General features: G+C 65.2%; 52 protein-coding genes and 2 riboswitches (2 of these 54 only partly in view). Of the genes, 14 read left to right on the forward strand and 38 right to left on the reverse strand.

Going from position 1 to position 56511, the window contains the following annotated elements; translation table 11 throughout:
• From AC0IPL_RS06505 to AC0IPL_RS06515, 3 genes are all read left to right on the forward strand, one after another.
• Positions 1-1000, forward strand: partial view of a phage late control D family protein gene (locus AC0IPL_RS06505; RefSeq protein WP_474272932.1) — the 3' portion only. The gene continues 14 nt to the left of window position 1, outside the view; only the last 1000 of its 1014 coding nucleotides appear in the window; its start codon lies beyond the left edge, outside the window; the stop codon is at positions 998-1000.
• Positions 1001-1139: 139 nt separating this feature from the next.
• The gene (locus tag AC0IPL_RS06510; protein ID WP_474272933.1) at positions 1140-2435 is read left to right on the forward strand and encodes a calcium-binding protein; all 1296 of its coding nucleotides are present in this window, start codon (positions 1140-1142) and stop codon (positions 2433-2435) included.
• Between the two features lie 636 nt (positions 2436-3071).
• On the forward strand, positions 3072-4361 hold the full coding sequence (locus tag AC0IPL_RS06515; RefSeq protein ID WP_474272935.1) for an MFS transporter: 1290 nt from the start codon (positions 3072-3074) through the stop codon (positions 4359-4361).
• A gap of 300 nt (positions 4362-4661) precedes the next feature.
• Here the strand turns inward: AC0IPL_RS06515 and AC0IPL_RS06520 are convergent, their stop codons facing one another.
• Both AC0IPL_RS06520 and AC0IPL_RS06525 read right to left on the reverse strand, forming a co-directional pair.
• Positions 4662-6302 (reverse strand): BCCT family transporter, encoded by a 1641-nt coding sequence (locus tag AC0IPL_RS06520; RefSeq protein ID WP_474272938.1) that lies wholly within the window; start codon positions 6300-6302, stop codon positions 4662-4664.
• A gap of 66 nt (positions 6303-6368) precedes the next feature.
• Entirely contained in the window at positions 6369-6788 is a 420-nt protein-coding gene (locus tag AC0IPL_RS06525) for a universal stress protein (protein ID WP_474272940.1), read from the reverse strand.
• 696 nt (positions 6789-7484) lie between these two features.
• Here AC0IPL_RS06525 and yghX point away from each other — a divergent pair.
• From yghX to AC0IPL_RS06545, 4 genes are all read left to right on the forward strand, one after another.
• Positions 7485-8399 (forward strand): YghX family hydrolase, encoded by a 915-nt coding sequence (gene yghX, locus AC0IPL_RS06530; RefSeq protein WP_474272941.1) that lies wholly within the window; start codon positions 7485-7487, stop codon positions 8397-8399.
• A gap of 370 nt (positions 8400-8769) precedes the next feature.
• On the forward strand, positions 8770-9423 hold the full coding sequence (locus AC0IPL_RS06535; protein ID WP_474272943.1) for a hypothetical protein: 654 nt from the start codon (positions 8770-8772) through the stop codon (positions 9421-9423).
• A gap of 18 nt (positions 9424-9441) precedes the next feature.
• On the forward strand, positions 9442-10425 hold the full coding sequence (locus AC0IPL_RS06540; protein WP_474272945.1) for a hypothetical protein: 984 nt from the start codon (positions 9442-9444) through the stop codon (positions 10423-10425).
• A gap of 70 nt (positions 10426-10495) precedes the next feature.
• Positions 10496-16504: a hypothetical protein gene (locus AC0IPL_RS06545; RefSeq protein WP_474272946.1), complete on the forward strand. Its 6009-nt coding sequence runs from the start codon at positions 10496-10498 to the stop codon at positions 16502-16504.
• Between the two features lie 78 nt (positions 16505-16582).
• Here the strand turns inward: AC0IPL_RS06545 and AC0IPL_RS06550 are convergent, their stop codons facing one another.
• From AC0IPL_RS06550 to cbiE, 11 genes are all read right to left on the reverse strand, one after another.
• Complete coding sequence (locus AC0IPL_RS06550) at positions 16583-17827, reverse strand: ATP-grasp domain-containing protein (protein ID WP_474272948.1); 1245 nt, start codon at positions 17825-17827, stop codon at positions 16583-16585.
• Between the two features lie 109 nt (positions 17828-17936).
• On the reverse strand, positions 17937-18701 hold the full coding sequence (gene cobF, locus AC0IPL_RS06555; protein WP_474272950.1) for a precorrin-6A synthase (deacetylating): 765 nt from the start codon (positions 18699-18701) through the stop codon (positions 17937-17939).
• A 73-nt stretch (positions 18702-18774) separates the two neighbouring features.
• The gene (locus tag AC0IPL_RS06560) at positions 18775-19278 is read right to left on the reverse strand and encodes a hypothetical protein (RefSeq protein WP_474272952.1); all 504 of its coding nucleotides are present in this window, start codon (positions 19276-19278) and stop codon (positions 18775-18777) included.
• 70 nt (positions 19279-19348) lie between these two features.
• A complete protein-coding gene (locus AC0IPL_RS06565; RefSeq protein ID WP_474272954.1) occupies positions 19349-20047 on the reverse strand; it encodes a CbtA family protein in 699 nt (232 codons plus the stop codon).
• 4 nt (positions 20048-20051) lie between these two features.
• On the reverse strand, positions 20052-20222 hold the full coding sequence (locus AC0IPL_RS06570) for a CbtB domain-containing protein (protein ID WP_084204388.1): 171 nt from the start codon (positions 20220-20222) through the stop codon (positions 20052-20054).
• A gap of 34 nt (positions 20223-20256) precedes the next feature.
• Positions 20257-20474, reverse strand: a riboswitch (cobalamin riboswitch).
• A 152-nt stretch (positions 20475-20626) separates the two neighbouring features.
• On the reverse strand, positions 20627-20962 hold the full coding sequence (locus AC0IPL_RS06575) for a DUF1636 family protein (RefSeq protein WP_474272956.1): 336 nt from the start codon (positions 20960-20962) through the stop codon (positions 20627-20629).
• Positions 20959-21693, reverse strand: coding sequence for a uroporphyrinogen-III C-methyltransferase (gene cobA, locus AC0IPL_RS06580; RefSeq protein WP_474272958.1), 735 nt, complete (start codon positions 21691-21693; stop codon positions 20959-20961). Before cobA ends, AC0IPL_RS06575 begins: the two co-directional genes overlap by 4 nt.
• On the reverse strand, positions 21690-23006 hold the full coding sequence (locus tag AC0IPL_RS06585; protein WP_474272959.1) for a cobyrinate a,c-diamide synthase: 1317 nt from the start codon (positions 23004-23006) through the stop codon (positions 21690-21692). Before AC0IPL_RS06585 ends, cobA begins: the two co-directional genes overlap by 4 nt.
• A gap of 114 nt (positions 23007-23120) precedes the next feature.
• On the reverse strand, positions 23121-23915 hold the full coding sequence (cobM, locus tag AC0IPL_RS06590) for a precorrin-4 C(11)-methyltransferase (RefSeq protein WP_474272961.1): 795 nt from the start codon (positions 23913-23915) through the stop codon (positions 23121-23123).
• Positions 23912-24289, reverse strand: a complete 378-nt coding sequence (locus tag AC0IPL_RS06595) for a cobalamin biosynthesis protein (RefSeq protein ID WP_474272963.1) — start codon at positions 24287-24289, stop codon at positions 23912-23914. The genes cobM and AC0IPL_RS06595 overlap by 4 nt, the downstream gene beginning before the upstream one ends.
• Entirely contained in the window at positions 24286-25485 is a 1200-nt protein-coding gene (gene cbiE / locus AC0IPL_RS06600; RefSeq protein ID WP_474272965.1) for a precorrin-6y C5,15-methyltransferase (decarboxylating) subunit CbiE, read from the reverse strand. Before cbiE ends, AC0IPL_RS06595 begins: the two co-directional genes overlap by 4 nt.
• On the opposite strand from cbiE, the gene AC0IPL_RS06605 reads away from it, so the two are divergent.
• A complete protein-coding gene (locus AC0IPL_RS06605) occupies positions 25484-26224 on the forward strand; it encodes a cobalt-precorrin-6A reductase (protein WP_474272967.1) in 741 nt (246 codons plus the stop codon). The genes cbiE and AC0IPL_RS06605 overlap by 2 nt on opposite strands.
• Here the strand turns inward: AC0IPL_RS06605 and cobJ are convergent.
• The 7 genes from cobJ to AC0IPL_RS06640 all read right to left on the reverse strand — a co-directional run bounded on the left by cobJ (position 26221) and on the right by AC0IPL_RS06640 (position 34346).
• Positions 26221-26985 (reverse strand): precorrin-3B C(17)-methyltransferase, encoded by a 765-nt coding sequence (gene cobJ / locus AC0IPL_RS06610; protein ID WP_474272969.1) that lies wholly within the window; start codon positions 26983-26985, stop codon positions 26221-26223. The two genes, AC0IPL_RS06605 and cobJ, sit on opposite strands and share 4 nt — an antisense overlap.
• On the reverse strand, positions 26982-27698 hold the full coding sequence (gene cobI, locus AC0IPL_RS06615; RefSeq protein WP_474272971.1) for a precorrin-2 C(20)-methyltransferase: 717 nt from the start codon (positions 27696-27698) through the stop codon (positions 26982-26984). The genes cobJ and cobI overlap by 4 nt, the downstream gene beginning before the upstream one ends.
• A 2-nt stretch (positions 27699-27700) precedes the next feature.
• Complete coding sequence (locus AC0IPL_RS06620; protein ID WP_474272973.1) at positions 27701-28330, reverse strand: precorrin-8X methylmutase; 630 nt, start codon at positions 28328-28330, stop codon at positions 27701-27703.
• Between the two features lies 1 nt (position 28331).
• Positions 28332-29504 carry a precorrin-3B synthase gene (cobG, locus tag AC0IPL_RS06625; RefSeq protein ID WP_474272975.1) on the reverse strand — a complete coding sequence of 391 codons (1173 nt, stop codon included), beginning with the start codon at positions 29502-29504 and terminating at the stop codon, positions 28332-28334.
• On the reverse strand, positions 29501-32746 hold the full coding sequence (gene cobN / locus AC0IPL_RS06630) for a cobaltochelatase subunit CobN (RefSeq protein ID WP_474272977.1): 3246 nt from the start codon (positions 32744-32746) through the stop codon (positions 29501-29503). Before cobN ends, cobG begins: the two co-directional genes overlap by 4 nt.
• A gap of 154 nt (positions 32747-32900) precedes the next feature.
• Positions 32901-33935, reverse strand: a complete 1035-nt coding sequence (gene cobW, locus AC0IPL_RS06635; RefSeq protein WP_474272979.1) for a cobalamin biosynthesis protein CobW — start codon at positions 33933-33935, stop codon at positions 32901-32903.
• 3 nt (positions 33936-33938) lie between these two features.
• Complete coding sequence (locus AC0IPL_RS06640; RefSeq protein ID WP_474272981.1) at positions 33939-34346, reverse strand: DUF1636 family protein; 408 nt, start codon at positions 34344-34346, stop codon at positions 33939-33941.
• A gap of 97 nt (positions 34347-34443) precedes the next feature.
• A riboswitch (cobalamin riboswitch) is annotated at positions 34444-34652 on the reverse strand.
• 50 nt (positions 34653-34702) lie between these two features.
• Here AC0IPL_RS06640 and cobO point away from each other — a divergent pair.
• A complete protein-coding gene (cobO, locus tag AC0IPL_RS06645) occupies positions 34703-35338 on the forward strand; it encodes a cob(I)yrinic acid a,c-diamide adenosyltransferase (protein WP_474272983.1) in 636 nt (211 codons plus the stop codon).
• 67 nt (positions 35339-35405) lie between these two features.
• Here the strand turns inward: cobO and glpD are convergent, their stop codons facing one another.
• The 12 genes from glpD to AC0IPL_RS06705 form a co-directional block, all read right to left on the reverse strand.
• Positions 35406-36983, reverse strand: coding sequence for a glycerol-3-phosphate dehydrogenase (gene glpD, locus AC0IPL_RS06650; protein WP_474272985.1), 1578 nt, complete (start codon positions 36981-36983; stop codon positions 35406-35408).
• Positions 36976-37761 carry a DeoR/GlpR family DNA-binding transcription regulator gene (locus AC0IPL_RS06655; RefSeq protein ID WP_474272987.1) on the reverse strand — a complete coding sequence of 262 codons (786 nt, stop codon included), beginning with the start codon at positions 37759-37761 and terminating at the stop codon, positions 36976-36978. The genes glpD and AC0IPL_RS06655 overlap by 8 nt, the downstream gene beginning before the upstream one ends.
• A gap of 140 nt (positions 37762-37901) precedes the next feature.
• Positions 37902-38981, reverse strand: coding sequence for a DUF1513 domain-containing protein (locus AC0IPL_RS06660; protein WP_474272989.1), 1080 nt, complete (start codon positions 38979-38981; stop codon positions 37902-37904).
• Positions 38981-39994, reverse strand: coding sequence for an imelysin family protein (locus AC0IPL_RS06665; RefSeq protein ID WP_474272991.1), 1014 nt, complete (start codon positions 39992-39994; stop codon positions 38981-38983). Before AC0IPL_RS06665 ends, AC0IPL_RS06660 begins: the two co-directional genes overlap by 1 nt.
• Positions 39994-41556 carry a di-heme oxidoreductase family protein gene (locus tag AC0IPL_RS06670; protein WP_474272992.1) on the reverse strand — a complete coding sequence of 521 codons (1563 nt, stop codon included), beginning with the start codon at positions 41554-41556 and terminating at the stop codon, positions 39994-39996. Before AC0IPL_RS06670 ends, AC0IPL_RS06665 begins: the two co-directional genes overlap by 1 nt.
• The gene (bfr, locus tag AC0IPL_RS06675) at positions 41513-42001 is read right to left on the reverse strand and encodes a bacterioferritin (protein ID WP_474272994.1); all 489 of its coding nucleotides are present in this window, start codon (positions 41999-42001) and stop codon (positions 41513-41515) included. Before bfr ends, AC0IPL_RS06670 begins: the two co-directional genes overlap by 44 nt.
• Entirely contained in the window at positions 41949-42242 is a 294-nt protein-coding gene (locus AC0IPL_RS06680; protein WP_474272996.1) for a (2Fe-2S)-binding protein, read from the reverse strand. Before AC0IPL_RS06680 ends, bfr begins: the two co-directional genes overlap by 53 nt.
• Positions 42243-42406: 164 nt before the next feature.
• A complete protein-coding gene (locus tag AC0IPL_RS06685; protein WP_474272998.1) occupies positions 42407-43675 on the reverse strand; it encodes an imelysin family protein in 1269 nt (422 codons plus the stop codon).
• A 27-nt stretch (positions 43676-43702) separates the two neighbouring features.
• Entirely contained in the window at positions 43703-44191 is a 489-nt protein-coding gene (locus AC0IPL_RS06690) for a hypothetical protein (RefSeq protein WP_474273000.1), read from the reverse strand.
• 10 nt (positions 44192-44201) lie between these two features.
• The gene (hemP, locus tag AC0IPL_RS06695; RefSeq protein WP_008554566.1) at positions 44202-44372 is read right to left on the reverse strand and encodes a hemin uptake protein HemP; all 171 of its coding nucleotides are present in this window, start codon (positions 44370-44372) and stop codon (positions 44202-44204) included.
• Positions 44369-44536 (reverse strand): hypothetical protein, encoded by a 168-nt coding sequence (locus AC0IPL_RS06700; RefSeq protein WP_474273002.1) that lies wholly within the window; start codon positions 44534-44536, stop codon positions 44369-44371. The genes hemP and AC0IPL_RS06700 overlap by 4 nt, the downstream gene beginning before the upstream one ends.
• A 143-nt stretch (positions 44537-44679) precedes the next feature.
• A complete protein-coding gene (locus tag AC0IPL_RS06705; protein ID WP_474273003.1) occupies positions 44680-45504 on the reverse strand; it encodes a LysR family transcriptional regulator in 825 nt (274 codons plus the stop codon).
• A 94-nt stretch (positions 45505-45598) separates the two neighbouring features.
• Between AC0IPL_RS06705 and AC0IPL_RS06710 the strand changes: the two genes are divergently transcribed.
• Positions 45599-46495, forward strand: coding sequence for an MBL fold metallo-hydrolase (locus tag AC0IPL_RS06710; RefSeq protein ID WP_474273006.1), 897 nt, complete (start codon positions 45599-45601; stop codon positions 46493-46495).
• A gap of 68 nt (positions 46496-46563) precedes the next feature.
• Here AC0IPL_RS06710 and metG read toward each other — a convergent pair whose 3' ends face one another.
• From metG to AC0IPL_RS06735, 5 genes are all read right to left on the reverse strand, one after another.
• On the reverse strand, positions 46564-48282 hold the full coding sequence (gene metG, locus AC0IPL_RS06715) for a methionine--tRNA ligase (RefSeq protein WP_474273008.1): 1719 nt from the start codon (positions 48280-48282) through the stop codon (positions 46564-46566).
• A 104-nt stretch (positions 48283-48386) separates the two neighbouring features.
• Positions 48387-49610, reverse strand: coding sequence for an MFS transporter (locus AC0IPL_RS06720; protein ID WP_474273009.1), 1224 nt, complete (start codon positions 49608-49610; stop codon positions 48387-48389).
• Positions 49611-49706: 96 nt separating this feature from the next.
• The gene (locus AC0IPL_RS06725; protein WP_474273010.1) at positions 49707-50321 is read right to left on the reverse strand and encodes a YceI family protein; all 615 of its coding nucleotides are present in this window, start codon (positions 50319-50321) and stop codon (positions 49707-49709) included.
• 285 nt (positions 50322-50606) lie between these two features.
• Positions 50607-51488, reverse strand: coding sequence for a hypothetical protein (locus AC0IPL_RS06730; RefSeq protein ID WP_474273012.1), 882 nt, complete (start codon positions 51486-51488; stop codon positions 50607-50609).
• A 57-nt stretch (positions 51489-51545) separates the two neighbouring features.
• On the reverse strand, positions 51546-51947 hold the full coding sequence (locus tag AC0IPL_RS06735; RefSeq protein ID WP_474273014.1) for a rhodanese-like domain-containing protein: 402 nt from the start codon (positions 51945-51947) through the stop codon (positions 51546-51548).
• 122 nt (positions 51948-52069) lie between these two features.
• Here AC0IPL_RS06735 and AC0IPL_RS06740 point away from each other — a divergent pair, with 122 nt between their 5' ends.
• Positions 52070-53113, forward strand: coding sequence for an aldo/keto reductase (locus tag AC0IPL_RS06740; protein WP_474273017.1), 1044 nt, complete (start codon positions 52070-52072; stop codon positions 53111-53113).
• 257 nt (positions 53114-53370) lie between these two features.
• Here AC0IPL_RS06740 and AC0IPL_RS06745 read toward each other — a convergent pair whose 3' ends face one another.
• Entirely contained in the window at positions 53371-54360 is a 990-nt protein-coding gene (locus AC0IPL_RS06745; protein ID WP_474273018.1) for a GlxA family transcriptional regulator, read from the reverse strand.
• 133 nt (positions 54361-54493) lie between these two features.
• On the opposite strand from AC0IPL_RS06745, the gene bcoG reads away from it, so the two are divergent.
• The 3 genes from bcoG to AC0IPL_RS06760 form a co-directional block, all read left to right on the forward strand.
• Positions 54494-55411 carry a 3-dehydrocarnitine:acetyl-CoA trimethylamine transferase BcoG gene (gene bcoG / locus AC0IPL_RS06750; RefSeq protein WP_474273020.1) on the forward strand — a complete coding sequence of 306 codons (918 nt, stop codon included), beginning with the start codon at positions 54494-54496 and terminating at the stop codon, positions 55409-55411.
• Between the two features lie 79 nt (positions 55412-55490).
• Complete coding sequence (locus tag AC0IPL_RS06755; RefSeq protein ID WP_474273021.1) at positions 55491-56051, forward strand: lipocalin family protein; 561 nt, start codon at positions 55491-55493, stop codon at positions 56049-56051.
• A gap of 12 nt (positions 56052-56063) precedes the next feature.
• A protein-coding gene (locus AC0IPL_RS06760) for a carnitine 3-dehydrogenase (protein WP_474273022.1) crosses the window boundary here: on the forward strand, positions 56064-56511 show its 5' end (the start). The gene runs 1028 nt beyond the window's last position; 448 of the gene's 1476 nt are visible here — the first part of the coding sequence; its start codon is at positions 56064-56066; its stop codon lies beyond the right edge, outside the window.

Consider the following 56511-nt stretch of genomic DNA (forward strand, 5'->3'; position numbering starts at 1 on the left):
TTTCCGGCCGTTCTTCCGCGTGGTGGTCGACGGGAAGGACATCAGCAGCACGCTCGCGCCGCGGCTGGTCAGCCTGACGCTGACGGATGCCGCCGGGGTTCAGTCCGACCAGGTGCAGATCACGCTCAGCGACACCACGCTGTTCGCCAAGCTGGATGAGCCGCGAGCCGGGGCCGAGATCCGCGTCTGGCTCGGCTATCCTCTGCAGCTGAAAGACATGGGGCTGTTTACCGCCGATAGTGTCGAGGTGGCGGGGCCGCCCGACCGAATGACGATCACCGGCGTGGCCTCGGTGAACGGCGAGACCTCTGGTGGCAAGACTGCGCTGACCGATCAGAAAAAGCGCAGCTGGCCGGTCGGCACCACGATCGGCGCCATGGTCACTAAGATCGCCGGAGAGCACAGCCTCGAGCATGCGGTCTCAGAAAGCCTGACCGGAGTGAAACTACCGCACATCGACCAGATCGACGAAAGTGACATCAACCTGCTATCCCGCGTGGCGCGGGATCAAGACGCCATCGCCAAGCCTGGGAATGGTCGCCTGGTCATGGCGAAGCGGGGCGAAAGCCTGACAGCTTCGGGCAAGCCGATGCCGGTGCTGGCGCTGACACCGAAGAAGGTGAGCCACTGGCGCTACCGCAACAGCACCCGGGAGAAGGCCGGTTCGGTGGTCGCCGTCTACCAGGACCTCGGCCAAGGCAAACCGGTGGAATGCACCGCGGGCGAGGGCGAGCCTGTCCAGCGGATCAAGCGCCGGTTTCCAAACCAAGCAGCGGCACAGAAGGCGGCCGAGGCGGAGCTGCAGCGCCTGCAACGCGCTGGGCGGTCCCTGTCGGTGTCGATGCCGGGCGATCCAGATGCCATGGCCGAGGCCAAGCTGCGGGCGGCCGGGTTCCGGCCCTTTGTCGACGGCGAATGGCTGATCACGCGGGCAGTCCACGTCTTAGACAACGGCGGCTACAAAACGGCGATTACGGCAGAAACGTTCCAGTCGCATTGACCTGCGCGAAAAGGTCAGCAGAGTGCGCTGGTTCAAGTCCCAAGTTGCATAAAATTTTAAGGATATGGCGCTTGCGGCGGAGCGGGGTTATTGCTTTCGATTTCAAGTGATTAATTGATTAAATGGGGTGTAAAAGCCGATGCCAACATCGTTTTTGTCTTTCACTGGCAACTATCTTGCGAACCCGTCAGAAGACTTCTCGTATCACAGTATTACTCTGGAAGAGGGCATCACTTACGACTTTCATACAGCTGCCTATGTCGGAGCTGGAGAAGATATTTCCAGTGCCGTGGACACTGCAATCTTTGACCCCGACACGGGCAGATACATTTACTCCAGTGGATTTTCCACACCTGGTGCGTCTTGGACCCAGTCCTTGTCAGGTACTTTCACTTTGAGAATCGACCCCACAACCGCCTGGTCCGCTTGGGGATATCGCATCGTGCTAAACCGAGAAGACGTTGTAAGGAGCGATGTGGGAACCGAACACGCCTTGATCGACGGAAGCGAAATTTCCGGAACCATTGATGTAGGGGGAGACATCGACACCTATGCGTTGGAAGTCGAGGCTGGAACGACCTACACAATTACTTTTACTGAGGGTGTAGGCAACGGAGCTTTGGACTACGGTCAGTTCAAAATTATGGACGATCTTGGGAATACGATCCACGAGCGTGATCGTTATGAATCTTACAGGCCGATCCAATTTACCGCCGACAATTCTGAGACTGTGTACATCAGCGCTAGCGCGCATCACTCAGACACTGGAGATTTCACGCTCTCGGTCACATCAGACGCATACTTGGTGGAAGGAACCGGAAAAGCTGACCGCATAAACGCTGCAGGAATTGACAACTATATTCAGGGGTATGGTGGCGCGGACACCATCTTTGGCGGTGATGGGGACGACATCATTTCCGGAGGTCGGGGACGCGATGAGCTGCACGGAGGTGCTGGAACCGACACTCTGATCTTCACGTCGCCCAAAGGATCTGTGGTTGATATGACGGCCGGTAAGGCGAGGGTGAAGAAAAGCAAGGAAGTCGACACCTTCGACGGGATCGAAAACGTTCAGACAGGCCGTGGCCGCGATAAGATAATCGGAGACGGATACAACAACCGTCTTGATGGCGGCGCCGGAAATGACAGGCTGATTGGTGGCGGAGGTGATGACACCCTAATAGGTGGGCGTGGTCGCGACACTCTGATCGGCGGTGCTGGCAACGATGAGTTTGTCTTTAGTAGCGGCTTTGGACGTGACGTCATCCGCGACTTCACTGTCGGAGAAGATGCCATCATTCTGGATGGGCTGAGTGAAGATAACTTGTCGACTAGAAACGTCTCAGGAGATCTTCGGATAGACACTGGTTCTGGGGTGATAACCGTTTTGGACGTGGGCGGTGCAGATCTGTCCGACATTCTATTCTTTCAGTGAGATTCGATCTTGGGAGCCGGTCTGCAGGCAAATAGTCCCTCGTCTGGGATGTCGTTACCACTCCAGAGTTCTGCAGAGTATACAGGGCGCAAGCAACCAACGTTTCCCAGAAAGGCTCCGCTATGGCGGGGCCTTTTCGGTTTCCCACTTTCTTCCTTTGTTCACGATTTGTCGTGGGAAAAAATTCGTCTAGTGGACTGATTTTCAGAGATTTCCGCCAGCCTTGAAAACCGTTGAACGTGAGAGCGTTCCCAGGGTTCGAATCCCTGTCTCCCCGCCACTAAATCAATACCTTAGCTGCCACCTGACAAGATCGCTTTGACGCGGTGTTTTTTGGGTTTCCCCAAAAGTTTCCTACGTTCATGATCTATTTTTGTGTCCCTTGATGGCCGCGATCTGCTGATCGGTGCATCCAGCTTCGGCGAGTTCGCGAGCCGCGCTGTAGCGCAGCGCGGGCAGTGCCTATCCGGTCAGCCCTGCAGCTTTTCGCACCGCCATCACGTTTTGCTTGCAGCTGGTTGTAGGTCAATGCCCGGCCGAATTGGTCGGCAAGGCTAAAGCAATGTGCCGTTCTTAGCATCCTCTTCTTCGGGATGAGACATTGCGCACGGATGCGCAAAGGCAGATGCTGCCGCTATGGCGACGGAAATTGATTTCTCTTTCAAAGCACTGCCCGACAGGGCACGACGGCACATTCGGATGTATCAGGTGCATCAGTTTCTTGACCGCTTTGCCATGGGTCTCACGGTGGCGGTGGTCGCGCTCGCATTGACAGATCGCGGCATGGACCTGTTCCAGATTTCGTTGCTCTTCGGTGTCTACTCGCTCACGACTATGGCGATGGAATTGCCATTCGGCGGTTTGGCCGACACCATCGGCCGCAAGCCGGTATTCCTCGCGGCGGTCCTGGCCAGTTTGGTTTCGCTGGCGCTGTTTCTGTCATCGAGTGACTTCGCAGTCCTGGCTCTCTCCTTCGCCTTCATCGGCTTTGGGCGTGCACTGCGGTCTGGCACGCTTGATGCGTGGTTTGTCGAAACGTTCAAGGCAGCTGCGCCAAATGTGGATGTCCAACCCGCTCTCGCAAAAGCACAATGGGCCAATGCCATGGGCCTCGCCTTGGGTGCCGTTTTGGGAGGTCTGCTGCCAGACGCGTTCGGCATGTCAGCGGTGAAGCATGGGATCAGCATCTATGACGTATCCTACGCCGCAAGCTTCGCCGTGATGGTCGGTGTGTTGATCTTCACCATGTTCGCCATCGCCGAGGAACCGCGTCCGCTGAACCGCACTGCGCTCAGACACGGCTTCGCCAGCGTCCCGTCAGTGATTGCCGCGGCCAGCCTTCTGGCGCTAAAGCATCCGAAACTTTCAATTCTTCTGGCGGCTCTGGCGCTGTTCCTGATGGCGACAAACCCGGTCGAAGTGATTTGGCCGACATACGCCAAGCCTATGCTGGAGGAAGGCTACGCCAACACCGTCATCGGTGCTCTGACGGCGGGCTACTTTTTTGCGATCGCTTTTGGTGCGTCGCTGTCGCCCCATATCAGCCGGATTTTCAGGCGTCGCCACGCCGTGACGCTCGCGGCGATCTTTGCATGTCTCGCGGTCGTGCAGGTCGCGCTGGCGATGCAGGACGGCATCACCGGCTTTGTCGGCATCTTTGTGTTGTATTCCATCATTATCGGCGCAGGCGAGACACCCGGGAGCAGCATCTTGCACCGCTGCGTGGAGGATCGTCAGAGGTCCACCATGCTGTCGCTGCGTTCCCTGATACAGCAACTGGGGGCCGCGATTGGGCTGGTCATGGCGGGAGCCCTCGCCGAAATGTACTCGACGTCCTTGGCCTGGAGTGTGGGTGCAGTATTTCTGCTGGCGGCGACGGCGCTGAGCTTGGTGCTGGCCAGACGATACGCTGCCAACCCCGAATAGCTGACATTCTTGCAGAGTGCAGAATCCCTACTTTTGGGCGCAGAACCGACTGGCGCCGACGCGGTACGCGGATCTTGGCCTTGCAGGCGGTGGCGCGGCCAACCGGATGACCGGTCCTGGCCCTATGCGGCCCTCGCAGCGGGGACAGCCCCAAGGGGGCTGCAAGTGCGGCGTTGTCAGCGCATCTCAGCCAGAGGGGCCAATGGACTGCCTAGGCGCACTGTCAGTACAGCAGCCAAGAACAGCGAAACACCCCAGAGATACGGCCGGGGCGTTTCACTGTTCTTGTAGCCAATTGCCTCAGCGCGCTTCTGTCAGCAGCCCCCGGAAGATGGCCCAGCACATCAACAGGAGCACAACGGTAAACGGCAGGCCGGTGGAGATGACCATCGCCTGCAGCGCAGCCAACCCGCCGCCGAGCAACAGCACGATGGCGACGGCCCCTTCAAAGATGCACCAGAATACCCGCTGCGACACCGGCGCGTCGACCTTGCCGCCCGCGGTGATCGTGTCGATCACCAGCGAGCCGGAGTCGGACGAGGTCACAAAGAACACAACCACCAGCACGATCCCCACAAAAGAGGTGATCCCGGCCAGTGGCAGCTCGCCCAGCATCTTGAACAGCTTGAGCTCAAGCGCCGCGTCTTGTGCCCCGGTGAACCCGTCGGCAACCACCTGGTGAATTGCGGTGCCGCCAAAGACGCTCATCCACAGCACACAGACCAGGCTGGGAATCAGCAGCACGCAGATCACGAACTCCCGCACCGTGCGGCCGCGGCTGACCCGGGCGATGAACATGCCCACAAAGGGCGACCAGCTGATCCACCAGGCCCAGTAGAACGCGGTCCAGCCCTGGCTGAAATTCACATCCTCCCGCCCGATCGGATTCGAAAGCGCAGGCAGATACTCGATGTAGGCCATCAGGCTGGAGGCGAACCCTGTCAGGATCGCCACGGTAGGCCCGACCAGAAGCACGAAGATCAGCAGCAGGAAAGCCAGCCCCATGTTGATTTCCGACAGCACCTTCACGCCGCCGTCCAGGCCGCGCAGGACCGATATCAGGGCAACGGCGGTGATGGCGGTGATCAGGATCACTTCGGTGGTGGCACCTGTCGGAACGCCGAACAGCTCATTCAAGCCCGCGTTGGCCTGAGTTGCGCCGAAGCCAAGTGAGGTTGCAAGGCCGAACAGCGTGGCAAAGACCGCCAGAATGTCGATGACGTGACCGGTCCAGCCCCAGACACGCTCGCCAAAGATCGGATAAAATGCCGACCGAATGGTGAGCGGCAGCCCCTTGTTATACGTGAACAGGGCCAGTGCCAGCGCAACGATGGCGTAGATCGCCCAGGGGTGCAGCCCCCAGTGGAAGATTGTCGCCGCCATGCCAAGGCGCACAGCTTCGGCCTCATCCCCCGCAGCCGCGCCCAGGGGCGCCCAGTCAGTGCGGGCGCCGCCGCCCTCAGGCAGCGCGGTACCGCCGAATGCGGTGGAGAAATGGCTCATTGGTTCACTGACGCCGTAGAACATCAACCCGATGCCCATGCCCGCGGCAAACAGCATCGCGAACCATCCCATGTAGCTGTAATCCGGGGTCGCCTCCTTGCCGCCAAGGCGCACCTTGCCCCAGGGAGAAACGATCAGAAACAGGCAGAACAGCACGAAAAAGTCTGCCGCGGCGAAGAAGAACCAGTCAAAGCTGCTGGTCACCGCGGGCCGCAGCCAGTTGAACAACGCCCCGGCCTGTTCCGGCAGCGCCAGCGCGTAGAACACGAAGCCGACGATGACCAGGCCCGAGACCAGGAATACCGGGTTGTGAATGTCGACCCCAAAGGGGCCGATCCGGGTTTCGATATTGTCCTGACCGATCTCATATTCGGTATCAATGATATCCGCTTCGCCTTCGGGGGCGGGGATACCCTGATTAGTGGATTCGTCAGCCATCGCGGCCTCCTTCCCTGTTGTGTGGCCGTGCAAGCGGGGCTTGCGCAATCTGTGGTTTCCTGCGGATCAGTTCTCGCGCACAACCAGCACCGAAACCGGCGCCTTCTCTGCGACGCGCCCGCCATGGGCGTGGAACAGATAGTCGCTGATACCGGGGACATGGCTGGCCATGACGATCAGGTCGGCGCCGATATCACTGCAGGCCTTGATCAGCGTTGCGTCCAGATCAACGGCCGGATCGAGGCTGACCACAGCGTGGCCCGAGGCGGTGATGTTGTGCTTTCCCGCCTGATCCGCGGCGAAGTCCTCGAGTTTCTTCGAAAACTCCTGGGGGGTGTGCGCAATCGGGCCGGGCAGCGACGAGGTCACCCCCACGAAAATCACTTGCGCTTTGTAAAGATGCGCGAAATCCGCCGCCACTTGCAGCGCCCGGTCAAGGCGGCTGGCATGGGTCAGGTCCACGGGCACCATTATCTTGGAATACACGGCCTCCCTCCTTTTGCTTCAAATTCCACGCCTCTGCGGCACGGAGCCAAGAGCGCGCCGGGCTTGGCACAGTTTGACGCCGCGCAACCGCGGCAGTGCTACCCCACCGGGCTGCGACCGCGCCGCAACCCTACCGAAAACGGGCGGGCATCTCTGCACGTCACCCGACATATACCCGTCACTATAAGGATTTAACCCTTCACGTCCACCATGACGCGCCCCTCTCTGCCTCAGCTGACTGCGGGCAACCGATACTGTTGAACAGGTCAGGGACCCGTGTCCGCGGGATTGAACACCAGAACAACCGGGGCCGCCACCGCCTGCCGGATGGCTGGCTCCGGGGGCCGGATGCGTCGCACTCGCGGCGGAGCTGACACGGCATCAGATACGAATGTCGCGTAAGGGCCGCCTGTGGTCACCTGAAACAGCACGGCACCCGTCCCGGCCGGTGATCCGCGTGATGCGCTATCGCAAGGCCAGGCCACCCCGGCTCCCTTTCTGCCCGAGACTGCTGGGTGCGCGATTCTGCCCGAGACTGCTGGGTGCGCGATTCTGCCCGAGACTGCTGGGTGCGCGATAATGTTACATCCTCACGTTGGGGAGGCGGGACGACTTCTGTCTGAATTGCTGCTACACAAGAGCTGTCGTTAAGAAATAATGCCTCGATTTTTCTATGTTAGACAGGGAGAACGCATAATGAACGACCGGACATCCGTGCGGCGCTTGACTGCGGCCGATTTCGATCAGGATCTTCTAGATCTTTACGACTACTATGCTCACGGAAAAATTTCGAAACGGGAATTCCTTGATCGTGCTGGCAAGTGGGCCGTTGGCGGTCTGACCGCCGCAGCGATCCTGAGTACGCTTTCGCCGAATTACGCGCTGGCTCAGCAAGTTGCCGAGGACGATCCCGATATCCAGGGAGAGGATATCGTTTACTCCAGCCCGAATGGCACCGGCGAGATCACTGCATATCTTGCTCGTCCCGCCGAAAGCGATCCCGACAGGCCGCCTGCCGCTGTGCTCGTGGTTCATGAAAACCGGGGGCTCAATCCCTACATCCGCGATGTTGTGCGTCGTCTTGCGAAAGCGGGTTTCATTGCCATGGGGCCGGACGGTCTATCCTCCCTTGGCGGCTACCCTGGGACCGACGACGAAGGCCGCGAGATGCAGCGAACGCTGGATCAAAGCGCGCTCCTCAACGATTTCTTCGCCGGTTTCGAGTACCTTCAAGCGCTTGAGGGAACGAACGGCAAGGTTGGGGCGACCGGCTTTTGCTATGGCGGCGGCGTGGTCAGCAGATTGGCTGCAGCCTACCCCGAGATGGCGGCTGGCGTTCCCTTCTACGGTTCATTCCCTGACGCGGAGCAGGTGCCCAGCATTGAGGCCCCGTTGATGATCCAGCTTGCAGCATTGGACCAGCGCATCAACGCAATGTGGCCGACTTTTCAGAAGGCGATGGAGGCCAACGACAAGGTTTACGAGGCCCATATCTACCCCGGCGTGAACCACGGTTTTCACAACGACACAACCCCGCGCTACGACGAGACAGCTGCCAAGCTTGCAGAAGAGCGCATGGTTGCGTGGTTCCGCACGTATCTTGCCGGGTAAGCTGCCGCGGACCCACTGAGCGCGGTGGGTCCGCGCCACAGATTACAGACGCCCATTCGCCAGTCGATGCGGCGGCTTTGTTCGGCACTGTGCGAACGCACCGGAGCCGAAACCGCGCAGCCGCGGCCAGCGGCGCGCGGCTTGCCATGGGACTTTGGGAAATACGGCTCCAGTCGCGCCATCTGCACGTCCCCTAATCAGAAAAGATCAGACAGATCACGGCACCGTTTTTGGGTCCGTGGATCACACAGCGAAGCTGCATCCATTGGGTCCTGACCCGAGTGGCGGAACACCGGTTCACGAAGAATAAACGAATCTACAGCAGTCTTTGCGGCCAAATGTCCGGGTTCGTTCCCAAAAGGTTATTTTGATGCAATTGCCGCGATTTCAGCTTTCCATGCCGTGTTTCTTTCCGGGGCACCGCGCTGTCCTGCTGACCGGGGTGTCTGTTGCTTCGGTGTTGGTCGCGGCGCCAGCTGTGGCGCAGGAGTGCGGCAGTGGCGTTACCTGCATCAGCTCCGTGGGCGGCGATAACGAAGATGCGCCGGACCTGTCGCACAGCCTGGAGACGAGCGGCTTTGACTCCACCGAAGGGTTTGTCGCACGGTTCATCGCTACAGGTGGCGACAGCACCAGAGCCAGCACGAGCGAAGACAGCGGTGACACCGCCAGCTATGCCGGCGGCAGCGCAGGCAGGGTCAACATCACAACGGACCCGCATGTGGCGCTGGAGACCCAAGGCGACAAGGGCACACCGTTGCAGGTCATCCTGCAAGGGGGCGCTGGCTACAGTGGTTCGGGACATACACAGGACAGTAACCGAGCCTCCGGCGGCGGCAGCGGCGGCCGCCTTGTACTTACCAACGCGGGGGTGCTGACCACGCGCGTCAAAACCCCGCTCAGCATCGGCGGCGAGGCTCTGATGGCCGAAAGCACCGGCGGGCGTGGTGGCAATGGCGGGGCGTATTACACGAGCAGCGAACCCGAATTTGATGGGCAGTTCAATGCCGTAAGCGGCGGCTAAGGCGGGGTCGGCGGCGCCATGACCGTGACCAATTCCGGTCGGCTGGAGGTTGAGGGCACCGGCTCCAGCGGCCTGCGTGTCAGCAGCGGCGGCGGCGCGGGCGGCGAGGGCGGATTTGTGCACTATCTGCCTCACAAATACGCCAACGTGCGCTGGGCCAAGGGTGGCGCAGGCGGCAACGGTGGCACGGTCGCTGTCACCAATAGCGGCGCGACTATTCTGGGCGCCGCGGCGCTGCCGGGGAACGCCACGGTCACGCTTGGCCAAAACGCTGCTGTCTCAGCTTTCAGCGGCGGTGGGGCTGGTGGCAGCTCGGGCCAGGGCAGCAGACCCGGTCGAAACGCGGATGGCGGCAACGGTGGCGCGGGCGGTGCCGTGTCGGTTACCAACGGTGGCACCATCACCGTGAACCGCAGCTTTGGCATCGGTGTGCATGCGCATTCCGTCGGCGGGCTGGGCGGCGTGTCGCGGTTGGACGGCAAGAACGGCAACGGCGGTGCGGGCGGCGATGTGACGGTCATCAGCAACAACTCCGTTGAGACGACGGGAGCGTTCGGAACCGGTATCTTTGCGCTGTCCTTTGGCAGCGGCGGGCTGGGCAGCAGCGGACAGCTGGGTGCCACTGGGGGCGACGCCGGGGATGTGGTGGTCACGAACGCGGGCCGCATCAAGATTGCCGCGGCGGGCGACCCCGGCCTGTCCTTCCACAGCGCAGGCGTGCACTCGCTGCAGGGGGATCTGAACGCCTATGCTGTTGGAATCGCGGCGATCAGCACCGGTGGTGACGGCGGTTCGGCCGGGCGCGCGGGCGACAGAACGCAGCATGCGGTGGCGGGTGACGGTGGGACGGGTGGCACTGTCACTGTCACCAACAGCGGGGAGATCACCGTCGACGCAGCCTTTGGTACCGGTGTTTACATGCGAACAGAGGGCGGTGTCGGCGGGGCCGCACTCTCTTCGGGCGGGGGGGCCGCAGGGCGGCTCAGCAGGGGCGGCGGGTAGTATCCACCTGACAAATAACAGTGCCATCACCACCACGGGTTCCTATAGCGCAGGCGTTCTTGGTCTGTCAGTGGCCCGCGGTGGCCAGGATGGCGCCACCGCGACTGGCGGGCATCTGGCGGTCGGCGGCGATGGCGGCAGCGGCGGCGACGCCGGCGATGTGACGATTGATCTCCTCACCGACGCCGCTGCGGCGACACCCGCGCAGATCAAAACATCCGGTGCCATGTCAGCCGGTATGCACTTGATGTCGGTGGGCGGCAGCGGCGGGCGCGGTGGCAATGCATCTGCACATGGCAGCTGGAGCTCGCTTGCGATTGGCGGTGACGGCGGCAACGGCGGCGTTGGTGGCGATGTGACGGCGGTATTGGACACCGGCGCGGTTGTGACAGAGGGCGAGCTGTCCAGCGGTCTCATGCTTCAGTCGATCGGTGGCAGCGGCGGCCATGCGGGCAGCGCCCGGTCGCGAGCCCTGTTCAGCGCCGTGGCGATCGGTGGCACCGGTGGCACCGGCAATCACGGCGGCGCGTTACAGGCGACGTTGACTGGCGCGTCCGCGATCCGGACCAGCGGCAGCCATTCCAGCGGCATCTTTGCGCAGTCTGTCGGCGGCGGCGGTGGCCATGGCGGCCAAGCGCATGCGAGCGCGACCAGCCCGTTATTTGCCAGCGACACGTCGCTGGGCGGCGATGGTGGCGCGGTCACGGTGACCATCGGTGCGGACAGTTCGGTCGCCACCGGGGTACCAGTTGACACCGCAGGCGAGGTCCAGGATCCGCACACGGCGGGTGCAAATTCGGTCGCGATCTATGCCCAGTCGGTGGGCGGCGGCGGCGGACATGGCGGTTCGGCAGGGGGCACGGCACTGGCCGACCTGCAAGACCATCCGAGCAAACCTAAAAAATATGGTCTCAGCTTTTCAGTCTCCATTGGCGGCGATGGCGGTGCTGCGGGTGATGGCGGCGACGTCGGGATGAGCAATGACGGCACGATCGAGACGTTTGGCCACAACTCCGCGGGGGCGCTGTTGCATTCTGTGGGTGGCGGCGGGGGCGCGGGCGGCTCGGCCCATAGCGTTGCCCTGGCAGCTGGAATCGACGGCGCTCTGAGCGCAGCGGTTGCGGTGGGCGGCGCTGGCGCTAGCGGTGGCGATGGCGGTGCGGTGTCGGCCGCCCATACTGGCGGTGTGACCACCCATGGCGACAATTCCGTCGGCATTCTGTTGCATTCCGTTGGCGGCGGTGGCGGCGATGGCGGCAATGCCTTTTCGCTGGCAGGCTCCGCATCGCTGGGGCCGTCCCTGTCGGCCTCTGTGGCGGTGGGTGGCCGGGGCGGTGCGGGCGGCAACGGCGGCAGCGCCACCTTCACCGCCCGTAGCCAAGGCAATCAGGCGGCCAGCGTTGCAACCCTTGGCCGCAACGCAAACGCGGTTGTGGTGCAGTCGATCGGCGGTGGCGGCGGCAACGGCGGATCGGCGACCTCGATTTCCGCGTCCGTCGGAGGCACCGGGGCCTACAGCCCCTCGGTCGCCCTGGGCGGGCAGGGGCGCGGCGGCGGTGATGGCGGAGCGGTCGGCTTTGCCTACCAGGCGGGCGCGGCAGCGGCTGCGGCCAATGTCAGCACCGCGGGCCATAACGCCAACGCCATCGTGCTGCAATCCATCGGCGGCGGTGGTGGAACTGGCGGGTCGGCCAGTTCCGTCAGCCTGTCGCTGGCACCCGAGACGGCGCTGGCGGTCTCTGCCGCAATCGGGGGACGCGGCGGCCGCGCCGGAGACGGTGGCGCCGTGACTTTCGGTGGCGAGGAAACCTCCGCGGGCCGCGTTACCGTCACCACCAAAGGCAACAACGCGTTGGGCCTGCTAGCCCAATCCGTCGGCGGTGGCGGTGGCGCGGGCGGCAATGCACTTACCCTGACAGGCAGCCTGTCATCGCGCACCCAGGGCACAGGCCGAGCCTTCACCACGTCGCTGGGCGGATCCGGCGGTGCGGGCGGCGATGGCGACGCTGTACAGGCGAATCTTGACGGCACCGTCTCCACAGGCGGCAGCAACGCCCATGGGGTGGTGTTACAATCCATCGGCGGCGGCGGCGGGGCGTCCGGCCATTCCGTCAGCGTGCAGGCAACCGTCGGCTACAAAACCTCCAACTACGATGTGCGCCTTGGCGGGTTTCAGGCCATGGGCGAGAACGGCGGCGCGGGCGGCAGCGGCGGCAGCGCCTCTTATGAGGGGGACGCCACGGTAACAACTTCTGGCCATCGGGCGGCAGGTGTCGTCGTGCAGTCGATTGGCGGCGGCGGTGGAGCCTCCGGCACGGCAACCGCCTACAGTCTGGACCTGAAATCGGAGCGTCCCGCCGGTAGCAGTGTCAGCAGCGGCGGAGGTCCAGACAGCGCCGCCGGGGTGCTGAGCCATGTCCTCGGCGCTGGCAACGCGTCCAGCGGCGACGGCGGTTCTGTCAGCCTAGAGCAGAGCGGCAACGTCAGCACGGCCGGGATCGGGGCACACGGGCTTGTCGGCCAATCCATCGGCGGTGGCGGCGGAACGCTCGGCAGCATTGTCAGCCACGACGCCGCAGTAACGACGGCGCAGCCGACAGCCTTCTCATCCGGCAGTCGCAGCCTGTCGCTTCAGCAGAGCGGCGGCGCCTCAGGCGGCGCTGCGGGCGACGCTGCTGAGGTGGACGTCACCTACAGCGCTTCTGCTGCTGGCCCCGGCAGCCTCTCCACCCGAGGGCACTTTGCCCATGGCCTTCTGGCACAAGCCGTTGGCGCTGGTGGCGGCGATTACATCCATGCGGAGACGGTGACCCGCGCGGATGGAGTAGCCAGTAGCAGGGGCGGGGCGGTGACCTCCTACGATCTGGTGACGACGTTGGGCGCCGCAAGCAGCGCTCGCGGGTCCGCTGGCGGCCCGGTTCAGGCCCGGCTGGCCGGGAACGTGGCCGTGGCGACCGCCGGAGTCGGCGCGCGCGGAGTGTTTGCACAATCCATCGGAGGTGGCGGCGGCAGCGCCGCGGTGGTGCTGGACAGCCCCCTGATGGCGGGCAGTACCGATCACCTTGACCGCATTTTCACACTGGGGGCGGGTCTCAATGGCGCCGCCAGCGGCTCTGCCCAGTCTGCCACGGTGACGCTGGGGGACGGCGCGGGCGCGGGGGCTGAGATTTCCACGAGTGGTGATTTCGCCCACGGCGCAATGGCACAATCCATCGGCGGCGGAGGTGGCTTCGGCGGCACTGCGGTGCACAGCCGGATCGCGATCCGGGCACAGGGTCTGACAGCGGTACTGGGCGGGTCCAATGGCACCGCCGGGCACGGGAATGCCGCCACTGTCAACAGCGCGGCCACGATCCGCACCTCTGGCGGGCAGTCGCATGGGGTAGTGGCGCAATCCGTGGGCGGCGGCGGTGGCGAGATCGTCCATAGCCTTGCGACCGGTCATGACACGGGCCTGCGCCTGTTTGTAGGCCACGGTTGGGCCAACGGCGCGGGCGGGTCTGTCACCGCGGGCAACAGTGGCCGGATCACCACCACAGGTGAGCTGTCGCATGGCATCGTCGCCCAGTCCGTGGGCGCGGGTGGCGGGTTGATGGCGGTCACCGGAACCGGCGGGACAATCGATACGGAAGTCTCTGCATGGTTTGGCAGCTCCTCGACCGCGGCCTCCGGCGACGGCGGGGACGTCAATGTGGAGCTGACCGATGGCGACGTCCTTACAGAGGGCAGCTATTCCTTTGGTGTGCTGGCGCAATCGGTGGGCGGCGGCGGCGGGACGCTGCAGCTGTCCGAGGCGGCCGGGCTGGACGGTGTCGACGCTGTGCTGCGCCGCAACTCCACCGCGGCCAGCGGCAACCTGCAGCTCCGGCAGGACAGCGGCGCAGGCATTTACACCCGCGGGCTGGGCGCGCATGGCATCTTCGCGCAGACCGTTGGCGGTTCTGGCGGGCTGCTGCTGGCGCCGGGCCGCCCGGAGATTGACCTTTCTTCCGTAGGCGCCCGTGTGGCGCTTGCGGGCGATATCTCAATCCTTGCCGAAGGCTCGATTGTGACCGAGGGCGACAACGCGCACGGGATATTCGCAATGACCGCGGCGTCTGGCACGCTGGCGGTGCAGAGCGACGAAGGCCTGCGCTTTGCTGGCGGCGACCTGGAACGGCAAAGCGGCTCGATTGACGTGCTGCAAAGCGGTTGGATCGCCGCCGCGGGGCGCAACGCCGACGGGATTTCGACGCTGGGTTACAGCGGCTCCGCCTCCGACACATTCCATATCGAGGCGCGCGGCGTCGTGACGGCGGCGGGGGAAGGCGCAGCGGCGATCCGGCTGCGCAATGAACACGCCCAGGGCGGAACTTATGTCAACGATGGCAAGGTCGCGCCGGTCACCAGCCATGTCGAAGTGGCCGAAGGCGCCCGCGTTCTGGCCTTGGACGCGCAAACCGCAACCACCGCCATCGAGATGCGCACGCGCTGGGGCCAGATGCAGCTGGATGTGGCGGGAACGGTCGCGGCCCAGGATACGCTGACGGAGCGTGAGACGAGCTATGGCAGCCGCCAGACCGCTGTGCGCACCTACGGTGCCGGGTCAATCCGGGTGGCCGAGAGTGGCACCATCCGGGGTCGTATTGACGCCACCCATGGCGGCAACATCGCCATAATAAATGCAGGTACGATTGATGGCGCGGTCGAGGGCGCGCGGTCCTATGCGCTGCAGCAAGGCGGGGTGCACCTGATTGAAGTCGCGCCTGCTGACGGGACCGCCGCGGTGCTGCGTGCGGGCGAGGTGACCTCGGCGGAGGGCGTGTTTGCGCCATATCTGTCGGCCTTCGGCCCGCTGCGCGCGCCCATCACGCTGGTGGACACCGAGGCCCCGCTGCCCGCGGGGGCCGAACAGCAGGTTCGGGGCACTCCGGTGATGCAGGTCACTGCCGTGCCCGATGACACCCGGCGTCAGATCCAGTTGAGCGGAGCCGACGCCGACTTTCGCCACACCGGGCTGGCTGGCAATGCCGGAGCGATGGCAGCCACGGTTGCGGATCAGGTTGATGCCTGGGAAGCAGGCGAAGTGCCGGGATCGGATGATGCCGAGCTGTACGATCTGCTGCTGAACGCAGCAAATGCGCGCGACGCCGAGGCTTTGTCCAGCCTGCTGACGGCAGGGCTGGATGCGACGCAGCACACGCCCGCCGGGCAGCAGTCCCACAGCCTGGCCGCCGCGCATCTCGACACGCTGCACAGCTGTGGCAGCGCCGAGGGCGACTTTGCGGTGATACAGGAGACCGAATGCAGCTGGTTCAAAGCCACCCACAACCGCGCCAGCTTCTTTGGGGGCGGCGGGGAGAGCCGCTACTCAGGTGTGGCGCTGGGCCACCAGCTGCCGGTCGGCGCGGATTGGGTTCTGGGCCTGGGCGCCGGGTATGGCGATACATCTTTTGCGGCGCCAACAGCCGCCAGCAGCGGCGAGGCGGTCCATGCAGGGGCGGTGCTCAAGCGTATCCGGGGCCCGTGGCTGTTGTCAGGCGCCTTGTCGGCCTCCTGGCTGGATGGGCAGGCCCGCCGCGATGCGGGTCCGGCGGCAGTGGCGCTGTCGCGGCGCAAGGTGAGGGGGCTGCACGCCCGCCTGCGCGCCGCGCGGGCGTTCACCTACGGCCACCGGTTCGTCATTCCCATGCTGGACCTCGATATTTCGGGAATCAAGGATGCGGGCTATCGAGAATCTGGGGCGGGAGGTCTCAACCTCGCTGTCGCGAAAGACAGCTATTTTCTGGCGGATCTTCACCCGCAGGCGCGGTTTGGGGCGGAGTATCGGATCGGGCCCGCGCTGTGGCGTCCCTATGGGGAGGCCGGTGTGCGCATTGCGCTGAACGAACACGGGATCCGGCAGCAGTTCACCTCGGGCGCTTTGGCAGGGACCATGGTCGAAACCACGGCCAATCGGGACCGCTTTCGCGGGACGATTGCCATGGGGCTTCAGGTGCTGAAGGGCGAACGGTTCGAGGCCAAGGCCCGGCTGGTGGCCGATCTCGGCCAAAGCAGTCGCAAGCTGAGCGCCAGCCTGAAACTGGCTTGGGATTTCTGAGGGGGATGCGCCCGCATACATGACCGTACGGCGCCCGAGGCCGTCAACCGCGCGACGGCCCGTCACTGAGGCGGGCCGCTACGCCGCGCCAGGCTGCAATCTGCGATTGACCATCGCCTCAAAGGCGTCGGATGTGGCTTGGTCGTAAGGCATCTTGTAGGGGAAGTTCTTGGCGTGATCGAAACTGTGCCGCATGGAGGCGTTCAGCTCGTAGATGAAAATCCCCCCGTCGGAATCGATCGTGAAATCCATGCCGAAAAACTCCAGCGGTGTGCGTGCAAAGACGTTCTCCACCGCGGTTGCCGCCTTGCTGCCGATGTAGCTGCGCCAATCCTGCAAGAACGCTTTTTCCTGCTCCATCAGCGCTTCTGAGGTCTTCATGACGGTCCGGCGGTTGCCGCCATGCACGTTCCATACATGATCGAAGTGGCAGACCACCGGGTAAGCAGCCCCGTCAATGCAGAACAAGCGGAATTTGCGGAAGTATTCGCCCTGCCACAGCAGGGGTTTGTACTGGATCGCATAATACTCACCGCTTGGGCCGCTTGCGCAAAATTCAGCCAAGCCCGCGTCATCCTCGATAAGCACAGTGGTGCGGCCGGTCTGGGTGCCGACCCGGCGCAGGATGACCGGCAAAGTAAACCCGTGATCGCAGAGTTGGGCGCTCAGCTCCTGCGGGGCCGGGGCGTCGAGGTGTAGCCTGGTCGTGCGGGGGAAATTCACGTTCGGCAACCCCTGCAAGCGCCTGTAATTGGCATCTCGGGTTGTCTGCATGACCGCATGGGGGGCGTTGATGATACGCGTGCCGGGATTGGCCTCAAGGTGGGCGGCAAGGCTTGCGAGGGAGCCGCCCTCGATGTCGCCATCGGAGATCGTGTTGAGCATCAGGCGATGGGGGGGCAGGCTGGCCGGGTCTATGTCGACGCTTGGCACGAGGGTCACGCGCTGCCTGGCCGGGGTGTCATTCAGCAGCAGATAGCGCAGCGTGAAATGCCCGCCGCGCAGCTTGGGTTTGTAATTGCCATCGGACCGCTTGCCGAGGGTTGGCTTGGTCTTGTCCAATCCCCGCACCACCAGTACGCGCGGTGTCTCGGGCGCAAGGCCACGAGGGGCGGGGCCTAGGGGTCTTTTCTCGTAGTAACGTTGCAGGTGGTGGCGCGCGGCCTGGCTGTTGCCCAGCTTGGCCAGACACGCGGCATAGGCCAGGTGAACCGACCCTTTGGCAACTCTCTTGTCGATCAGAAAGGCAAAGCCGGCGTGCGCCTTTTCAAACTCTCCAGCCCGCATGGCCGCCTGGGCCGCAGAAAAAACCTGCTCAAGCATTTCATTCCCCAACAGATTTTCCCGCCTGCCTGTTCTTGGCTCAGCCTATGCTCCATCAGTAAGTCATGTCCAGACTTTCGGCCAGCTGTCGGGGCGCGGCGGTAGTGCTTCAGCGTTCTTGGGGGCACTTGCGCAGCAGGTAGATGTCCATGATCCAGCCATGTTCGGCGCGCGCGGCGGCACGGGTGCGGATGATTTCGTCGCTGAGCGCATCCAGCGGACCAGAGAGCGAGATCTGGTTCTCCATTCCGGCATAGGCCGTCCAGAAAATCTCTACTCCCTGTGGGCTGAGGGACTGAAAGGAGCAGGCCCCGTCCAGCATGATGACCAGAGTATCTGCCGTGTCAGGCCAGCCGTCTTCGCGCAGGCGACGGCCGGTGGTGATGGTGAAGGGGGCACCGATTTCATTGAGCGGGACCGCATGCGCCGCGGTCAGCGCCTGGATCGAGGTGATGCCGGGGATCACCGTCAGCGTGATGTCGGCCAGCGTTTTCAGGCGCTCGGCAATCCGCATGGTGCTGTCATAAAGCGAGGGATCACCCCAGACCAAGAAGCCGACCTTGCCCCCCTGCGGCAGATGCGCGGTGATTGTCTGCCACCAGACCTGCGCGATGGCATCATGCCAGTCATCCACACGTTTGCGGTAGTCCGGGGTCGTCTCGTCGCGCACCGGCAAGGTGAACTCGACGATGGCCGGGCCAGTGCCCCGGATCGCGCGATTGCAGATCTCATGCCGCAGCCCGGCCAGATCGTCCTTGCCCGCGCCTTTGTTGGGGATCAGGATCAGATCCTGCGCGTTCAGCGCGTCGATTGCCTGCAATGTTATATGCTGCGGATTGCCGGTGCCGATGCCGATCAGGCTGAGTTCAATCATGACGGGGCCTTTGATGTGAGAACACGGCCCCCTATGGAGCCGTGCTGCCGGTCTTGCAAGTCTGCCGCGATCGTCAGGAGCCTTCACCGTTTGCAGGCACGGTGACCTTGGCTTTGAGCGCCTCGCCACCCACGGCCAGAGGGCTGTGGCTGTTGGAGTTGAGCGCCACTGCGACCTCTGCCCCGGCGGGCAGCGATGGAATGTGCATCCAGTCGCCATAGAGCCGGGCGATCTTTTCGCCATCCACATAGACATGCGCGTGACCTTCGCCTGCCACATCTGCCACGGAGGCGTTCTGCGGCGCAAAGCGGAAGTTCTGCGTTGCAACATGCAGGTTCCAGCCGGACATCGGATCCTTGTGAAGGGCGATGCGGAGCGTCGGTGCGTCAGGTCCGGCGGGCAGGTTCACCGGCGTGCTGTGATCGTGCGCCATTGCAGCCGACGTGCTGCCGCCGTGATGGGCGGGATCACCGTGGTCATGGCCGTCAAAGGTGATGCCATTGCCGGCCGCGATCACGAAACCGGCGCCGCCGCCGAAGATCAGGCCGATGGCAAACAGGGCAAGAGAGCGGGACATCGTGTTGTCATCCTGTGGACTGAAGAGTTCCCGCCGGTGTGCCCCGGCGGGGAGGATGGTCTGGCGGACTTCAGGCTGTCGCCTGTTCGCGCTTGCCTTCGGCTTGCCAGAAGTGGCCGGCAAAGGCCCCCAGCAGCACCCAGGCAGCCATGCCGACGCCAAAGGCGCGGGCCGCGAACAGCGCGCCGATCTCGGTCGGGACCGGGCCGGAGAAGGTTTCTGGCTCAGGCGCGCCCACCACATGCGGCGCCAGCAGCAGCAGCGCCGCCAGGCCATAGCTGACGGCATTGCCGCCAAAGGCGATCAGCCACATGGCGACGCCCGCAGCGGCGACGGTGACGCTCCACCAGATCTGGCGCAGGCCGACGTCAGCCGCGGCCACGCCGGGCACCTCGGGAGCGAGCGTCAGGCCCGGGGCAAAGTGGAACGTGATGAACCCTGCCAGCCCCCACAGGATGCCGTTGCGCGCGGTGATGACGTGGCCTTGGCGTTCGGCCACGGACATCAGCGCCACCATGACCAGCGCATAGCCGGTATAGGTCAACATGGTGAAAATGATGCTGAGACCGTCCCGCACCGGCTCGGCGAACAGTCCGGGAAGATCGGGATGCGCAGTTACGGGGTCAGCGCCGAAATGCACCAGATCACCGCCCTCGTAGAGTTCGGCGTGGAGCAGCACGGGCTGCACGAAATAAAGCTGCAGCAGGGCGGTAATCAGCCCCGCTGCAGCGCCAGCGAACAACGCGCTGGTCAGAATGCGACTGAACATGGCCTTAGTGGCAGGGGAAGCCGGTTGCGTGGCGCACATCGTGGGCGGCGTCATGCAGGGCGGAAGCCTGAACATGGCCGGTCAGCGTGATGATCCCCAGCCCCAGAACCACGGCAAAAAGCGCCGGGATTACGGAAGAGCCAGCGGCAGAAGCCTTGAGCGTCTTGGTCGTCATTGATGTTCTCCTTGCCGTCACACCCGACGGCGCAAGTTTGCGTTCACATACGGCCGGTCTCCTGACTCGCGGGTCGCTGCTGCCCTCCTCCTTCCCGGCGTCTTGCGCGCCAGTGGATAGTGGAGAGCCGCTCGCCGCTCACAGTCGCGGGGGCGGTTGAGGCTGCGGTGCCGCGATTTGGTCCACCGTCCTCATTCCCGTTTCAGTCCTGGTGCTTGGGCACCTGTGGACACCGTATCCTCAAACTAATGCCCTGTGCGGCGGACGCCGGTCAAGAACGAAACCGCCGCTTGACCCTGCGGGGGCGGCATCTATCCGTGCGCCGCCGGGCGGCCGGGGCCGGAATGTTCAAATTTTTCGGACAAAACCGAATGGCGGAAGTTTTGCGCGATGGTATCGGCCGATCAGCCCAGATCGCCGGGAATCCGGGCGATTGCCTTGTGCCGCAGCGCGCCCAAGGGGCGGGCATCGGCAAAATTGCCGTCCGGGCTGTGGCGATACATCCGCAGGAAGATTCGCACATCCGGCAGATCCGCGGCTGTGATCTCGCCGAACAGATAGGCGGTCTTGCCCGGCGCGCGCACCGCCAGCGTCTGCGGGCGCTGGCAGCCGGACATGCAATCCACTTGCTGGATGCGCACCTCACCCTCTGCCCCCGCCAGCATCGCGGCAAGCTGATCCGGCAGCATTGGATCGGCGTCGCGGCAGCTGCGACACAGGGTGAGGGTGAGCAGGCTCATGCGCCGGGCAGCTCCTGGTCCGCCAACGGCCCATAGAGGATCAGGACCGGCGCCTTGGTTTCCATCGCGCGCAACACCGCGGGCAGCTCCCCCACCGTGTGGCAGAACAGCTGCTGCTCCGGCGTCGACACACCAAGCGCCACCAGCGCGTGGGTGTGCGGCGGCAGGCCGGCCTCCACCAGCTTTTCGGCCAGCGCGGCAAACGTGCGCTTGCCCATATAGACCACCGTGGTGGCCTGCGGGTCGGCCAGTGCGGCCATGTTCAGATCGTCGGGCAGGCCGCCGGTCACGTCATGGCCGGTGATGAATTGCAGACGTCGTGCGGTCAGGCGGCGGGTCAGCGGGATCTGCGCGGCGGCCGCCGCAGCTGACGCCGCGGTGACGCCGGGCACGATTTCAAACCCGATGCCTGCCGCGCGCAGGGCCGAGATCTCTTCCTCCAGCCGCCCGAAGACGCCGCAGTCGCCGGACTTCAGCCGCACCACATTCAGGCCGCTTTGGGCGTAGTCCACCAGCAGCTGGCTCACGTGGTCCTGCTTGGGCGAGGGGCGGCCGGCCCGTTTCCCCACGCCCACCAGATCGGCGTCGGCGCGGGCGTGGCTCAGGATCGGGCCGGAGGACAGGTCGTCAAACAAGACCGCATCGGCCGTCTCCAGCCGACTGACCGCCTTGACGGTCAGCAGCTCCGGGTCGCCCGGCCCGGAGGAGACAAAGCTGACAAAGCCGCTCATGCCTGTTCTCCAGTGATGAGGTGGAAGAAGGTGCCGGTGACATTGCCCTTGATCGAGCCGGTCTCCGGCACCGGGCCGCCGTCCGCATCCATCACATTTGCCAAGGGCGCGTCGGGCTCTTCCAGAATGGAGGAGTAGTGAAACTCATGCCCGCGCAGGGCTCTGCCTGCGTCAAAACCCGGCATACCCGCCTGCAACACCGCGCGGCGGTAGCCAAGGTGGAACTTGCGCTTCTCGTAAGACGTGACCAGCCCCAGAAGCCCCAGCATCTGGTGGCGGTTGCCTTGCTTGTCAATCAGCGCTTCGCCCAGGGCCATGTAGCCGCCGCATTCACCGTGCACCGGTTTGGTCTCGGCGTGTTTGCGCAGGCCGGTGCGGAAGGCTTCAGCCGCAGCCAGCGTACCGCCGTGCAGCTCTGGATAGCCGCCGGGCAACCAGACCAGATCTGCATCCGCCGCCGGGGCTTCATCGGCGAGCGGCGAGAACGGCAGGATTTCCGCCCCCGCCGCACGCCAGCCTTCCAAGAGGTGCGGATAGGTAAAGGAAAACGCGGCATCGCGCGCCAGGGCAATCCGCTGCGCGGGCGGGCGGGGCAACGTGGCTGGGGCAGGCGCCGGTCCTGCCAGTGCCGCGGCCCTGATCGCCTCGAGGTCAACATGGTCGCGCAAGAAGGCAGCATAGCCCGCGATGGCGGCTTCAAGATCCGGGTGCTCAACCGCCTGGATCAGCCCCAGATGGCGTTCCGGCAGGGTCAGATCGCCGCGCCGCGGCAGGGAGCCCAGCACCTTGATGCCCGCCTTTTCCATGCCCAGACGCGTCAGGCGTTCATGCCGCGGGCTGGCCACCCGGTTGAGGATCACCCCGGCGAAGGGCAGATCGGGATCATAGGCGCGAAACCCCAGCGCCGTGGCCGCTGCCGACTGCGCCTGACCGCCCACATCGACCACCAGCACCACCGGCCAGCCCATGCGCTTGGCGGTCTCCGCCGAGGAGCCAAAGCCCGACTGGCCACGGGTGGCCACCCCGTCATACAGCCCCATGGACCCTTCGCCGATGCAGATGTCCGCGCCTGCCGACTGGCCTGCCACGGCGTCCAACAGGCCAGCATCCATCGCCCAGGTGTCGAGGTTGAAGGACGCGCGCCCGGCTGCTGCCAGGTGAAAGGCCGGGTCGATGTAATCCGGCCCGCTTTTGTAGGGCTGAACGGTCAGCCCGTCCTCTGCCAGCGCTCGCAGGAGGCCCAGCATCACGGTTGTCTTGCCGGTGCCCGAGGAAGGGGCCGAGATCATCAGGCCTTTGGGGGAAATGGTCATCACGTTGCCTCTCTCAGCTTCGCCTGTGCCGTGCGCGGCACGACCCGCAGCCGCTCGCGCCTTTGGCGGGTTAGTTCGCCCCCTTCTCGCGCAACTGCGGCCCTTGAGTATGTCTCAGTCATCGCCGTGGCTCCAGCTTGACCACGGGCTGTCGGCGCTTTGCGGGCGGTAGCGGCGGTCATAATCGGCGGCGTAGAGGCAGCTTTCATCAAAGCCTTCACCTTTCAGCACCGGTCCCACCAGGATCAGCGCGGTGCGCGAGATTTTCTCGTCCAGCGAAGTCTTCAGCGTGTCCAGCGTGGCGCGAATGATCTGCTGATCCGGCCAGCTGGCGCGGTAGACCACGGCTACCGGGCAGTCGGCACCGTAATGAGGCGTCAGGCTCTCGACCACATGGTCCAGATTGCCGATCGACAGGTGGATCGCAAGGGTGGTGCCGGTACGGGCAAAGTTCTCCAGCGTCTCGCCTGCGGGCATCGAGGATGCCCGGCCCGGCGTGCGGGTCAGCACCACCGACTGGCCAAGGCCCGGCAGGGTGAGTTCAGTCCCCAGCGCGGCCGCAGCTGCCGCAAACGAGGGCACACCGGGAGTCACGCTCACCGGAATGCCCTCCGCTTTCAGTCGCCGGATCTGCTCGCCCATCGCCGACCACACCGACAAGTCGCCGGAGTGCAGCCGCGCCACGTCCTGGCCTTCGGCATGCGCGGCCTTGATCTCAGCCACGATGGCATCCAGATCCATCGCCGCCGTGTTGACGATCCGGGCGTCGGCCGGGCAATGGCTCAGGATTTCCTCGGGCACCAGCGAGCCTGCATAGAGGCACACCGGGCAGGCGGCGATGATGTCGCGCCCGCGCAGGGTCAGAAGGTCGGCAGCGCCCGGTCCGGCGCCAATGAAGTGGACGGTCATGGCTCAAGTCTTTCTGCTATGGCCGCGGTGGCAAGCCCATCCGCGGTGACAACTCTGGGGGCGAGAAGGCGCGATTGCGCCCCCGTCACCCCGTGGCGCGCGCCCGCCAGCGCCGCGGCTTCTGCCAGCGAGCCGGTGCCGAACCGCGCCTTGATCCGGGGCGAACAGGTCAGCGTCTGCTCCCCGGCGATATCTTGTTCCGGCAGCGCAATTACTGGCAGGCCGGTGCGGCGGGCCAGATCCTGCATGGCGGGTGCCGTGGCTTTCTGCGCAACTGAGGCCAGCGCATCCACCCGTTCGCCGGTCAGCGCCAGCGCCGCTTGCAGATCCGCGGTCGTGGCGGCCGCGCGGAACCCGATGCCTGCGACCTTCATCGTGTCGCGCTCCACTGGATGACAGGGCGCGCCCGCTCCCAGCCACGCATGGTCCCCAAGGGGCCAGCCTCGGAAATCTCGGCCCTTAGCAGATGCCCGCCGCGCTGCGCATGGGCGTGCATCAGCAGGGCTTCGGTCTCCAGCGTGACGCCATTGGCCACCAGCCGGGTGCCTGACGGCAGGATCTGCCACAAGTGATCCAGCAGCGCCTGACTGCCGCCACCACCGATGAAAACGCAATCTGGCAGTTCGAACCCGTCCAGCACCTCCGGCGCCTTGCCCAAAACGGACTTAATGCGGTGGTCGAGGCCAAATGCGGCGGCATTGGCGCGGATGTTCTCGATCCGGCTTCCGCGTGGCTCAAAGGTGATTGCCCGCGCCCCCCGCGCGGCAAGGCACCATTCGACCGAAACCGAACCGGAGCCGCCGCCGATATCCCACAGCAGCTCATCCGCACGCGGTGCCAGTGCTGACAGGGTCAGCGCCCGAATGGGTCGTTTGGTGATCTGCCCGTCGTGGGCAAAGAGGTCGTCCGCCAACCCGGTCGCCTGTGGCAGGCCCCTGCCGCCTGCGGCTTCAATCGCCACGGCAACAGGCGCCTGAATGTTCGGCAGGTCAAAGATTTCGGCAGTGGCCGAACGCACCCGCTGGCGCGGCCCGCCTAAGGCTTCCATCACCGTGAGAGTCGACGCGCCAAAGCCCTCAGCGCTCAGCCAGTCCGCCAGCTCTTCAGGTGCTGCGCCGTCGCGCATGGTGCAGATCACGCGTGCGCCAGCTGCCAATGAGGGCCGCAGCCGCGCATAAGGCGCCGCGTGCAGGCCAAGACACAGAACCTCTTCCAGCTTCCACGCCAGATGGTTGGCCGCCAGCGCAAAGGTGGACGGGACCGGGTGCGACACCCACTCGCCCGCCTCCAGATGCCGCGCCAGCGAGCCGCCAGCGCCATGCCAGAAGGGATCGCCAGAGGCCAGAACCGCCACCTTGCGCCCGCGCAGTTCCAGCACCGGTGAAATTGAAAACGGTACTGGCCACGGCTGGCCCTTGCTGTTTGCGGCTGCCAGTTGCAAATGGCGGGGACCACCGAAAATGACTTCAGCCTCGGCCAGCGCCTTGCGGCTTGCGTCGCCCAGGCCTTCCAGTCCATTTTCGCCCAGACCGATGATCGTGAGCCACGGTTTTGAAAGGCTATCAGACATGACACGCATCCTTCTCTTGGGCGGCACCACCGAGGCCTCGAGGCTGGCCCGAACTCTGGCGGAGGCGGGCGCGGATGCGGTGTTCTCCTACGCGGGCCGTACCGCCAAGCCGGTCGAGCAGCCACTGCCGACGCGTGTAGGCGGTTTTGGCGGTGCCGAGGGGCTGGCAGAGTATCTGCGCACCCAAGCCATTAGCCATGTGGTTGATGCCACCCATCCCTTTGCCGCCGGGATGAGCACCAACGCGGTTTACGCCTGCGACGCGGAGGGGGTGGCGCTCTGTGCCTTTGAGCGTCCCGCCTGGCAGGCGGGGGAGGGCGACACCTGGCTGCATGTGGACAACATTGCAGAGGCCGTCACTGCGTTGCCCGAGGCCGCGGCGCGGGTGTTTCTTGCCATCGGCAAGCAGAACCTCGCGCCTTTTGCGGCCAAGCCGCAGCACCATTACCTGTTGCGGCTGGTGGACGCGCAAGACGCGGCGCTGCCGCTGCCCAAGGCCACGGTGGTGATTGCCCGCGGTCCGTTTGATGCGGCGGGCGACACCGCGCTGATGCAGCACCATGGCATCACCCATGTGGTCTCCAAGAACGCCGGCGGCACGGGCGCTATGGCCAAGCTCTCTGCCGCGCGCAGCCTCGGTCTGCCGGTCATCATGATCGGCAGGTCCGAGGTGCCGAAACGGCCCGTCATGGGCAGCGTGGCAGAGGTTATGACCTGGCTGGCGCATTCCGCCGTTTAACCTTCAACCGCGTAACGCGGGGTGTAGACGTAAGTGCCGATCCGCCGCGTGTCGCGGTTGCCGACGATCACCACGGTGCGCATATCGGCCATCTCTGGCGTGGCCTCGCGCAGCGGCACCGTCAGCAGGTCCTGCCCCGGCTTGGTGACATCGCGGGCAAAGGTGATCAGCGTGTCGTCGCCGCAGGCCGCGCGCAGAATTTCCAGCGCGCGGGCAAACTGGTGCGGCCGCGACCTGGAACGCGGGTTGTAGAAAGCCATCGCCAGACCGGCCTCGCCGACCAGTTTCAGGCGTTTCTCGATCAGGCTCCAGGGCTTGAGGTTGTCGCTGAGGTTGATGGCGGCGAAATCATGCCCCAGCGGCGCGCCGATGGCCGCGGCGGCGGCCAGCATTGCGGTGATGCCGGGCAGCACCCTGATGTCCAGCTCCAGCCACGCGGGGTGGGCTTTTGCACCTGTTTCCAGCGCCTCGAACACGGCGGAGGCCATGGCAAAGACGCCGGGATCACCAGAAGAGACCACAACCACGCGCTTGCCTGCGGCGGCCATTTCCAGCGCGTGGGTGGCACGGTCGACCTCGACCCGGTTGTCGGTGGCGTGCAGGGTCAGCCCGTCGCGCGGCGCGACGCGTTTGACATAGGGGATGTAGCCGACAATATCCGTGGCTTCCCCGACTGCGTCGCGCACCTCCTGCGTCACCAGGGCCTCGTTTCCGGGGCCAAGCCCCGCGATCACCACCCAACCGTTTTGCGATCGTTTCATGGCCGCCGCCCCTGTCCGTGGACCAGTACGATGGAGAAATAGGGCACCTCACCCTCGATATCCGACAGTTTCTGCACGGTTTCGCCCGGCATGGTGCCGCGTTCGACCAGCCAGGCGTCCTGGGCGCGGCCTGCGCGCTCCAACGCGCGGCGCAGCTTGGGCAGGTTGCGGCCGATTTTCATCACCACCAGCGCGTCGGTGTGTGCGGCGCGTTTCGCCAGCTCATCCTCGCTGAGGGTGGCCATCGCCACGGTCAGCACATCGTCGCCCCAGGTGATCGGCTGACCGGAGGCGGTCCAGCAGCCGGACATGCCGGTGATGCCGGGTACGATCTCCTGCGCGGCGCGGCCTTGCAGGCGGGTGTAGAGGTGCATGTAGGAACCATAGAGGAACGGGTCGCCCTCGCAGAGAACGACCACGTCCTCGTCCTTGGCGATCTCGGCCAGGGTGTCGGCCCAGCGATCGTAGAATTCCCCCAGCACCCGGTTGTACGCGGGGTCGGAGAAATGGATTTCAGTGGTGACCGGGTATTCCATCGCATGTTCGGTGACGCCGTCTGCCAGCAAACCCTCGACGATGGTCCGGGCCTGACCCCGGCGACCCGCCTTGCGGAAATAGGCGATGTGGCGCGCGCCAGAGATCAGCCGGTGCGACCGCACGCTCATCAGGTCGGGGTCGCCGGGGCCAAGCCCTGTGCAGATGACTTTGCCCATCGTTACTCTTTCCAGCTCGCCAGCGCGTTTACCGCGGCGACAGTGATGGCGGAGCCACCGAGGCGGCCTTTCACGATCATCGAGGGCACCGGCAGGTCCTGCATCAGCGCCTCTTTCGATTCCATTGCGCCGACAAAGCCCACCGGGCAGCCAATGATGGCGGCGGGGCGGGGGCAGGCGGGGTCTTTCAGCATGTTCAGGAGGTGAAACAGCGCGGTGGGGGCGTTGCCGATGGCGACAACGGCGCCATCCAGTTTCGGTCGCCACAGTTCGAGTGCGGCGGCGGAGCGGGTGTTGGACATGTCCTTTGCCATCTGCGGCACCTTGGGGTCGCGCAGGGTGCAGATCACCTCGTTGTCCGCAGGCAGACGCGGGCGGGTGATGCCCTCGGAGACCATATAGGCGTCGCAGAGGATCGGCGCGCCATTTGCCAGCGCGGCGCGGGCGCACTCGGCCATGCCGTCGGAGAAGCGTATGTGTTCCTCCAGCCCGACCATGCCAGCGGCATGGATCATGCGGACGACAACGCTCTCCTCGTCTTTGCTGAAGCGGGCCAGATCCGCTTCGCGGCGGATGGTGGCAAAGCTTTCGGCGTAGATCGCGGCGCCGTCGGTTTCATAGGTGTGGAGCATGTCAGCTGCCCTCTGTCAGAAGTTCGGGAGCGGCGCGCAAGGTCGCAGCGCTCAGGTGAGTCTTTACCGGTTGATCGGCAGCGGTGCCATGGCGGATCAGAGAGAAATCGTCGGGGCCGGATGCGGTCAGCGTCAGCGGGGCCGGGCTGGGGCAGGCGCAGCCCTTGGCGCAGCCGGACACATGCAGCCGAGTGTCGGGCGGCAGGTGCGGCGCCAGATCGCGGGCCAGGTCGCGGGTTGTCGACAGCGCCTGCAGGCAGCCGGGTGCGCCGGTGCAGGCGACGACTTGCAGGCGCGGATCGGTGGCGTCCAGGATCAGGCCGGGCAGGGCGGGCAGCACCTGCGGTGCTTCCACCAGCAGCATCCGCCACGGCGTCAGGCGAAGCGCGCCGTGGTCTGCCAGCGCAGCCAGGGTTGCGGCGGGCAACTGCCCGAATTCCAGCGCCACCAGCACGCCGGCCGGTGTTCGGTCCGGAGCGGCGACAAATGAATGCTGGAGCGCGGCCGCCTCTTGCGCTGGCGGTGGCCCGCGGCGCGCGACGAGACGGTGCATCCTGCCGCGCCCGTCGTGCGCGCCGCCCCGTTCCAGAAACCAGCGCGCCAGGCCAAGGGCTTCGGAGACAGCCGTGCCACGTGTGACTGGCTTGCCGACCGTGGCCCCATCGGCGCGCAGGATCAGCCCGGCGGGGCCGCGCTCAATACGGATGTCGGCCGCGCAGTCCTGAAGAACGGGGCTGGCCCCGCAGTCGACGGCAAAGCCGAACTTGCCCGGCAGGGGCAGATCCGTGGCCGCCGTCAACGCCGCGCTGAGGGTCGTTGCAATGACCTGGGTGTCGTCGCCCGGCGTCCAGAATGGCGTCAGCATGATATTGCGGCGTGCCTCGGCGGAGGCGTCAGGGTCGAGCAGGCCAAGCTCGCGCAGACCGCAAACCAGCGCTGGGTGGCCGTCCTCGCGGATGCCGCGCAGTTGCAGGTTGGCGCGGGCTGACAGATCCAGCACCCCGTTGCCGAAATCCTGCGACAGTTGTGCCACGCCGCGGGCCTGCTCGGGCGACAACCGCCCCAGCGGCGCGCGCAGCCGCACCACCAAGCCGTCACCCGACATCATCGGTCGCAGCGCGCCGGGGCACCAGCCATAGACCTTGGGGCCGACAGGGGCGTGCGGGCCGCTCATGCAGCGCCCTCCAGCGCGGCCATGATTGAATTGCGCCGCGTGCTCCAGAGACCCGCATCATACAGCGCGCGGAAGCGGTCGCGCATGGCCTGCAGCGCAGCCGGGTTCTCGCGCTCCATGAAGGCCACCAGATCGTCGCGGCCCAGCGTTGCCTCGAAATAGAGGTCGAACAGATGCGGCTGCACCACCTGCGCCAGATGCGCAAAGGCGGCCATGTGGTCCAGCGTCGCGGCGATTTCCGCCGCCCCGCGAAAGCCGTGTTGCATCATCGCGCTGGCCCAGTCCGGGTTGGCGGCGCGGGCGCGGGTGACGCGGGCGATCTCCTCGCCCAGAGACCGGGCCTTTGGCTGGTCGGGCCGGGTGGCGTCCATGTGATACAGCGCTGGCGCCGGTTGGCCGACCCGGGCCATGGCAGCGGCAAAGCCCGCTTCATGCGCGGCATAGTCCGATGCCACCAGCAGGTCGGTTTCCGGCAGATCCTGCAAATGGACAAAGCTGTCGGCGCTTTGCAGCCGGGCCTCCAACGCATCCCGGGCGTCGTGGATCGCGCCCTTGGCGTCGATCGCATGGGAGGACGCATTGAGCCAGGCCTCGCCCGCGGCTTGTCGGGCAGCGTCGGTGTAGTCGTCCAGATGCGGGTTCATCGACAAGCCGTACTGGCCAGGCTTGGGGCCGAAGACACGCGGCGTCTGTTTCACATAAGGGTTGTCGGACGGGTCTCCCTCGCGCGTGGCCAGCGCGGCGGCGGCGGTTTCGAACAGCTGAGCCAACCCTGGAAACACATCGCGGAACAGGCCGGACACTCGCAGGGTAACGTCGATGCGCGGACGGTTCAGCATCGCCAGCGGCAGCACCTCTATCCCTGACACGCGCTCGGAGTTTTCGTCCCATTTGGGCGCCAGCCCGGCCAGATGCAGGGCCATGGCAAATTCTTCACCAGCAGTGCGCATGGTGGCAGAGCCCCAGAGGTCGATCACCAGCCCACGCGGCCAGTCGCCGTGGTCCTGAAGATGGCGGCGCAGCAACTCTTCCGCCAGTTTGACCCCCTGGGCATGCGCCGCCCGCGACGGCACCGCCCGCGGGTCGGTGGTAAACAGGTTGCGCCCGGTGGGCAGAACATCCCCCCGGCCGCGGAACGGCGAGCCGGACGGGCCGGGTGCCACAAGTCTCCCGTTCAGCGCGGCGATCAGCCCTGCGTGCTCGTCCGGCCCGCATTGACCGCTGCCAAAGATATGCAGCCCCTCGCCGTATTGGCTTTCCTTGATGTCACAGACAAAGGCGTCAATCCGGGTGATCGCCTCAGCCGGGGATGTGTCGGGGGTGAGACCCAGATCCGCTTCCACGCCGGTGCCCTGGGCCTCTGAGCGGATGCTGCCGATCAGCCTGTCGCGGCGCGCCGGGTCCAGACCATCTGCGGTGGAATATTCATCCAGCAGGCTTTCGAGCCGGGCCATGCCCTCGGGCAGAGTTGTCTGCGCCAGCGGCGGCGGCAGGTGGCCAAGGGTAACCGCCCCGATGCGGCGCTTGGCCTGGGCGGCCTCGCCGGGATCGTTGACAATGAACGGATAGACAACCGGCAGCGGGCCTGTCAGCACCTCGGGCCAGCAGCGCTGCGACAGCGCCACCGCCTTGCCCGGCAGCCATTCCAGCGTGCCATGCGCGCCGATGTGGACCAGCGCGTCCGCCTGGCTGCGCAGCCACAGGTAAAACGCCACATAGGCGTGGCGCGGGGTGCGGTCGAGATCGTGATAGTCATCGACGCGGGTCTTGACCTCGCCGCGTTCGGGTTGCAGGGCGATCAGCGCCTGTCCCGCCTGCAAAGCCTTGAAGTGAAAGGCGCCATCGCGGCAATCCGGGTCATCCTCGGGCGCGCCCCAGGCTGCGGCCAAAGCCTCCTGCAGGTCTGATGGCAATGTGGCGAGGGCGGTTTTGTAGTCGGCGAGCGGAACGCTGCGTGTCTCCTGCATCAGCCGCAGGCCAGAGTTGTCCTGCGGTTCCACAGTATAGCCCTGGTCCCACAGCGCGCGCAGGATTTCGTCACAGGAGGCCAGTGCATCCAGCCCGACCGCATGGGCAAGATTGTGATCGCGCCCCGGGTAGGTCGACAGCACCAGCGCCAGCCGTTTGTCCGCATTGGGCAGGCTGGCCAGCCGCAGCCAGCCCTCGACCCGGTCAACGGCGGCCTTGATCTGGGCTGCGTCGGCGCGGTGGGCAAAGCGGGAGTATTGCAGATCCGGGTCCTTGCGCCCGGGAGATTTGAAGCTGACGACACCGGCAAAGATGCGGCCGTCGACCTCTGGCAGCACCACGTGCATCGCGAGGTCGGCCGGGGACAGGCCGCGGTCGGCCTCGGCCCAATCCTTGCGGCGGGCGGTGGACAGCGCCACCTGAAACACCGGGCAGCCGGTTGTCGACAGCGGCGAGGCGCTGCCGTCGGACCCTTGGGCCGAGAAAGCGGTGGCGTTGATGATCGCTGCCGGGGACAGTCCCGGCAGCGCCTCCCGCAGCCAGTCCGCGGCCGCCGGGGACTTGAGGCTGGCGGCAAAAATGCCATAGGCAGCATGACCGCGGGCGCGCAGTTCCCCGATAAGGGCATCGACCGGTGCGGTGTCGGCGGCTGTGAGGTAGGAGCGATAAAAGCTGACCAGCACCAATGGCTTGTCCTGTGGCGGCAGATCCGCGAGCACGCCCCTGTCCGGGTCATAGAAGCCATATTCGGGCATGGATTTCAGACCCAGCACCGGTCCCGCATAAAGCCCCGCCGCCAGTGACAGCTGCGCCAGTGCGGCTTGCGCCGCCACCGCGCCGCCCGCATCGCACAGAGCTTGCAGGCGGCGCAGGGTGGAGACAGGCAGGGTGGACAGCTCATCCAGTCGCGCATCCTCGCGCCCGTCAGCGGGCAGCACCGCGAGCGCGATTCCCTTGCGCCGGGCCAGATCCTGAAGCGTGGCCAGCCCGTAGGGCCAGTAGCTTTCGCCCCCGATCAGCCGCACCAGGATGCCCTTGACGCCCTCCAGCGTCTGTTCGGCGTAGACATCCACCGACAGCGGGTGTTTCAGCGCCACCAGGTTGGCGAGGCGCAGGGAGGGCAGCTTGCCCTCCGCGCGGTGCCAGCCTGCCGCGAAGGCACCGAGATCACTGTCAGAAAAAGACAGCACCACAAGGTCGCCGGGTGTCTGGCCCAGATCCTGCGGGGTGTCGGTCTGGTCGAGGCCATGGCTTTCGCGGAAGACGACATGCATGGGTCAGGCCTTTCGCAACGGGTGCAGACAGGTGCGGAGGGCAGGTCCCGGCCGCGCGTGGGGGGACAGCCCCCGCCCGAGGGAGCGGCCGGGGGCTGTGCGGTCCAGGGACCGGACAGGACAAAAGCTATCTTCGCCCCGAACCCGCATCAGCTCAGGCCCCCAGCTCGGCGCGGATTGCCGTCGCGTCGATGTTGTCGTGCTCGGCGATGACCACCAGCTGGGTCTTGCGCGGCTGCGCGCCCCAGGGTTGGTCATATTGCGCACGCAGACGCTCGCCCACGGCCTGAACCAGCATCCGCATCGGTTTTCCTTCCACCGCGACATAGCCTTTGACGCGCAGGATGTTGCGCTCGCGGGCCAGTTTCACGATGGCATCTTGCAGCGCTTCCGGATCGGAGACTTCGCCCATTTCGACCACAATGCTTTCGAAATCGTCATGCTCGTGGTCGTGATGGCCGTCGTGATGGCTGGGACGCGACTCCAGATCGTCCTCGGCGGCGGCGTTCAGGCCCAGGATGATGCGCGGATCGATCACGCCTTCGCTCATCGGCAGGATCGGCAGCTTGCGCGGGGCCTCGGCTTCGATCACGGCGCGGGCTTTCTCGATGCCCGCGTCGCCGGCCAGGTCAGCTTTGGACAGCAGCACGATGTCCGCGCAGGAGATCTGATCCTCGAACACCTCCGACAGCGGGGTTTCGTGGTCCAGGCTGTCGTCGGCCTCGCGCTGGGCGGCAACCGCGTCCAGATCGGGGGCAAACTGGCCCTTGGCCACCGCTTCGGCATCGGCGAGGGCAATTACCCCGTCGACGGTAATGCGCGAGCGGATCGCGGGCCAGTCAAACGCCTTGAGCAGCGGCTTGGGCAGGGCCAGACCGGAGGTTTCGATCAGGATGTGCTCCGGCGTTTCCGGCAGGGCCATCAGCTGTTCGATGGTGGGGATGAAATCATCCGCCACGGTGCAGCAGATGCAGCCGTTTGCCAGCTCCATGATGTTGTTTTCAGGGCAGTTTTCATCGGCGCAGGATTTCAGAATGTTGCCGTCCACGCCAGCGGTGCCGAATTCGTTGACCAGAACCGCCAGCCGCTTGCCTTGCGGGTTCTGCATCAGGTGACGGATCAGCGTGGTTTTTCCCGCGCCCAGAAAGCCGGTGATGACAGTGACGGGGATCTTGTTGAGATCGCTCATGAATTACTCCTCAGAAGGGAAGGCGGCCGGCGGGATGCGGGCAACAGATTGTTTGCGAAAGACGGTGGGGCGCTCGCGCCAGGGCACCAGCCCGTCGGCGCTGGCCGCATAGGCGGCGGTGCCGGTCAGGATCTCGGACACATGCAGGTCAGGGTCCATGTCGCCATAGACATAACTCCAGCGCTCCGCGCCACCGGTCAGCACCACCGCGCAGCTGCGCGAGCAGGCCGACAAGCATTTGACCCCACGCAGGGTGACGCCCTCGGGCAAGCCCGCCTGTTTCAGCGCGTCATGCAGCAAGGTGCCGGGGCGGGTGGCCTCGGGGTCGGCGCCCTCGTTGCGGCAGGTCAGGCACACGGTCAGGGTGACCGGGTCTTTCGGGGCGGCGGCGGGCGCCTGTTCATCAGCCAAAGGCACGTCTCCTGTCATGGCAGGCATGCGGGATAGCCGAAAAGGGGCGGTCACCATGCCTGCCCCTCACCCGGTCGCGGAACACCCCGCCCGCCCGTTGATCTCTCACGCGCTGGCAGGTCTCCCGGCTTGCGGATGCCAGGGCGGCGGCCCTGTCGGCCATCCTGCCTTCCCGGGGGTGTCCCAGTGGCATGGCGGCCTCATCCGGTCACGGTCGCGGGGGCGGCTGTGCTTATGGCCCTTGGTGGCCGTTGTCACATTCCCTCTTCGCCTGCGATTGCAGGAACCAGCGAAACCCCCTTGCGCTATCGCGCCCTTCTTTGTCAAGACTTGCACCAAACAGCTGGAGAGCCCCCATGAGCGAAAAACCCGAAACCGGCATTTCAGAAGAAGATGCCGCCCGCCACGCCTCCAAGATGGCCAAGAAGAAGGCCGCGCGCGACCGGATGATGAAGACCAAAGACGGCGAGAAGGGGCTGATCATTGTCCACACCGGACCGGGCAAGGGTAAATCTTCCTCCGGGTTTGGCATGATCATGCGCTGCATCGCCCACAAGATGCCCTGTGCGGTGGTCCAGTTCATCAAGGGGGCCTGGCAGACCGGCGAGCGCACGCTGATCGAGGAGAATTTCAGCGATCTCTGCCAGTTCTATGCGATGGGCGAGGGCTTCACCTGGGAGACCCAAGACAAGGCGCGCGACATCGCCGCCGCGCAAAAGGGCTGGGAGAAGGCCAAGGAGATGATCCTGGATGAGCGCAACACCATGGTGCTGCTGGATGAGATCAACATCGCGCTGCGCTATGAGTATCTGGATCTGGAGGAGGTGCTGGAGTTCCTGGTGGCGCACAAGCCGCCGATGACCCATGTGGTGCTGACGGGGCGTAACGCCAAGGAAGAGCTGATCGAGATCGCGGATCTGGTGACCGAAATGGGCCAGATCAAGCACCCCTTCCGCGCCGGGGTGAAGGCGCAGAAAGGCGTTGAGTTTTAACGCCGAGGGCAGCGCCCTCCCGTAGCGAGGGGCGGGTGCTGCCCGGCTTATCGGCCGGGCAAGTTTGTCACGCCGCAGGCTGTGCAGTTTTTTCCTGGATGTAGGCATCCACTGCCTTGCGCTGGGCGTCATCCAGCCGCAGCCCCAGTTTGGTGCGCCGCCAGAGATAATCGTCGCCTGCGCGCACCCATTCGCGGGTGACGGCCCAGTCCAGTTCCCGGGCCGTGATGGTCGCACCGAAATTCTGGCCCAGATTCTCGGCCGTTTTGGCGTCGCCCAGAACCTCCCAGGCCTCTGTGCCGTAGGCGCGGATCATCCGCCCCGCCCAATAGGGCGTGAGGAAGGGGTAGTCCGCGGCCAGTTTTGTGGTCAGTTTCTCCACGTCATCCACCGCGAAATCGCCGCCGGGCAGGGCCACGCCAGCGGTCCAGTCCGCGGAGAGCTGCGGGAAGGCCTCGCCGATTTTGGCCAGCGCCGCCTCGGCCAGTTTGCGGTAGGTGGTGATCTTGCCGCCAAAGACATTCAGCAGCGGTGCCTGCGCCTTATCCAGCGTCAGCACGTATTCGCGCGTCGCCGCGGTGGCAGAACTGGCGCCGTCATCATAAAGCGGACGCACCCCGGAGTAGGTCCAGACGATGTCATCGCGCGTTACCGGTTTTTCGAAGTATTCCGATGCGAAATCAACCAGATACTGTTGCTCCTCGGGCGTGCACTCGGGGGCGCTGTCCGGGTTGGGGTGGTCCGCATCGGTGGTGCCGATCAAGGTGAAATCTTGCTCATACGGAATGGCGAAGATGATCCGCCCGTCTGCACCCTGGAAGAAATAGCAGCGGCCGTGGTCGAACAGTTTCGGAACCACGATATGGCTGCCGCGCACCAGGCGCACGTTTTCACGGCTGTTCTGGCCCAGCTTCTGATGCAGCACATCGGCCACCCAAGGCCCGCCGGCGTTGACCAGCATCTTGGCGCGATGCTCCTGCTCTTGCCCGCTGGCGTGATCGCGGGTGCGGATCAGCCAGTGATCGGCGTGGCGTTCGGCTGACAGCACTTCGGTGCGGGTCAGGATCCGCGCGCCGCGTTCCTGCGCATCGCGGGCGTTCAGCACCACCAGCCGGGCGTCCTCAACCCAGCAATCAGAATACTCAAAAGCGGTTTTGAACTTGTCTTTCAGAACCTTGCCGGCCTCATCTCGGGTCAAGTCCAGCTTGGCGGTGCCAGGCAGGATGCCGCGTTTGCCCAAGGAGTCGTACAGGAACAGTCCCAGCCGGATCAGCCAGGCCGGGCGGCGGCCCTTCATCCAGGGCATCACCGTGGTCAGCAGTTTCGACGTCGGCGTTTCGCTGTCAAACCGCATGTCCTTGTGAAACGGCAACACAAAGCGCATCGGCCAGGAGATATGCGGCATCGCCTTGAGCAGCACCTCGCGCTCGATCAGCGCCTCGCGGACCAGGCGGAATTCGAAATACTCCAGATAGCGCAAGCCGCCGTGAAACAGCTTGGTCGAGGCAGAGGAGGTGGCCCAGCCGAGATCCTTCATCTCAGCCAGGGTCACCGACAATCCGCGTCCGGCGGCGTCGCGGGCAATGCCGCAGCCGTTGATGCCGCCGCCGATGATGAACAGGTCTGTTACAGGGGTGTCAGTCATTTTCGCTGCTTTCGTTTTGTCCGGCGGTGAGGATGCGGGTGCCTGCCGCCTGCGCGGCCTCGGCAAATTCCGCGGGAGCGGGGCGGTCGGTGATGACCACATCCAGATCGGTCAGATCGCAAATGCGCACCGGGGCGGAGCGGGTGAACTTGCTGCCATCGCAGACCAGCACCCGTTGGCGGGCGTTCTTCAGGATCGCGCGGGCCACGGAAACCTCGCGCGGATCGTGGTCCATCACTGCGCCGTCGGCGTCCAGCGCCGAGGCGCCGATGATTGCAAAATCTACCTTGTAGCGGGCGATGAAGGCCACCGCGTCCTCGCCCACGATGGCGCCGTCGCTTTGCCGGACGGTGCCGCCAGCCAGGATCAGCTCCTTCGCCTGTCCACCCATCATCATGTTGATGATGTTGATGTTGTTGGACAGAACGGTCAGTCCTCGGTGGCCTGACAGCGCGCGGGCGACCTGCTCGGTGGAGGTGCCGATGTTGAGGCTGATGGAACAGTTGTCGGGGATCAGCTCCGCCGCAGTCAGCGCCATCGCCTGCTTGCCGCCGGCGTTCAGGCGGCGGCGGTCGGCGTAGTCCTGGCTTGCGGCAGAGCTGATGCGCACCGCGCCGCCATGCACCCGCGACAGCGCCCCGCGCGCCGACAGGTCACGAAGGTCCGCCCGTACCGTCTGCAAGGACACGCCAAAGCGCTGCGACAGGTCTTCAACCTCGACGCGGTCCTGCTGGTTCAGCAAGGCGATAATTTCGTTTTGACGGCTGGAGGCGTCCATTTGCTTTCCTTTCGCGGCTATTCAGTAGCGGATCACGCGCGAAGAGTCACGGGCTGATTTCGTTTTGTCGTGGCGCGACGGTAAAACGAAAAGATGCGCCCGGGTGGGGCGCACCTGTGGTTGCGTTGCGAAAGCGGAGGTCAGTCCAGCGGGATTAGATGGTTGTCCCAAGCCAGATCCGCCTGTTGAAGCGGCTTGCTGCCGATGCCGGTGAGACGCAGGAGACGACCGCCACCGGTGCTGGCGACAAAGCCGCCAGCACCGGTGGCAATGCCGCAAACATCCGCCATCCGCTCCTCGCGCAGAAAATCGCCGCTGTCACAATCCATCAGTTGCACCACGCCGCCGCGTGGCGAGGTGACGGCCACCTGCGTCCCGTCCGGCGAAAACGCAATGGAGCCGCCATAGCCATGCAGGTTTATCACGCGTGGATCCCCATCACCCAGCAGCCGCGCCGGGGCGCCGGGACGGTGCAGCCCGACAATCGGCACCATCTCGCCCAGATCACCCTGCCACTGCATGGCAAAACCCACTGTGCCGTCCGCGCGCATCGCTAGATGGCGGATTGAGTTCAGATACAGATCCTGGGGCAGCTCCAGCTGATCTTGGACCGTGCCGTCAAACGTCAGATAGCTGAGGTTCGGGCGCATAACGGCCAGGTTCAGCTTGGCGCGGCCACTGTCCGGGTGGGTCTCAATCCCGCCGTTGGCCACGACCAGCCCCGGCACATCGCGGCGCAGGGTGATGTCATGCGGTCCAACCCCGCCAGAGGCAAAGGCCGTCAGGCGGCGGTAGCGGGCGGCGGCATCCCAGACCCCAATCATGCCGCGGGCGGCGTCGTAGTCGTTTTCGCTGGTGAACAGCAGGCGACCATCTGGCGAGAACGTGCCATGGCCGTAGAAATGATGCCCGGCGGGTGGCTCCAGCCGGGCGATCGCGGTGCCGCTGCGGCAGTCGAGGACGTCGGCAAAACGCCCCGGACGGCGCGCAAAGGCAACGGCCTCGGGGCGGTTTGGATGCGCCGCGGCGGCGTGACCGCGACCGGGCAACGGGTGGCGGAACAGGATGTCGCCGCTGGCGGACAGCCCAGCCAGCAGGAAGTTGCCCTGCCGATCGCGCCCGGCCGACAGGAAGGCCGGGCTGCCGACGCTGGCCCAGCTGGCCTGTGGTGCCAGTCCAGCGGCCAAAAGCCCGGTCAGAAATCCACGGCGCGAGGGCATCAGTCACCATCCAGCGCGTTAAAGCCCGCAGCAACCCCCAGCGCCGGCCCCAGTCGGGCGGCAATCAGCGCGCGCAGATCGGCGACCTCCTGTCGCAGCGCCTCGATGCGGATGCGGCTTGCGGGGTCCGCCACCCCGGCAAAGATCGGATCCTCCAGCGATCCTGCCCGGCTGCGGACCTTGGCGAAGCCGCGCTTCAGATCATCCGTCAACGCCGGGTCGGTGGCCGTGTCCGCCCCGGCCAGGGCGAGGGCCAGCGGCTCCAATGCGTCCAGCGAGACCAGCAGATGGTGCAGGCTGCGACCGGAGCGGCGCGCTTCGGCGCGCAGTGGACGGGGGCGGTCGAATGTGCCCAACGGGCGCCCGAGACGCAGATCCTCCATCACCTGAAGGCCGGTGTTCAACGCCTTGAACAGCTCTTGGGTGATCTCCTCGTCGCTTTGATAGCGGTCGCGGGGGCTGCGCATTTCGGCGGCGTAGGTTTGTTGCCAGTCGCTCAGAATCGCCTGGGTGGTCGCGGCGATGTCGGTGCCGATCGCGCGGGTCAGGGTGCAGTGGTAATCCGGATCGCCCGCAGCGGACAGCTCCGGGTCGTAGAGCAGATATTCCAGCGCATAAAAACCGCGCGCCGCAATGGAATAGCTGGCAAAGCGCGCCGGGTCGGCGATGCCGGGGTCTTCCTCCCGCATCAGCTTGGCCAGCGCCTTGGGGGTCTTGCTTCGGCTGTCCGGCCAGAAGGCGAGGGCAAAGGCGCGGCTGTCGGTTTCGGTCGGGCCAAAGCGGTAATGGCTGGCCGCGATCCAGGCATCAAACGCCGCGCCGTAGGCCGCGCGCAGTGTCGGGGACTGCGGGTTGCAGTCCTGTGCGGCTGTTTGCGCCAATGCTGCGGCGTCGGTTGCAAGCTGCTGGAAGGCGGGCAGGATTTGCCGATCGGTGATCCGCGCCGTCAGATCCGAAGCGGCGACAGGGACGGCCAGCAGGGCCAGGGTCAGGACAAGGGCAGGGGATCGCATCAAAGACTCTCCAGAAATGAAATCAACGCGGCGCGGTCGGCGGGCGGTAAGTCCACCACCGTGTTGCGGGCCGCTTCCGCCTCGCCGCCGTGCCACAGGATGGCTTCCAGCAGGGTGCGCGCGCGGCCGTCGTGCAGATAGGTTGCGCGGGGGGAGACCTGCTGCGTCAGGCCAATGCCCCACAGGGGGGCGGTGCGCCATTCGCGCCCCGTTGCGCGGGCTTCGGGGCGGTGGTCGGCCAGACCTTCGCCCATGTCGTGCAGCAACAGGTCGGAGTAGGGCCAGATCAGTTGGAAGCTGTGTTCTTCCCGGTTGGTCAGCCGGTGGGTCACGAATTTGGGCACGTGGCAGCTGGCGCAGCCTGTTTCATAAAACACCTGCTTGCCGCGCAGCACCGTCGGATCGCCGCTGTTGCGCCGGGCGGGGACACCCAGATTGCGCGAATAAAAGGTGACCAGATCCATGTTGGGCTGGTCGATCTCGGTTTCACGGGAATCTCCGCCACCATGGGGCGCGGCCTGGCATTCGGCCTGCTGGGCGGTGCAGTCGCCTGCATGGGCGGGAAACAACGGGGTCGAGATGCCGACATCGCCGGAAAACGCAGCGGCGGATTGTTCATGCACCGTGGCCATCCCGGCCTTGAGCCCGAAACGGCCCAGCATGATCCGGCCAAATTCGCGGGACCAGACCAGGTTGGCGCGGCCCGAGATGCCGTCGCCATCGATGTCGTCCTCATCCGCGTGGGCCAGGATGTCGGCGGTCGGGATTGTCTCCAGCAGGCCCAGACCGATCATCGGCGGCGCCACCCGCGGCGACAGCATGGCGCCCTGTGCCAGAGGCCCGTATCCGAGGTTGGCGGCCGTGTAGGTCGGGCGGCGCAGCTGCGCGGTTTCGCCGCCGTTCAGCGCCACCTCGATGTCGTCGTATTCCACCTGCAGCCGGTATTCAGGCGGGACGCCTGGGGCAGAGAAATCCTGCAACTGATGACCGTATACGGGTTCCGGCGCGGTGCCGATGTAATCCTGCACCGCTTGCATCTGCGGCGGCACCGGGCCGGGAACCGAGACGCGCAGGAACATGGACGCGGAGGCGTAATCCGGCCCCTCCGGTACGTGGCCGCGGCCGTCCTTGAGGTGACAGCGCTGACAGGCGCGGGCGTTGTACAGCGGCCCCAAACCGTCAGAGGCCAGGGTGGAAGCGGGCGAGAAGACCCAGATCTTCTTGAACAGCCCGTTGCCAAGTTTAAACTCCAGTTCCTGTTCAAAGCTCAGGTTCGCGGAATGCTGCGAGAAGGCTTCGTCATCGCGGCGCGCGCGCACGGTCGCGGCGCCGGCGGGCAGATCCTCGAAGCGTTCGGGCTGGGAAAAATCACTGGTGGGTGCCACCACAGCATTGATGCGGGCGTGTTCGGCGGCGGTGCGGGGCAGGGGGGAGAGGTGCGGCTCCTCCTGGTACTGGCTGGCCAGATCCAGGGCCGCAAGGGGGCTGGCCGCCGCAAGCGCGGCAGCCAGTGTCAGCCTAGTCTTCGATCTCAGCCATCTTAGTCGCGTTGAGCTGGGCATAGTTTTCGGCACCGATCCGGTCATGCAGCTCAAGCTGCGTCTCCAGGAAGTCGATATGGCCTTCCTCATCGGCCATCAACTCCTCGAACAGTTTCATCGTGACATAGTCGCCCGCGTCGTTGCAGGCCTCGCGGGCCTCCTTGTAGAGCGCGCGAGCGTCGATTTCGGCGGCCAGGTCGCAATCCAGGGTTTCCTTGGGCGTCTGGCCGATCCGCAGCGGGTCCAGTTTTTGCAGGTTGGGATGGCCGCCCAGGAACAGGATTCGCTCGATCAGCTTGTCCGCGTGTTCCATTTCCTCGATGGATTCTTCGCGGCTCTTCTTGGCCATGCTGCCCAGCCCCCAGTCCTCCTGAAGCCGGTAATGCAGCCAGTACTGGCTGACGGCGGTCAGCTCATGGCGCAGCGCCTTGTTGAGATAATCGATGACCTTGGGGTCGCCCTGCATATTCGTTCTCCCGTTGTGGCGTGCCGCGCAAATTCGTCAGCTGCGCGGGCACTTCCAGCTTACTGCTGGTGCGCATGGTGTCGAGGAAAAGCGGCATGCAACCGCCGCAATCGGCGGTTTTACCCAACGCGTGATAGATCTTGCCAGGCGTGATCAGGGTCTGGGGATCGGCCTTTCGCATCCAGCTGATCGCGGCGCGAATGTCGTGGTCGGTGATATGGGTGCAGTGGCAAACGATCATGCTGCTGACCTTCTTCCGGGGCGGCGCAGGGCCTGAGGGTTCTGTCGCGCCCTATGTCTGATAGAATTACTCGGAATTCAAGCCAATTCAAAGTGAAACACTAAAGAATTGTCAGTGACACCTCCTGCCGGAGGCGGATGGCCGCCCGAGGGCGACCACCGGGTTCAGTTGAAGACCGCGGTGGGGTTGTCGAGGCTGTCAGAGCCTTCGATGGCGACATCGCCGAGGTCCAGCGCGGTCACCACGCGCTCGATCGAGCGGGTCTGGTCGATCAGCCCGTTGACGCCGCCCATCACCAGAGCTTCGCCAGCGGCATTGCCCTGAGCCAGCATCTGGTCATAGGACAGCCCGGCCTCGGCGGCGGTCTTGATGCGCCCCAGTGCCTGCATGGTGTTGGCCAGCTTGCCGCGCATTTCAGCGTCCAGATCCGCGTCCTTTTCGGCCACCAGATCCGACAGGGACGGACCCGAGACCAGCTCGCCGGTCACGCGGACGTATTCGCCCAGATAGATGTTCTGCACGCCCAGCCCGTCATAGTAGTGGCTGTTGTGGGTGTTGTCGGAAAAGCAATCATGCTCTTCCTCGGGGTCGTTCAGCATCAGGCCCAGACGCATACGCTCCCCCGCGGTCTCGCCGTAGGACAGCGAGCCCATGCCCGTCAGCATCGCGGTGATGCCTGCGTTTTCATCCGCCAGCAGGGTGGAGCGGGCTTCGCCGTCCTCGTCCCATTGCTGTGCCATCCAGTCCAGATCGGAGATCAGCAGATCGGTGGCGGCCTGCAAGTATGCGCCTCGGCGGTCGCAGTTGCCGTTGGTGCAGGCGTCGCCGGTCGCGTAGTCGGTCCAGGGGCGGTCACCCGCGCCGTGGTCGGTGCCGTTCAGGTCTTGGCCCCACAGCAGGAATTCAATGGCGTGATAGCCGGTGGCGACATTGGCCTCGACGCCGTCGGCCTCATGCAGGGCGGTTTCCAGCAGCTTGGGCGTGATCTCGCTGGCGTCGATGGACTTGCCTGAAAGTTCGAACTGCGGGTTGGCGATCACGTTCAGCGTGGCGAGCGTGTTTTCCTCGGTCGGGCCACCATAGGACGCATCAACATAGTCGATCAGACCTTCGTCCAGCGGCCAGGCGTTCACCTTGCCCTCCCAGTCGTCGACGATGGCATTGCCAAAGCGGAACACCTCAGACTGCTGATAGGGCACGCGCGCGGCCAGCCAGGCGGCACGGGCGGCTTGCAGGTTCTCAGCCGACGGGTCCGCCACCAGGGCATCCACGGCGGCCTTCAGCGCCTGTGCCGTGGTCAGGCTGTCCTGATACTTGGCTTCGGCAATATCAGCGTAATTGGCCAGCACCGCAGCCTTGTCGGCGGCAAATGCGGCAGTGGTGCCAAAGGCCAGACCGGCAAGGGCAGTGCCCGCGAGAAACAGGGTTTTCATCAGCTAAGTCCTTGGTTGCTGTAGGGATCAATGAAGAGTGGCAGTGACGGGGCGACTGGCCCGCACGGACGGTGTCGCGCCCATGATCTGTTGCAGGAAGGTGCCGCAATCGTCGGCCAGCTGTGTCAGTTCCTGCACCTTGCGGGGCTGAACGATCAGCGAGGCCAGAATCTGCGCGTCGTCCTGCTGGCCCGCGGCGGCGGCGGCGATGAGATTGGCAAAACAGTTTTCATCCGCGCCGAGACAGTTGCAGGCCATGCCGTGACGCACCAGTGGGCGGCGGCCGTGGGTGGCGCAGAAGTTGCACAGAGAACCGAAGGCCTGAAAGGCCGCCTCGGCCAGACCGGGGCCAAAGTTCACCTCGAAATCGCGACGCATCTGCGCCCGCGTCTCAGCGCCGGAAAACCAGTGCCGCAGATAGATCACCGCACCTGCTTCCAGCGGCGACAGCTCGGACAGGGTGCCGACGGTCACGCCGCCGCGCGACGGAGATGATTGGGTCTGTGCGGAGGTCATACAGGATGGCTCACTTGGTCAGGATCAGCTTGCCCGCGCGGGTGATGCGCAGCGAATAGATCTGTCCGTTCAGCAGGATGCGGGCCTGCACCCCGCCGCGGGTCAGGTCTTCGGCGTGGTAGGTCGGGAATACTTCGGTGGTTGCGGTGGTGGGCACCGGCTTGGATGCGATCTGGTTCATGACTTCCGCCCATTGCTGAATTCCGCCCGGTCCAGAAGCCATTCCAGACAAAAGCCGGACAACGTGCCGGAGACCGCAAAGACCTGCGGCCAGATCTGGCGCATGTCTTCGGCATCCGGGTCGGTCACAGTTGGGCCGCAGGGGCGGCGATCTCTGCTCGGCATTGGGCGATCTCGGTTGATTTTGCGTCGCTCGGGCTCGCCCGACACGAGTCAGGCTGGCTGGATGCCGTATTCCTGATTTATTTGATCGGGTATGTCAATCCGACTTTTTTAATAGGGAATAAAACTCTTGCTGTTCCCGGCATTTATGGGCCGACAGCGAGGGTGCTGGCATAGTCTTTGATCAGGAAATCCATCAGCAGCCGAACCCGGCGGGGCAGGTGGCGGCGGTCGTGATAGACCAGATACAGCGCCAGAGAGTCCGGCACCCCGATCGGCACTGGCCCAAGGTCTAGCCCGGCCTGCGCGCACATCGGCTCGGGGAGGCAGGCGCGGGCCAGGCCGCTCCGCACCAGCTCCAACGCCAATGCAAAGGACGTGCAGCGGGTCGTGCCAGGCAATTCGACGCGCGGCAGATGGCGCGCCAGCGGACCCAGCACCGGCAGGTCATTATCGGTCAGCCGTCCCGGCGGCGCGGCCAGCACCACCGGGGTGCGCGACAGCAGGCGGGCAATGGTGTCGTCGCCGCCCGGTCGGTTGCCGCGCAGCGCCAGGTCCACCTGATCCCGCACGAAATCAACCGGCTTGTCGTCAACGGAAATATCCAGCGACACCTGCGGATGCAGTTGCAGAAAGCGGCGGCACAGATCCGCCAGATGCGCCATTGGAAAAGCCACCGGAACCGACAGGCGCACGGTGCCGCTCAGCTGTCCTTTGGCGGCGACCCGGTCCTGTCCCGCGACAAGCTCCTCCAGCGCCTTGCGGCAACTGTCCAGATAGATCGCGCCTTCTTCGGTGAGGGCCACGTTGCGGGTGGTGCGCTCCAGCAGGCGCACGCCCAGACTGTCCTCCAGCGCCCTCACCCGCGTGGTCACCGTGGAGGGGGGCAGCCCCAGTCGACGCGCGGCCGCCGCAAAGCTGAGCTGCGTGGCGACTTCCACAAATGTCTCGATATGCTGTAGCTGGCTCATTGCGCGGTTTTTCCGTTTGAAGTGTTCCATATTGTGCGGATTTTGCCTTCAGCCTCTACCCCCTAGACCTTGGGCATTGCAAATGGAGAGGCCGATGAAAAAGCGTGATTTTCTGAAACTTGCCGGCGCCGGTATGGCGGCGGGGTTGGTACCAGCAACGGCGCGGGCGGGCATGGAGACGCCCCGCGTGCGCTGGCTGGGTAGTTCCATGCTTGAAATTGAGGCTGCGGGTCTGCGCATTCTGGCGGATCCCTGCCTGGGCGAAGGGCCGGAGGCCTTTCTGATGGGTGACCCGAATGAAATGTTCGACCTGGCAACAGGGCCGCGCGTGAAGCCCCATGCCCGGCTGACGCCGTTTCCGGGGCTTGGGCAGGATACCTATGATGTGGTGTTGCTCAGCCATGCCCATAAGGACCATTTTGACCAGAAGGCCCAGGACTGGCTGGATCGCAGCCTGCCGATGGTGGCGCCAGAACATGACGCGGCAGGTCTGAATGACAAGGGTTTTGCGGCCCAGCCCCTGGCGCATGGGGCCTCGCGACAGTTTATCGCGCCGCGGGGCCGGGTGACGCTGACTGCGGTGCCGGCCGTGCATTCGCTGAACCCCGACGTCTCTGCCATGCTGGGGCTGGGCAATGGCTACTTGATTGATGTGGCCAGCAACGGATACACCCACCGGATCTATTGGGGCGGCGACAGTTTCTATGCCGATCCCGTGGCGCAGGCCCTGGCTGGACAAAAGAGCGCGGATCTTTTCATCCCGCACATCGGCGCCGTCGGCGGAGCGGGGGCGCTGGGGCTGCTGACCATGGATGGTGTCCGCGCCGCAGACTTCGCCGACCGCATTGCCCCTGCCGCGGTGTTGCCGGTGCATCATTCCACATACGATTTCTACCGCGAAGGCCCGGAGGTGCTGCTGGCCGAACACCGCAGGCGGTCGCCCGGCTGGCAGCTGTTACTGCCAGAAGAAGGCGATACGATCACTCTGTAGCCAATAGAAAAAGGCCGCCCGGTGAGCGGCCTTTGCATGTCTGTTGGTTGGCTGGGCAGGCTGCCGGATCAGCTGCGGGTGCCTTTGAACCGCTCCTGCCACGCCTCGCGCTGCTCGTCAGTGATCTTGGCAAACAGCACCTCCGGCACGGTGAAGCCGTGGCCTGCGGGCAGCGCCGAGAGGGCGGCGGCCACATCGTCGGGCCAGCTGCGATCATCGCTGTTCAGCGCCGCCATCAGCGTCTCGGTGGCGTGCGGAATGAACGGGGCGGACAGCACTGCATACAGCCGGATCAGGTTCAGACCCAGACGCACCTGCGCGGCGGCGCGGTCGGGATCGGTCTTGAACACTGACCAGGGCGCGGCGGATTGCAGGTATTCATTGCCTGCCACCCAGATCGCACGCAGCTCCTGCGCTGATTTTCGCACCTCCATCGCCTCCATATGGCCCTCATAGGCGCGGATGCGGGTGGTCAGCTCTGCGATCAGTGCCTGTTCCTGCTCGCCGTACTCCCCGGCGGCGGGGACTTCCTCACCGAACTTGGAGCGGCAGAACTTGGTGATGCGGCTGACAAAATTGCCCAGAACATCCGCCAGATCCTTGTTGACCCACTGCTGGAAATTCTCCCAGGTGAACTCAGAATCGCTGCTTTCGGGCGCGTGGCTCAGCAGCCACCAGCGCCAGTAGTCAGCGGGCAGGATTTCCAGCGCCTGATCCATGAACACACCCCGACCCTGGCTGGTCGAAAACTGGCCGCCGTCATAGTTGAGGTAGTTGAAGGACTTCAGGTGATCGACCATCTTCCACGGCTCGCCCGAGCCCAGAATGGTCGCCGGGAAGCTCAGGGTGTGGAAGGGGACGTTGTCCTTGCCCATGAACTGAACATATTTGACGTCATCGGCGCCCTTGTCGGTGCGCCACCAGCGCTGCCAGTCGGCGTCCGCTTTGCCGTTGGCCTCGGCCCATTCGCCCGCCGCGGCGATATATTCGATCGGCGCGTCGAACCAGACATAGAAAACCTTGCCCTCCATGCCCGGCCAGTCGGCATCGCCTTTCTTGACCGGCACGCCCCAGTCCAGATCGCGGGTGATGCCGCGGTCCTGCAACCCGTCGCCGTCATGCAGCCACTTCTTGGCGATCGAGGTGGTCAGCACCGGCCAATCGGCCTTGCTGTCGATCCACTGGTCCAGCTGCTCGCGCATGGCGGATTGGCGCAGGAACAGATGCTTGGTTTCGCGCACCTCCAGATCGGTGGAGCCGGAAATTGCCGAGCGCGGGTTGATGAGATCGGTCGGGTCCAGCTGCTTGGTGCATTCCTCGCACTGGTCGCCGCGGGCCTTCTCGAAGCCGCAGTTGGGGCAGGTGCCTTCGATATAGCGGTCGGGCAGGAAGCGGCCGTCAGCGTTGGAATAAACCTGCTTTTCCGACACTTCGGTGATCAGACCGGCCTCTTCCAGCTTGCCCGCGAAATGCTGGGTCAGCGCGTGGTTCTGCGGGCTGGAGGAACGTCCGTAGTGGTCAAACGACAGGCCGAAGCTGTTGGCGATGCCGGTCTGCACCTCGTGCATCTCGGCGCAGTAGTCCGCCACCGGTTTGTCGGCCTTGGCGGCGGCCAGCTCCGCCGGGGTGCCGTGTTCGTCGGTGGCGCAGAGGAACAGCACCTCATGGCCGCGGCCGCGGTTGTAGCGGGCGTAAAGATCCGCGGGCAGCTGGCTGCCCACGAGGTTGCCCAGATGCTTGATCCCATTGATGTAGGGAAGCGCCGAAGTAATCAGAATGCGTGCCATGCCGTCCATCCAGGTAAAGTGTCAGGCGCCCGTCTAGCGCATGGCGGGCACCGCGAAAACCCCGGTGGTGGTTTTCCTTGCAAATAGGGGCGCGGCGGTGCCGGTCAGCGCCGCTGGCGCGCCCGCTTCAGCAGCCGTCCGATGGTGAAAGAGGTGCGCGGCGCATAGACATAGGGTGTGCGCTCCTCTGGCGTCGGGCGTACCTTCATGCGGCTGAGCCCGAACAGGATCAGCAACACATGACCGCAGGCCACATAGGCAAACAGCGCCGGCGGCCCATAGGCTCCGATCAATGCTGAGGAGACATATGGACTGGCAATCGCCCCCAGCGCGAAGAAGAACATCAGCGCCGCCGCCAGTTCGACCCGCTCGCTGGCGGTGGCGAAGTCATGCGCGTGGGCGGCTGAAACCGAGAAGATCGGGAAGGTGGTGAAGCCGAAAAACACCGCCGCCAGCATGACCCCGACGGTGCCGGTGTCGCTGGCGGCCATCGTCACGCCGCAGCTGACGATGGCGGCTGCCGACAGCCAGATCAGCACCCAGCGGCGGTCGTATTTGTCGGCCAGCCAGCCCATCGGATATTGCGCCAGTGCGCCGCCCAGCACAAACGCCGCCAGGAAGAAGGCGATCTGGCCAACCTCCAGACCAACCTCCTGGCCATAGACCGGCCCGACCATCCGAAAGGAGGCAGAGCTGAGCGCGGCCACGATCACCCCTGCCACCGCTAGCGGCGAGCAGCGCCAGGCCAGGCCGGGGCGCAGCCGCGGGGCGCTGGGGGTTTCGGGCTGGCTTGCCTTGGTCAGGGTCAGCGGGATCAGCGCCGCGCAGCACAGCACCGCCAGCAGGTTGTAAGACACATAATTGGCCGGCGGCAGCACCGCGATGATCAGCTGCGCTGCCAGCGAGGCACCCATGTCGACGATGCGGTAGGTGCCCATCGCGCGTCCGCGGGTCTCATTGGTGACCTTGGCGTTCAGCCAGGCCTCGATCACCGTATAAGCACCGGCCACGCACAGCCCGGAGGCGACCCGCATCAGCGCCCAGAGATAGGGGCTTTCGGTCAGCGTATGCCCTATGAGGCCGATCGCCCCCAGAGCGGTGCAGGCGGCGAAGGCGCGGGAGTGGCCGACGTTGCCCATCAGCCGCGGCGCCCACCAGCAGCCGATGAAGAAGCCGACAAAATGCGCCGATCCCAGCAGGCCGATCTGTTCCTTGGTGAAGTTCAGTGTCAGTCCGGAGATGGCATCCAGCGGTCCGACGCCGCCGGTGGAGAGCTGCAGCAGAATGACGGAAAGGAACAGGGCGGCAAAGGAGATGATTAGGCGCATAATGGCCCGACCATGACAGGCTGCGTCGGGAATGCCAGCCGGAATCCGCCATCTGGAGTCGCATTTCTGCTCTTTGTCAGTGGGGCGTGTGCAAGATCAGTCGATCCGGCGCAGACGGGCCAGAATGGTCAGCGAAACCGGGTCGGCGACCAGCTCGCGGTAGCCGTCGGCGCCAAAGGCGGCGCGGCTGATCTGGCCGCGCAGGGACACGTCCAGCCCTGCCAGTGTTGCCATGTTGCGCGGTGCGGAGCCGACAGGCGCCCGCAGGATTGCATGCAGCGTCAGCGGTCGGGTGGACTGCCGCAGGGTCAGATCGCCCAGGATTCGTGCTGTCATCTCAGTTGCGGTGCCGGGGCCGGGTTGGAAGTGCCGGGCGCGGTAGCGGATGTCAGGAAAGCGGACGCTGTTGAGAATGGCTGGCCCGCGCAGCGCCTCGGTTGCAGCGGCCAGCCCGGTGCTGGCGCCGGTGGCGTCAAGGCGGATGTCGACCTGGCTGCGACGCAGATCCGCAAGGTCGATTCGGATCCGGGCGTCACGGATTGGCATCCTTCCCCACTGCGGCAGGCCGGCGAGGAGAAAGGTGAATCGTACGTGGCTGGCCTGTGGCAGCAGCCGGTAGGTGTGCGGCGCCGCAAACAGCGCCTGCGGAAACAGAAAAGCGGCGCCTGAGGCGCGCATCAAGCTGCGGCGTCCGATCCGGCAAGAAACCATTCTGCTCTCCGTTCTGGCGTGTCGCGGCGCGGGGGTGGCGTGGGCTGGTGGGCGAGGGGGCCGGTTCCGGGTTCCATCACTGTAGCAGCCTGAATGCTGCGCCGCGGTCACATTTGCGCGGGCGGTCCTCCCGCCAGACAGCGACTTTTGGCAAAGCCGCCGTCTGTTGGACCCGGCACCGGGCTTTGCCCGGTGCCGGGTCCAATGCTGCGAGGTGGTGCTGGCGCAGCCAGCGGTGCGTCCAGCAGCGGGAGGGCTCTGTGCAACGCGCAGGCGCTTGGTGGCTCATGCCGGTTCTGGTTGCTGTGCGGACCCGCGGATCTGGCAGGGACCAGGTGCCGGGACGCCATTGCATTCTGTTTGTGGTGGGCCAAAGGGTGCCGTTGCACAGGGGCTGCGCAGCCCGGAGAGGCTGCTGGCAGCAGTCGCCATGGAGGGGGGATGCGGGATCAGCGGGGCGTTGCGGCCTGCCTGGATGATGTGCCACTGACGGGGCGGCAGGGTCCGGGCGCGCAGGCGCTGTAGGTGCCAGCAGCTGTGAAGACGGGACCGGGCACCGGTGGCCGGGTCTGCCGCGGCGGCCCCGGTCGGGGGGGCAGGCGGGGCGGCCTTTTGCGGTGTGGGGGGCCGTGGCTGGGGGGCGGGTGAAGGAGATGCAGCGGTGAGGTGATGGGCAGGCGCCAGGTGCCAGCGGCTTTCGATGCCTTGGGCACCGCCCTCACCGGGGCTGAGCAGCAGGCCCAGGGGGGCGGCGCCTGTACCGCCATCGCGGTGGCCACCGTTTTCGGCGGCCAGGTGCAGCCTGCGCACGGCGGTCATGCCGGGGAGCTCGTTCACCTCGGCCACTGCCAGTGCCACGGCGCCGCTGCGCAGGCTTTCCTCCATCACCCAAAGCTGGTCCTCGCTGCGGCTGGTCTGCACGAACAGCAGGCGGGCGGGGCTGGCAAGATCTGCCAAACCGTCGGGGTTCAGTTGGTGGCCGCCGTGGGGGGCGGGCAACCACAGCACGGCCCCCGGTGCCGCCGCGGCTGTCAGCCACAGCGCAAACCGGTGCCGGGCCGGGCCGCAGGCCTCGTGCAGGCGGCCGTGTTCAAGCGCGATTCCCGCCATCACAGGCAGGGCAGGACGAGGCTTGTGGCGGTGGCGGCTGAGCAGGTGATTAGGCATGAGGGCATCATAACATGTTCTTCTTTTGTTCTCAACTTGCCAGCTGCCATGCTCCTGTCAGCCGTCGCGCGGCACAACCGGGCCGTTCTGTTTGACCCACTCGCTGAAGCCGCCTGCCAGATGCAGCACCGGCGACAGGCCCATTTCCATCGCGGTGCGCGCGCTGAGGGCGGAGCGCCAGGCGCTGGCGCAGTAGAACACATAGGTCTTGTCCTGGTTGAAGACCGGCTTGTGATAGGGGCTGTCGGGGTCGATCCAGAACTCCAGCATGCCGCGCGGGCAGGAAAACGCGCCGGGGATCATGCCGCCGCGCTGCAACTCGCGGATATCGCGCAGATCGACAAAAACATAGGAGTCGTCGTGGTACTTCTGCTTGGCCTCCTCGACCGACAGGGTGGCGACCGTCTCATTGGCCTCGGCCAGCAACGTCTTGACGCCCTTGGTAATGGTTTGCGGCATCGGGATTCCTCCTGCTTGTTTGGCCTGCAGGCTGGCCGGTTTGTCGCAAGGGCGCAAGTGACTTGCACTTTTGCGGCATCGGCCTAAGGTCGCGCACAAATCCGGAACAGAGGACGCGAGATATGAAAATGAACCCGTTGGGACGTACCGGCATCATGGTGTCCGAGCTGTGCCTGGGCACCATGACCTTTGGCACCCAGACACCGGAGGCCGAAGCGCATGCGCAGATCGACATGGCGCTGGCCCAGGGCGTCAACTTTCTGGACACCGCCGAAATGTATCCGGTCAATCCGATCAGCGCTGACACCATCGGTGACAGCGAACGCATCATCGGCAACTGGAACGCGGCCAGCGGGCGACGGGCCGAATATATCCTGGCCACCAAGCATTCCGGCGAGGGGATGCAGCATGCCCGCGGCGGCGCGCCGATCTCGGCGGCGACCATCGCCCCCACCATCGAGGCCTCGCTGAAGCGGTTGAAGACCGACTACATCGACCTCTATCAGTTTCACTGGCCCAACCGGGGCAGCTACATGTTCCGCAAGAACTGGGACTATGACCCGTCGCATCAGGACCGGGCCGAAACGCTGGCCAATATGGAAGACTGCCTGCACGCGTTGCAGCAGGAGGTCGACCGCGGCACCATCCGCGCCTTTGGCCTGTCCAACGAGAGCGCCTGGGGCACCGCGCAATGGCTGCGCCTGTCGGAGGAAATGGGCTGGCCGCGGGTGGCCTCGATCCAGAACGAATATTCGCTGCTGTGCCGTCTCTATGACACCGATCTGGCGGAGCTGAGCGTGAACGAAGACGTGGGCCTGCTGGCGTTTTCGCCGCTGGCGACGGGCCTGCTGACCGGCAAGTACCAGGAGGGCGGGCTGCCCGAGGGGTCGCGCAAGACCATCAATACGGATCTGGGCGGGCGCGATACGCCGCGGGTCTATGCGGCGGTGGATGCCTATCTGGAGATCGCAGCGCGGCACGGGTTGGACCCGGTGCATATGGCGCTGGCCTGGTGTCGCACCCGGCCGTTCATGGCCTCGGCGATCTTTGGCGCCACCCGACTGTCGCAGCTGGAGCATGCGCTGAAATCGGTGGACCTGGAGCTGAGCCCGCAGGTGCTGGAAGACATCAGCGCCGCGCATCGCGCCCATCCGATGCCGTATTGAGGCAGGCGGGCCGGAGCGGCCGGAGGGGGAGGGGCGCTCCCGCCCGGTCGGCGGGCATTGACATGCCCTGGGCCGGTTGGGCCCGGCGCTGCTGGCGCAGCGCGAAGGGGGCGCTGAGAGGCGCTTCAGGGGCAGGTCTGCCCTGAAGCGCCTTTGCGAGTGTATTGAAGAGCTGCGCGTCAAGGGTGAACGGTGCTGCGCACCGCCGCTGCCGCGGCCCTTGACCCGCGGTCCCGCCGACAGGCCCACCGTGCAGCTCAGTGCGCGGTGGGGCGTTCCTGCTCCTGTTCCTGGCGCAGATCGCGGGCCGAGGTGCCATGGGCGGTGCGGAAGGCGCGGGCAAAACTCGACTGAGAGGCAAAGCCGGTGGCCATCGCCACCTCCATCAGCGGCAGGTTGGTGTCGGTGACGAGGCGGCGGGCCTCGGCCAGGCGCAGTTGCAGGTAATGGTCTTGCGGCGTGGTGTTCAGGCGCAGACGGAATTGCTGCTGAAGGCTGCGGGGGCTGGTGCCCAGCGTCTCGGCAATGGCGCTGAGCGGCAGAGGGTCGTCCAGTGCCGCCTCCATCAGCGCATTGGCGCGCGCGGTCAGGGCGCTGTGCTTGTGGCCGCCCAGACGGCTCTGCGGCCGCGGCTCGGCAGCGGGACCATCGTAAAGGAACAGACCGGCCACGCGCGATGCAAAACCCGCCCCGTGGCGCGCGCCGATGATGTGCAGCATCATCTCGATCGCGGGGGTGGCGCCGCCGGAGGTCATCCGTGCCTCGGAGACCGTGAAGCGGTCGGTGCGGGCCTCGACATCCGGAAAGCGGGCCGCAAAGTTCTCGAGGTCTTCCCAGTGGGTGGTGGCCGGGTGGCCGTCCAGCAGACCCGCTTCGGCCAAGAGCCAGGGGCCGCCGTCGATACCGGCAACCGTGGCGCCGGTAGCGGCGATGCGGCGCAGCCCCGCCAGAAGGCTGGGCGTTGCGTGGCGCGCCAGCTGAAAGCCCGCCACCACGATCAAAAGCTCGCAGTCCTGCAGCCGCGCCAGCGGAACCGAGGGCACGGTCAGCCCGCTGGTCAGCATCGGCGGTTCGTTGGTCGCGCTGATGTAATCCCAGTCAAAGGCGGCCCGGCCCGCCAGCCGGTTGGCCGCGCGCATCGGATCGACCGCAGCCGCAAAGGACAGCGTGTTGCATTCGTCCAGCACCAGAACCGCGGTTTTCAGCGGCCTGTGCTCCGGTTGCAGGATGTTTTTTGCGGATTTCATCAACTTCGATTCGCCTGGTGTAAACTGTGCTGCACGAGGCTGCGGCACAGTGGCTCTCAGCGCAAATCGGAATCTGGGGAGGAGCCTGGGGATAACCCTAGGCAAAACCCTGTACATCGACGGGAGAAGAAAAATGCCGCTGGAAATGAACCGCGAGGTCTTCATCACCTGTGCCGTGACCGGCTCGGGCAGCACCCAGGACCGCAGCCCGCATGTGCCGCGCTCACCCAAGGAGATCGCCGAGTCGGCGATTGCCGCGGCCAAGGCCGGGGCGGCCATCGTGCATTGCCACGTGCGCGACCCAGAGACCGGCGTGCCCTCGCGCGATCTGGGGTTGTACCGCGAAGTGACCGACCGCATCCGCGATGCGGAGGTGGACGTGGTGCTGAACCTGACGGCGGGCATGGGTGGCGACATGGTGTTTGGCGACACCGAAAACCCGCTGCCGTTGCAAACCTCTGGCACCGACATGGTGGGCGCGACCGAGCGCGTCGCCCATGTGGCCGACTGCCTGCCGGAGATCTGCACGCTGGACTGCGGCACCATGAACTTTGCCGAGGCTGATTACGTGATGACCAACACGCCCGGCATGCTGCGCGCCATGGGGCAGATGATGACGGATCTGGGCGTGAAGCCGGAGATTGAGGCCTTTGACACCGGCCACCTGTGGTTCGCCAAACAACTGGTCAAGGAAGGCGTGCTGGAACCCAACGCGCTGGTGCAGCTGTGCATGGGGGTGCCCTGGGGCGCGCCGGATGATCTGAACACCTTTATGGCGATGGTCAACAACGTGCCGGACGACTGGACCTTCTCGGCCTTTGCGCTGGGGCGCAACCAGATGGCCTATGTCGCGGCGTCGGTGCTGGCGGGCGGAAATGTGCGGGTCGGACTGGAGGACAACCTGTGGCTGGGCAAGGGCGAGCTGGCCCAGAACTGGCAGCTGGTGGAGCGCGCCGCGGATATCGTGACCAACATGGGCGCGCGGGTGATCGGCCCGGATGAGGTGCGCGAGAAACTGGGTCTGGTGAAGCGCGCACCGGTGGCGAAGTAGGCGGAACTTGTGCCGGTGGCAGGCGTTGCACGTTGGAGCCACTTCCAACCCTGACGTCTTGCCACCGGAGACCAATACAATGACCCACCCAATGATCCGCGCCGTTCTTGCTGTTCCTTTTGCCGTTCTCGGCTTGTCGACGGCCGCTCTGGCGGACGGGTATCGCGATACCGATGTGCCAATGCAGGTAGACACCAGGCTGGATCTCTCGCGCTATCTTGGCAGCTGGTACGAAATTGCCCGATTTCCCAACAGCTTTGAGAAGGGCTGCGAAGGCGTCACGGCGGAATACAGCTCCTTGCCCGATGGGCGCATCAAGGTTGTGAACACCTGCCGCAAAGGGGCGCCGGATGGCCCCGCGGAAAGCGCCGAAGGCGTCGCGCGCGTTATCGCGCCGGGCATGCTGGAGGTGAACTTTGTCTCCTGGTTGCGGTTTCTGCCGTTTACCTGGGGGGATTACTGGGTGCTGGACGTGGACGCGGATTACCAGGTGGCCGTGGTTGGCACCCCATCGGGCAAGCAAGGCTGGATTCTGGCCCGATCCCCCGAAATCAGCGCAGACCAACTGGCCGAGGCAAAATCGGTGCTGCGCGACAATGGCTATGACATCAGGGCTCTGAAAATGGTGCCCCAGAAATGAGGACCTAGGTGAATGACGAAAACGGCAGCAATCATCGGCGGCGGGGTCATCGGCGGCGGCTGGGCCGCGCGGTTCCTGCTCAATGGCTGGGATGTACGGGTGTTCGACCCTGATCCGGAGGCGGAGCGCAAGATCGGCGCGGTGCTGGACAACGCGCGCCGCTCGCTGCCCGGCCTGGGCAATGTGGCGTTGCCCGCCGAGGGGCAGCTGAGCTGGCACGCCACCATCGCCGAGGCTGTCGAGGGTGCGGACTGGGTGCAGGAGAGCGTGCCGGAACGGCTGGAGCTGAAGCAGAACGTCTACGGCGAGCTGCAACAGCACGTCGGGCAGGGTGCGGTGATCGGCTCCTCCACTTCGGGCTACAAGCCGTCGCAGTTACAGGAGGGGTTCACAAACGCCGCGCAGATCGTGGTCGCGCATCCGTTCAATCCGGTCTACCTGATGCCGCTGGTCGAGGTGG

The sequence above is a fragment of the Leisingera sp. SA32 genome, from assembly GCF_056033425.1.

Excerpts from the sequence above, each read along its gene's own strand:
- AC0IPL_RS06510 (WP_474272933.1), top strand. The coding sequence starts at position 1,140 with ATGCCAACATCGTTTTTGTCTTTCACTGGCAACTATCTTGCGAACCCG.
- AC0IPL_RS06515 (WP_474272935.1), top strand. The coding sequence starts at position 3,072 with ATGGCGACGGAAATTGATTTCTCTTTCAAAGCACTGCCCGACAGGGCA.
- AC0IPL_RS06520 (WP_474272938.1), bottom strand. The coding sequence starts at position 6,302 with ATGGCTGACGAATCCACTAATCAGGGTATCCCCGCCCCCGAAGGCGAA.
- yghX (WP_474272941.1), top strand. The coding sequence starts at position 7,485 with ATGAACGACCGGACATCCGTGCGGCGCTTGACTGCGGCCGATTTCGAT.
- AC0IPL_RS06535 (WP_474272943.1), top strand. The coding sequence starts at position 8,770 with ATGCAATTGCCGCGATTTCAGCTTTCCATGCCGTGTTTCTTTCCGGGG.
- AC0IPL_RS06540 (WP_474272945.1), top strand. The coding sequence starts at position 9,442 with ATGACCGTGACCAATTCCGGTCGGCTGGAGGTTGAGGGCACCGGCTCC.
- AC0IPL_RS06550 (WP_474272948.1), bottom strand. The coding sequence starts at position 17,827 with ATGCTTGAGCAGGTTTTTTCTGCGGCCCAGGCGGCCATGCGGGCTGGA.
- cobF (WP_474272950.1), bottom strand. The coding sequence starts at position 18,701 with ATGATTGAACTCAGCCTGATCGGCATCGGCACCGGCAATCCGCAGCAT.
- AC0IPL_RS06560 (WP_474272952.1), bottom strand. The coding sequence starts at position 19,278 with ATGTCCCGCTCTCTTGCCCTGTTTGCCATCGGCCTGATCTTCGGCGGC.
- AC0IPL_RS06565 (WP_474272954.1), bottom strand. The coding sequence starts at position 20,047 with ATGTTCAGTCGCATTCTGACCAGCGCGTTGTTCGCTGGCGCTGCAGCG.
- AC0IPL_RS06570 (WP_084204388.1), bottom strand. The coding sequence starts at position 20,222 with ATGACGACCAAGACGCTCAAGGCTTCTGCCGCTGGCTCTTCCGTAATC.
- AC0IPL_RS06575 (WP_474272956.1), bottom strand. The coding sequence starts at position 20,962 with ATGAGCCTGCTCACCCTCACCCTGTGTCGCAGCTGCCGCGACGCCGAT.
- cobA (WP_474272958.1), bottom strand. The coding sequence starts at position 21,693 with ATGAGCGGCTTTGTCAGCTTTGTCTCCTCCGGGCCGGGCGACCCGGAG.
- AC0IPL_RS06585 (WP_474272959.1), bottom strand. The coding sequence starts at position 23,006 with ATGACCATTTCCCCCAAAGGCCTGATGATCTCGGCCCCTTCCTCGGGC.
- cobM (WP_474272961.1), bottom strand. The coding sequence starts at position 23,915 with ATGACCGTCCACTTCATTGGCGCCGGACCGGGCGCTGCCGACCTTCTG.
- AC0IPL_RS06595 (WP_474272963.1), bottom strand. The coding sequence starts at position 24,289 with ATGAAGGTCGCAGGCATCGGGTTCCGCGCGGCCGCCACGACCGCGGAT.
- AC0IPL_RS06605 (WP_474272967.1), top strand. The coding sequence starts at position 25,484 with ATGACACGCATCCTTCTCTTGGGCGGCACCACCGAGGCCTCGAGGCTG.
- cbiE (WP_474272965.1), bottom strand. The coding sequence starts at position 25,485 with ATGTCTGATAGCCTTTCAAAACCGTGGCTCACGATCATCGGTCTGGGC.
- cobJ (WP_474272969.1), bottom strand. The coding sequence starts at position 26,985 with ATGAAACGATCGCAAAACGGTTGGGTGGTGATCGCGGGGCTTGGCCCC.
- cobI (WP_474272971.1), bottom strand. The coding sequence starts at position 27,698 with ATGGGCAAAGTCATCTGCACAGGGCTTGGCCCCGGCGACCCCGACCTG.
- AC0IPL_RS06620 (WP_474272973.1), bottom strand. The coding sequence starts at position 28,330 with ATGCTCCACACCTATGAAACCGACGGCGCCGCGATCTACGCCGAAAGC.
- cobG (WP_474272975.1), bottom strand. The coding sequence starts at position 29,504 with ATGAGCGGCCCGCACGCCCCTGTCGGCCCCAAGGTCTATGGCTGGTGC.
- cobN (WP_474272977.1), bottom strand. The coding sequence starts at position 32,746 with ATGCATGTCGTCTTCCGCGAAAGCCATGGCCTCGACCAGACCGACACC.
- cobW (WP_474272979.1), bottom strand. The coding sequence starts at position 33,935 with ATGAGCGATCTCAACAAGATCCCCGTCACTGTCATCACCGGCTTTCTG.
- cobO (WP_474272983.1), top strand. The coding sequence starts at position 34,703 with ATGAGCGAAAAACCCGAAACCGGCATTTCAGAAGAAGATGCCGCCCGC.
- glpD (WP_474272985.1), bottom strand. The coding sequence starts at position 36,983 with ATGACTGACACCCCTGTAACAGACCTGTTCATCATCGGCGGCGGCATC.
- AC0IPL_RS06655 (WP_474272987.1), bottom strand. The coding sequence starts at position 37,761 with ATGGACGCCTCCAGCCGTCAAAACGAAATTATCGCCTTGCTGAACCAG.
- AC0IPL_RS06660 (WP_474272989.1), bottom strand. The coding sequence starts at position 38,981 with ATGCCCTCGCGCCGTGGATTTCTGACCGGGCTTTTGGCCGCTGGACTG.
- AC0IPL_RS06665 (WP_474272991.1), bottom strand. The coding sequence starts at position 39,994 with ATGCGATCCCCTGCCCTTGTCCTGACCCTGGCCCTGCTGGCCGTCCCT.
- AC0IPL_RS06670 (WP_474272992.1), bottom strand. The coding sequence starts at position 41,556 with ATGCCCAGCTCAACGCGACTAAGATGGCTGAGATCGAAGACTAGGCTG.
- bfr (WP_474272994.1), bottom strand. The coding sequence starts at position 42,001 with ATGCAGGGCGACCCCAAGGTCATCGATTATCTCAACAAGGCGCTGCGC.
- AC0IPL_RS06680 (WP_474272996.1), bottom strand. The coding sequence starts at position 42,242 with ATGATCGTTTGCCACTGCACCCATATCACCGACCACGACATTCGCGCC.
- AC0IPL_RS06685 (WP_474272998.1), bottom strand. The coding sequence starts at position 43,675 with ATGAAAACCCTGTTTCTCGCGGGCACTGCCCTTGCCGGTCTGGCCTTT.
- AC0IPL_RS06690 (WP_474273000.1), bottom strand. The coding sequence starts at position 44,191 with ATGACCTCCGCACAGACCCAATCATCTCCGTCGCGCGGCGGCGTGACC.
- hemP (WP_008554566.1), bottom strand. The coding sequence starts at position 44,372 with ATGAACCAGATCGCATCCAAGCCGGTGCCCACCACCGCAACCACCGAA.
- AC0IPL_RS06700 (WP_474273002.1), bottom strand. The coding sequence starts at position 44,536 with ATGCCGAGCAGAGATCGCCGCCCCTGCGGCCCAACTGTGACCGACCCG.
- AC0IPL_RS06705 (WP_474273003.1), bottom strand. The coding sequence starts at position 45,504 with ATGAGCCAGCTACAGCATATCGAGACATTTGTGGAAGTCGCCACGCAG.
- AC0IPL_RS06710 (WP_474273006.1), top strand. The coding sequence starts at position 45,599 with ATGAAAAAGCGTGATTTTCTGAAACTTGCCGGCGCCGGTATGGCGGCG.
- metG (WP_474273008.1), bottom strand. The coding sequence starts at position 48,282 with ATGGCACGCATTCTGATTACTTCGGCGCTTCCCTACATCAATGGGATC.
- AC0IPL_RS06720 (WP_474273009.1), bottom strand. The coding sequence starts at position 49,610 with ATGCGCCTAATCATCTCCTTTGCCGCCCTGTTCCTTTCCGTCATTCTG.
- AC0IPL_RS06725 (WP_474273010.1), bottom strand. The coding sequence starts at position 50,321 with ATGGTTTCTTGCCGGATCGGACGCCGCAGCTTGATGCGCGCCTCAGGC.
- AC0IPL_RS06730 (WP_474273012.1), bottom strand. The coding sequence starts at position 51,488 with ATGCCTAATCACCTGCTCAGCCGCCACCGCCACAAGCCTCGTCCTGCC.
- AC0IPL_RS06735 (WP_474273014.1), bottom strand. The coding sequence starts at position 51,947 with ATGCCGCAAACCATTACCAAGGGCGTCAAGACGTTGCTGGCCGAGGCC.
- AC0IPL_RS06740 (WP_474273017.1), top strand. The coding sequence starts at position 52,070 with ATGAAAATGAACCCGTTGGGACGTACCGGCATCATGGTGTCCGAGCTG.
- AC0IPL_RS06745 (WP_474273018.1), bottom strand. The coding sequence starts at position 54,360 with ATGAAATCCGCAAAAAACATCCTGCAACCGGAGCACAGGCCGCTGAAA.
- bcoG (WP_474273020.1), top strand. The coding sequence starts at position 54,494 with ATGCCGCTGGAAATGAACCGCGAGGTCTTCATCACCTGTGCCGTGACC.
- AC0IPL_RS06755 (WP_474273021.1), top strand. The coding sequence starts at position 55,491 with ATGACCCACCCAATGATCCGCGCCGTTCTTGCTGTTCCTTTTGCCGTT.